This window comes from Streptomyces sp. NPDC005898, from assembly GCF_040629635.1.
In the GTDB taxonomy this organism is placed as follows: Bacteria; Actinomycetota; Actinomycetes; order Streptomycetales; family Streptomycetaceae; genus Streptomyces.
In genome coordinates this window covers 56,936-111,399 of record NZ_JBEXWC010000008.1, presented here as the reverse complement: position 1 = coordinate 111,399, position 54,464 = coordinate 56,936, and the positions used below count along the sequence as shown (strand labels likewise).

Annotated in this window: 64 protein-coding genes and 3 tRNA genes (2 of these 67 running past the window's edge); 59 read left to right on the top strand and 8 right to left on the bottom strand. The window is 68.0% G+C overall.

The genetic code is table 11. The features are described from left to right. A protein-coding gene (locus ABZ385_RS13840; RefSeq protein WP_358911422.1) for an amidohydrolase family protein crosses the window boundary here: on the bottom strand, positions 1-1,001 show its 5' portion. Its footprint begins 286 nt before the window's first position; only the first 1,001 of its 1,287 coding nucleotides appear in the window; the start codon lies at positions 999-1,001; the stop codon falls past the left edge of the window. 284 nt (positions 1,002-1,285) lie between these two features. On the opposite strand from ABZ385_RS13840, the gene ABZ385_RS13835 reads away from it, so the two are divergent. The 6 genes from ABZ385_RS13835 (at position 1,286) to ABZ385_RS13810 (ending at position 3,854) form a co-directional block, all read left to right on the top strand. Continuing rightward, positions 1,286-1,358, top strand: a tRNA-Thr gene (locus tag ABZ385_RS13835). Between the two features lie 47 nt (positions 1,359-1,405). Next, a tRNA-Met gene (locus ABZ385_RS13830) sits at positions 1,406-1,478 on the top strand. 88 nt (positions 1,479-1,566) lie between these two features. Beyond that, positions 1,567-1,731, top strand: a complete 165-nt coding sequence (gene rpmG, locus ABZ385_RS13825; RefSeq protein ID WP_004571794.1) for a 50S ribosomal protein L33 — start codon at positions 1,567-1,569, stop codon at positions 1,729-1,731. A 90-nt stretch (positions 1,732-1,821) separates the two neighbouring features. After that, positions 1,822-2,286: a MaoC family dehydratase N-terminal domain-containing protein gene (locus tag ABZ385_RS13820; RefSeq protein WP_358911420.1), complete on the top strand. Its 465-nt coding sequence runs from the start codon at positions 1,822-1,824 to the stop codon at positions 2,284-2,286. Between the two features lie 4 nt (positions 2,287-2,290). Next, the gene (locus tag ABZ385_RS13815; RefSeq protein ID WP_358577352.1) at positions 2,291-2,719 is read left to right on the top strand and encodes a MaoC family dehydratase; all 429 of its coding nucleotides are present in this window, start codon (positions 2,291-2,293) and stop codon (positions 2,717-2,719) included. Between the two features lie 79 nt (positions 2,720-2,798). Next, positions 2,799-3,854: a UDP-N-acetylmuramate dehydrogenase gene (locus ABZ385_RS13810; protein ID WP_358911418.1), complete on the top strand. Its 1,056-nt coding sequence runs from the start codon at positions 2,799-2,801 to the stop codon at positions 3,852-3,854. A 78-nt stretch (positions 3,855-3,932) separates the two neighbouring features. Here the strand turns inward: ABZ385_RS13810 and ABZ385_RS13805 are convergent, their stop codons facing one another. Next, entirely contained in the window at positions 3,933-4,565 is a 633-nt protein-coding gene (locus ABZ385_RS13805; protein WP_358911561.1) for an NAD(P)H-binding protein, read from the bottom strand. Positions 4,566-4,657: 92 nt separating this feature from the next. Here ABZ385_RS13805 and ABZ385_RS13800 point away from each other — a divergent pair, with 92 nt between their 5' ends. Beyond that, positions 4,658-5,251: a helix-turn-helix domain-containing protein gene (locus ABZ385_RS13800; protein WP_358911416.1), complete on the top strand. Its 594-nt coding sequence runs from the start codon at positions 4,658-4,660 to the stop codon at positions 5,249-5,251. On the opposite strand, the gene ABZ385_RS13795 is transcribed toward ABZ385_RS13800, so the two are convergent. Then, the gene (locus ABZ385_RS13795; protein WP_358577358.1) at positions 5,241-6,260 is read right to left on the bottom strand and encodes an adenosine deaminase; all 1,020 of its coding nucleotides are present in this window, start codon (positions 6,258-6,260) and stop codon (positions 5,241-5,243) included. The genes ABZ385_RS13800 and ABZ385_RS13795 overlap by 11 nt on opposite strands. 136 nt (positions 6,261-6,396) lie before the next feature. Then, positions 6,397-7,623 carry a pyridoxal phosphate-dependent aminotransferase gene (locus ABZ385_RS13790; protein WP_358577361.1) on the bottom strand — a complete coding sequence of 409 codons (1,227 nt, stop codon included), beginning with the start codon at positions 7,621-7,623 and terminating at the stop codon, positions 6,397-6,399. A 180-nt stretch (positions 7,624-7,803) separates the two neighbouring features. On the opposite strand from ABZ385_RS13790, the gene ABZ385_RS13785 reads away from it, so the two are divergent. The 15 genes from ABZ385_RS13785 (at position 7,804) to tuf (ending at position 27,118) form a co-directional block, all read left to right on the top strand. Next, positions 7,804-7,876: transfer RNA gene (locus ABZ385_RS13785), tRNA-Trp, on the top strand. 107 nt (positions 7,877-7,983) lie between these two features. Then, positions 7,984-8,268 (top strand): preprotein translocase subunit SecE, encoded by a 285-nt coding sequence (gene secE / locus ABZ385_RS13780; RefSeq protein WP_358577363.1) that lies wholly within the window; start codon positions 7,984-7,986, stop codon positions 8,266-8,268. A gap of 77 nt (positions 8,269-8,345) precedes the next feature. Then, positions 8,346-9,293 carry a transcription termination/antitermination protein NusG gene (gene nusG, locus ABZ385_RS13775; protein ID WP_358696078.1) on the top strand — a complete coding sequence of 316 codons (948 nt, stop codon included), beginning with the start codon at positions 8,346-8,348 and terminating at the stop codon, positions 9,291-9,293. Between the two features lie 191 nt (positions 9,294-9,484). Further along, positions 9,485-9,919 (top strand): 50S ribosomal protein L11, encoded by a 435-nt coding sequence (gene rplK / locus ABZ385_RS13770; protein WP_358577367.1) that lies wholly within the window; start codon positions 9,485-9,487, stop codon positions 9,917-9,919. Positions 9,920-10,007: 88 nt separating this feature from the next. After that, positions 10,008-10,730 carry a 50S ribosomal protein L1 gene (gene rplA / locus ABZ385_RS13765; protein ID WP_055698213.1) on the top strand — a complete coding sequence of 241 codons (723 nt, stop codon included), beginning with the start codon at positions 10,008-10,010 and terminating at the stop codon, positions 10,728-10,730. A gap of 159 nt (positions 10,731-10,889) precedes the next feature. Further along, positions 10,890-11,792 (top strand): hypothetical protein, encoded by a 903-nt coding sequence (locus tag ABZ385_RS13760; RefSeq protein ID WP_358911414.1) that lies wholly within the window; start codon positions 10,890-10,892, stop codon positions 11,790-11,792. A gap of 81 nt (positions 11,793-11,873) precedes the next feature. Beyond that, a complete protein-coding gene (locus ABZ385_RS13755; RefSeq protein ID WP_358577373.1) occupies positions 11,874-12,872 on the top strand; it encodes a hypothetical protein in 999 nt (332 codons plus the stop codon). Between the two features lie 262 nt (positions 12,873-13,134). Next, a complete protein-coding gene (gene rplJ, locus ABZ385_RS13750; RefSeq protein WP_030782600.1) occupies positions 13,135-13,665 on the top strand; it encodes a 50S ribosomal protein L10 in 531 nt (176 codons plus the stop codon). A gap of 108 nt (positions 13,666-13,773) precedes the next feature. Then, a complete protein-coding gene (rplL, locus tag ABZ385_RS13745) occupies positions 13,774-14,157 on the top strand; it encodes a 50S ribosomal protein L7/L12 (protein ID WP_005313624.1) in 384 nt (127 codons plus the stop codon). A 593-nt stretch (positions 14,158-14,750) separates the two neighbouring features. Then, positions 14,751-18,236 (top strand): DNA-directed RNA polymerase subunit beta, encoded by a 3,486-nt coding sequence (rpoB, locus tag ABZ385_RS13740; protein ID WP_358577375.1) that lies wholly within the window; start codon positions 14,751-14,753, stop codon positions 18,234-18,236. Positions 18,237-18,330: 94 nt separating this feature from the next. After that, positions 18,331-22,245, top strand: a complete 3,915-nt coding sequence (locus tag ABZ385_RS13735) for a DNA-directed RNA polymerase subunit beta' (RefSeq protein WP_358577377.1) — start codon at positions 18,331-18,333, stop codon at positions 22,243-22,245. 525 nt (positions 22,246-22,770) lie between these two features. Continuing rightward, the gene (rpsL, locus tag ABZ385_RS13730) at positions 22,771-23,142 is read left to right on the top strand and encodes a 30S ribosomal protein S12 (protein WP_003948652.1); all 372 of its coding nucleotides are present in this window, start codon (positions 22,771-22,773) and stop codon (positions 23,140-23,142) included. A 2-nt stretch (positions 23,143-23,144) separates the two neighbouring features. Continuing rightward, the gene (gene rpsG, locus ABZ385_RS13725; RefSeq protein ID WP_003974303.1) at positions 23,145-23,615 is read left to right on the top strand and encodes a 30S ribosomal protein S7; all 471 of its coding nucleotides are present in this window, start codon (positions 23,145-23,147) and stop codon (positions 23,613-23,615) included. Between the two features lie 39 nt (positions 23,616-23,654). Next, positions 23,655-25,781 carry an elongation factor G gene (gene fusA, locus ABZ385_RS13720; protein WP_358577379.1) on the top strand — a complete coding sequence of 709 codons (2,127 nt, stop codon included), beginning with the start codon at positions 23,655-23,657 and terminating at the stop codon, positions 25,779-25,781. A 143-nt stretch (positions 25,782-25,924) separates the two neighbouring features. Further along, positions 25,925-27,118, top strand: a complete 1,194-nt coding sequence (gene tuf, locus ABZ385_RS13715) for an elongation factor Tu (protein ID WP_358577467.1) — start codon at positions 25,925-25,927, stop codon at positions 27,116-27,118. A 125-nt stretch (positions 27,119-27,243) separates the two neighbouring features. Here tuf and ABZ385_RS13710 read toward each other — a convergent pair whose 3' ends face one another. Beyond that, positions 27,244-27,831 (bottom strand): Uma2 family endonuclease, encoded by a 588-nt coding sequence (locus tag ABZ385_RS13710; protein ID WP_358577381.1) that lies wholly within the window; start codon positions 27,829-27,831, stop codon positions 27,244-27,246. A gap of 1,287 nt (positions 27,832-29,118) precedes the next feature. Between ABZ385_RS13710 and rpsJ the strand changes: the two genes are divergently transcribed. The 31 genes from rpsJ to truA all read left to right on the top strand — a co-directional run bounded on the left by rpsJ (position 29,119) and on the right by truA (position 46,325). Beyond that, positions 29,119-29,427: a 30S ribosomal protein S10 gene (gene rpsJ / locus ABZ385_RS13705; RefSeq protein WP_003948644.1), complete on the top strand. Its 309-nt coding sequence runs from the start codon at positions 29,119-29,121 to the stop codon at positions 29,425-29,427. 14 nt (positions 29,428-29,441) lie between these two features. Further along, positions 29,442-30,086, top strand: coding sequence for a 50S ribosomal protein L3 (gene rplC / locus ABZ385_RS13700; protein ID WP_030782583.1), 645 nt, complete (start codon positions 29,442-29,444; stop codon positions 30,084-30,086). Between the two features lie 8 nt (positions 30,087-30,094). Continuing rightward, positions 30,095-30,757 carry a 50S ribosomal protein L4 gene (gene rplD, locus ABZ385_RS13695; protein ID WP_358577383.1) on the top strand — a complete coding sequence of 221 codons (663 nt, stop codon included), beginning with the start codon at positions 30,095-30,097 and terminating at the stop codon, positions 30,755-30,757. Next, complete coding sequence (rplW, locus tag ABZ385_RS13690) at positions 30,757-31,176, top strand: 50S ribosomal protein L23 (protein ID WP_125514474.1); 420 nt, start codon at positions 30,757-30,759, stop codon at positions 31,174-31,176. The genes rplD and rplW overlap by 1 nt, the downstream gene beginning before the upstream one ends. Before the next feature lie 39 nt (positions 31,177-31,215). Then, entirely contained in the window at positions 31,216-32,052 is an 837-nt protein-coding gene (gene rplB, locus ABZ385_RS13685; protein WP_055698225.1) for a 50S ribosomal protein L2, read from the top strand. Positions 32,053-32,064: 12 nt separating this feature from the next. After that, on the top strand, positions 32,065-32,346 hold the full coding sequence (gene rpsS / locus ABZ385_RS13680) for a 30S ribosomal protein S19 (RefSeq protein WP_030782571.1): 282 nt from the start codon (positions 32,065-32,067) through the stop codon (positions 32,344-32,346). A gap of 42 nt (positions 32,347-32,388) precedes the next feature. Beyond that, positions 32,389-32,736, top strand: a complete 348-nt coding sequence (rplV, locus tag ABZ385_RS13675; protein ID WP_004571827.1) for a 50S ribosomal protein L22 — start codon at positions 32,389-32,391, stop codon at positions 32,734-32,736. Beyond that, complete coding sequence (rpsC, locus tag ABZ385_RS13670; RefSeq protein ID WP_358577385.1) at positions 32,736-33,575, top strand: 30S ribosomal protein S3; 840 nt, start codon at positions 32,736-32,738, stop codon at positions 33,573-33,575. Before rplV ends, rpsC begins: the two co-directional genes overlap by 1 nt. 5 nt (positions 33,576-33,580) lie before the next feature. Next, positions 33,581-34,000, top strand: coding sequence for a 50S ribosomal protein L16 (gene rplP, locus ABZ385_RS13665; RefSeq protein ID WP_030782563.1), 420 nt, complete (start codon positions 33,581-33,583; stop codon positions 33,998-34,000). After that, positions 34,000-34,224 (top strand): 50S ribosomal protein L29, encoded by a 225-nt coding sequence (gene rpmC / locus ABZ385_RS13660; protein WP_005481220.1) that lies wholly within the window; start codon positions 34,000-34,002, stop codon positions 34,222-34,224. The genes rplP and rpmC overlap by 1 nt, the downstream gene beginning before the upstream one ends. Beyond that, positions 34,224-34,508: a 30S ribosomal protein S17 gene (gene rpsQ / locus ABZ385_RS13655; RefSeq protein ID WP_125514477.1), complete on the top strand. Its 285-nt coding sequence runs from the start codon at positions 34,224-34,226 to the stop codon at positions 34,506-34,508. The genes rpmC and rpsQ overlap by 1 nt, the downstream gene beginning before the upstream one ends. 103 nt (positions 34,509-34,611) lie before the next feature. Beyond that, on the top strand, positions 34,612-34,980 hold the full coding sequence (gene rplN, locus ABZ385_RS13650; protein ID WP_003974257.1) for a 50S ribosomal protein L14: 369 nt from the start codon (positions 34,612-34,614) through the stop codon (positions 34,978-34,980). A 2-nt stretch (positions 34,981-34,982) separates the two neighbouring features. Further along, positions 34,983-35,306: a 50S ribosomal protein L24 gene (gene rplX / locus ABZ385_RS13645; RefSeq protein ID WP_358577388.1), complete on the top strand. Its 324-nt coding sequence runs from the start codon at positions 34,983-34,985 to the stop codon at positions 35,304-35,306. Further along, positions 35,306-35,863 carry a 50S ribosomal protein L5 gene (rplE, locus tag ABZ385_RS13640; protein ID WP_125514478.1) on the top strand — a complete coding sequence of 186 codons (558 nt, stop codon included), beginning with the start codon at positions 35,306-35,308 and terminating at the stop codon, positions 35,861-35,863. Before rplX ends, rplE begins: the two co-directional genes overlap by 1 nt. A 5-nt stretch (positions 35,864-35,868) precedes the next feature. Next, the gene (locus ABZ385_RS13635) at positions 35,869-36,054 is read left to right on the top strand and encodes a type Z 30S ribosomal protein S14 (protein ID WP_003956452.1); all 186 of its coding nucleotides are present in this window, start codon (positions 35,869-35,871) and stop codon (positions 36,052-36,054) included. 220 nt (positions 36,055-36,274) lie between these two features. Next, entirely contained in the window at positions 36,275-36,673 is a 399-nt protein-coding gene (gene rpsH / locus ABZ385_RS13630; protein WP_018528360.1) for a 30S ribosomal protein S8, read from the top strand. Positions 36,674-36,694: 21 nt separating this feature from the next. Beyond that, a complete protein-coding gene (gene rplF / locus ABZ385_RS13625; RefSeq protein WP_055527119.1) occupies positions 36,695-37,234 on the top strand; it encodes a 50S ribosomal protein L6 in 540 nt (179 codons plus the stop codon). Between the two features lie 3 nt (positions 37,235-37,237). Further along, positions 37,238-37,621, top strand: coding sequence for a 50S ribosomal protein L18 (gene rplR / locus ABZ385_RS13620; RefSeq protein ID WP_127912613.1), 384 nt, complete (start codon positions 37,238-37,240; stop codon positions 37,619-37,621). Between the two features lie 41 nt (positions 37,622-37,662). Continuing rightward, the gene (gene rpsE, locus ABZ385_RS13615) at positions 37,663-38,271 is read left to right on the top strand and encodes a 30S ribosomal protein S5 (RefSeq protein WP_007384078.1); all 609 of its coding nucleotides are present in this window, start codon (positions 37,663-37,665) and stop codon (positions 38,269-38,271) included. Further along, entirely contained in the window at positions 38,271-38,453 is a 183-nt protein-coding gene (gene rpmD / locus ABZ385_RS13610) for a 50S ribosomal protein L30 (protein ID WP_005481207.1), read from the top strand. Before rpsE ends, rpmD begins: the two co-directional genes overlap by 1 nt. Position 38,454: 1 nt before the next feature. Next, positions 38,455-38,910 (top strand): 50S ribosomal protein L15, encoded by a 456-nt coding sequence (gene rplO / locus ABZ385_RS13605; RefSeq protein WP_062775150.1) that lies wholly within the window; start codon positions 38,455-38,457, stop codon positions 38,908-38,910. Between the two features lie 227 nt (positions 38,911-39,137). Beyond that, entirely contained in the window at positions 39,138-40,451 is a 1,314-nt protein-coding gene (secY, locus tag ABZ385_RS13600; protein WP_358577391.1) for a preprotein translocase subunit SecY, read from the top strand. Continuing rightward, the gene (locus ABZ385_RS13595) at positions 40,451-41,104 is read left to right on the top strand and encodes an adenylate kinase (protein WP_358577393.1); all 654 of its coding nucleotides are present in this window, start codon (positions 40,451-40,453) and stop codon (positions 41,102-41,104) included. The genes secY and ABZ385_RS13595 overlap by 1 nt, the downstream gene beginning before the upstream one ends. 120 nt (positions 41,105-41,224) lie before the next feature. Then, positions 41,225-42,064 carry a type I methionyl aminopeptidase gene (map, locus tag ABZ385_RS13590; RefSeq protein WP_358577395.1) on the top strand — a complete coding sequence of 280 codons (840 nt, stop codon included), beginning with the start codon at positions 41,225-41,227 and terminating at the stop codon, positions 42,062-42,064. A 154-nt stretch (positions 42,065-42,218) separates the two neighbouring features. Further along, entirely contained in the window at positions 42,219-42,440 is a 222-nt protein-coding gene (gene infA / locus ABZ385_RS13585; protein WP_003948620.1) for a translation initiation factor IF-1, read from the top strand. A 58-nt stretch (positions 42,441-42,498) separates the two neighbouring features. Beyond that, entirely contained in the window at positions 42,499-42,612 is a 114-nt protein-coding gene (gene rpmJ, locus ABZ385_RS13580) for a 50S ribosomal protein L36 (protein WP_003974245.1), read from the top strand. A gap of 207 nt (positions 42,613-42,819) precedes the next feature. Beyond that, a complete protein-coding gene (gene rpsM / locus ABZ385_RS13575; protein WP_127912744.1) occupies positions 42,820-43,200 on the top strand; it encodes a 30S ribosomal protein S13 in 381 nt (126 codons plus the stop codon). 65 nt (positions 43,201-43,265) lie between these two features. Then, positions 43,266-43,670, top strand: coding sequence for a 30S ribosomal protein S11 (gene rpsK / locus ABZ385_RS13570; RefSeq protein ID WP_003956432.1), 405 nt, complete (start codon positions 43,266-43,268; stop codon positions 43,668-43,670). Between the two features lie 116 nt (positions 43,671-43,786). After that, positions 43,787-44,809, top strand: coding sequence for a DNA-directed RNA polymerase subunit alpha (locus ABZ385_RS13565; protein ID WP_016645160.1), 1,023 nt, complete (start codon positions 43,787-43,789; stop codon positions 44,807-44,809). Between the two features lie 80 nt (positions 44,810-44,889). Continuing rightward, entirely contained in the window at positions 44,890-45,390 is a 501-nt protein-coding gene (rplQ, locus tag ABZ385_RS13560) for a 50S ribosomal protein L17 (protein WP_358696075.1), read from the top strand. Positions 45,391-45,470: 80 nt separating this feature from the next. Then, the gene (gene truA, locus ABZ385_RS13555) at positions 45,471-46,325 is read left to right on the top strand and encodes a tRNA pseudouridine(38-40) synthase TruA (RefSeq protein WP_358577400.1); all 855 of its coding nucleotides are present in this window, start codon (positions 45,471-45,473) and stop codon (positions 46,323-46,325) included. A 16-nt stretch (positions 46,326-46,341) separates the two neighbouring features. Here truA and ABZ385_RS13550 read toward each other — a convergent pair whose 3' ends face one another. Next, the gene (locus ABZ385_RS13550) at positions 46,342-47,208 is read right to left on the bottom strand and encodes a hypothetical protein (RefSeq protein ID WP_358577401.1); all 867 of its coding nucleotides are present in this window, start codon (positions 47,206-47,208) and stop codon (positions 46,342-46,344) included. 74 nt (positions 47,209-47,282) lie between these two features. On the opposite strand from ABZ385_RS13550, the gene ABZ385_RS13545 reads away from it, so the two are divergent. The 4 genes from ABZ385_RS13545 (at position 47,283) to glmM (ending at position 51,198) form a co-directional block, all read left to right on the top strand. Beyond that, the gene (locus tag ABZ385_RS13545) at positions 47,283-48,494 is read left to right on the top strand and encodes a glycosyltransferase family 87 protein (RefSeq protein ID WP_358911413.1); all 1,212 of its coding nucleotides are present in this window, start codon (positions 47,283-47,285) and stop codon (positions 48,492-48,494) included. A 244-nt stretch (positions 48,495-48,738) separates the two neighbouring features. After that, positions 48,739-49,182, top strand: coding sequence for a 50S ribosomal protein L13 (gene rplM / locus ABZ385_RS13540; RefSeq protein WP_076684960.1), 444 nt, complete (start codon positions 48,739-48,741; stop codon positions 49,180-49,182). A 42-nt stretch (positions 49,183-49,224) separates the two neighbouring features. Continuing rightward, a complete protein-coding gene (gene rpsI / locus ABZ385_RS13535) occupies positions 49,225-49,746 on the top strand; it encodes a 30S ribosomal protein S9 (RefSeq protein WP_358577405.1) in 522 nt (173 codons plus the stop codon). A 93-nt stretch (positions 49,747-49,839) separates the two neighbouring features. Further along, positions 49,840-51,198, top strand: a complete 1,359-nt coding sequence (gene glmM / locus ABZ385_RS13530) for a phosphoglucosamine mutase (RefSeq protein ID WP_358911411.1) — start codon at positions 49,840-49,842, stop codon at positions 51,196-51,198. On the opposite strand, the gene ABZ385_RS13525 is transcribed toward glmM, so the two are convergent. Further along, positions 51,195-52,142, bottom strand: a complete 948-nt coding sequence (locus tag ABZ385_RS13525) for a DUF389 domain-containing protein (RefSeq protein WP_358577409.1) — start codon at positions 52,140-52,142, stop codon at positions 51,195-51,197. The genes glmM and ABZ385_RS13525 overlap by 4 nt on opposite strands. Positions 52,143-52,180: 38 nt before the next feature. Next, entirely contained in the window at positions 52,181-53,179 is a 999-nt protein-coding gene (gene coaA, locus ABZ385_RS13520; protein ID WP_358577412.1) for a type I pantothenate kinase, read from the bottom strand. Between the two features lie 103 nt (positions 53,180-53,282). On the opposite strand from coaA, the gene ABZ385_RS13515 reads away from it, so the two are divergent. Further along, a complete protein-coding gene (locus ABZ385_RS13515; RefSeq protein WP_358577414.1) occupies positions 53,283-53,651 on the top strand; it encodes a holo-ACP synthase in 369 nt (122 codons plus the stop codon). 108 nt (positions 53,652-53,759) lie between these two features. Continuing rightward, positions 53,760-54,464 carry the 5' end (the start) of an NAD(P)H-hydrate dehydratase gene (locus ABZ385_RS13510; RefSeq protein WP_358577417.1) on the top strand. It continues 735 nt past the right edge of the window, so only the first 705 of its 1,440 coding nucleotides appear in the window; the start codon lies at positions 53,760-53,762; its stop codon lies beyond the right edge, outside the window.

Below are 54,464 nucleotides of genomic sequence, written 5' to 3'. Positions count from 1 at the left end.
TAGGCGTCCTCGGGCCGCAGCCCGCCCCGCGAGGCCAGCAGATACGCGGCCTCCAGCGGATCCCCGCGCCCCACAGGGTTCGAGACGTCCCGCATGGTCCCGCTGCCCGCCGCCACCCGCACCCCGGCCGACCGCAGCAGCCGCACCGGCGCCACCCCGCGCCGCTCCGCGCTCCCGCACCCGCCCTGCGGAAGGCAGACCACCGTCACCCCGGACGCCGCCAGCTGCTCGGCGGCGCGCGAGGCCACCTCCGCCGGCAGGCGTCCGAGGCCGCCGCACGGGCCCACCGTCACCCCGGCCCGCAGCCCGGCGGCCATCGCCGCGAGCCGCCCGAGCCGCGCCGGATCGTCACCGTCCGTATGCAGGTCGACGGGACAGCCGTGTTCGGCGGCGAGTTCCAGGACCGCCTCCGTGTACCCCGTCGGGTCGGGGTCGAGATCAGGGCATCCGCCCACTACGGAGGCGCCCATTTTCACCGCGTCCCGCAGCATCGCGAGCCCGTCGGCGCCCGCGACGCCGGTCAGCAGCCGCGGCACCGCGACCGCCGCCAGGTCGACCAGGCCGCGCAGCGAACGCCGCGCCTGGAGCACCGCCTCCATCGGGCCGAGCCCCTGGACGTCGCCGATCCGCACATGCGCCCGCAGCGCGGTGGCGCCGTGCCCGAGCTGGAGCAGGGCCGCCTCGGTGGCCCTGCGCTGCACGTCGGGCACCTCGTACGAGACGGGGCCCGCCACGTCCGCCGTCAGGGCCGTGTCGCCGTGCGTGTGCGGCTCCGCGGCCGCCGGCAGCAGCAGATAGCCGCCGAGGTCCACCCGCGACCCGTGCGCGGCCAGGCTGCCGGCCGTGCCGACCGCCTCGATGCGCCCGCCGCCGAGCCGGACGTCCACCGTCCTGCCGTCGGTGAGCCGGGCTCCGCAGAGCAGCAGCGACCCGGACCCGTCCGCCGGATCGGGACCGGAGGAGCCGGAGGAGTGGGGCTGCTGCGGCTGGCTGTCGGGCATCGCGTTCCTGGGGTTCGGGGGCGGCTGCTGTCGTCGAGGAGGGGCGTCAAGATCACGCAGCGTGTGCCGAGCCTAGGACGGCGACAGGCGCCCTTCGAGGAGGAGCGCAATAGTCGTACCGGTGTGGTGCCACGGGTAAGTCGTACCGGCGTGGTGCCACGGGTTGCCGACGGTTCGGACGGGGCCTCCGCGGACGCCTGAGGCGGTCGTCCAGTCCCCCCGGACGGCCCCGGCGAAACGGATTTGGGCGATCGGCGACCAACCGTGTAATGTCTTCATCGCTCGCCCCAATAGCTCAGTCGGTAGAGCGTCTCCATGGTAAGGAGAAGGTCTGCGGTTCGATTCCGCATTGGGGCTCTGATGTCGAGTGATCCTCGCCTTCGGGCGGGGGGATCCGGCATCGCAGCGGTGTAGCTCAGTCGGTAGAGCAAGCGGCTCATAATCGCTGTGTCACCGGTTCAAGTCCGGTCACCGCTACTCCTGGTAGCCGATTGTGGGGTCGGTCCTTCGATCGGCTACTCTTTTATGCGTTCATCCGTCCATCGTCCGTCCAAGGAGCACTCACGTGGCTGCCACCGACGTCCGCCCGAAGATCACGCTGGCCTGCGTGGAGTGCAAGGAGCGGAACTACATCACCAAGAAGAACCGGCGTAACGACCCGGACCGTCTTGAGATGAAGAAGCACTGTCCGCGCTGCAACGCGCACACTGCGCACCGCGAAACGCGCTGATACTCAGGCTCGTACACGAGGCCGTCCCCGATTGCTGGGGGCGGCCTCGTGTCGTTTTTACGAAAACCAACCACAGGAGGTACCGAGTCCATGGCGCTCGACCAGTCCTTCGTGGGGCGGTCCTATCCGCCCACTGATCCTTATGAGGTCGGCCGGGAGAAGATCCGCGAGTTCGCCGAGGCGGTGGGGGACACCAATCCCGCGTACACCGACGCGGAAGCCGCCAAGGCCCTCGGTCACCCCGATGTGATCGCCCCGCCGACTTTTGTGTTCGCGATCACTTTCAAGGCCGCGGGCCAGGTGATCCAGGACCCGCAGCTGGGGCTCGACTACAGCCGCGTCGTGCACGGGGACCAGAAGTTCGCCTACACGCGTCCGGTGCGCGCGGGTGACCGCCTCACGGTCACCTCGACCATCGACGACATCAAGTCGCTCGCGGGCAACGACGTCCTGGACGTCCGCGGCGAGGTCCACGACGAGGTCGGCGAGCACGTCGTGACCGCCTGGACCAAGCTCGTCGCGCGCGCGGCGGAGACCGCGACAGAGGGGGCCTGAGACGATGACGGCGAAGATTTCCTACGACGACGTCGAGGTCGGCACCGAACTGCCGGCGCAGACGTTCCCGGTGACCCGCGCCATGCTCGTCCAGTACGCGGGCGCCTCGGGGGACTTCAACCCCATCCACTGGAACGAGAAGTTCGCGGTGGAGGTCGGCCTCCCCGACGTCATCGCGCACGGCATGTTCACCATGGCCGAGGCGATCCGAGTGGTGACCGACTGGGTGGCCGACCCGGCGGCCGTCGTCGAGTACGGCGTGCGCTTCACCAGGCCCGTCGTCGTCCCCAACGACGACAAGGGCGCCACCATCGAGGTCAGCGCCAAGGTCGCCGCCAAGCTGGACGACAACCGCGTCCGCGTCGACCTCCTCGCCAAGAGCGAGGGCCAGAAGGTCCTCGGCATGTCGCGAGCGGTCGTACGACTGGCCTGACGGCCACCGGACCGGGCTCCGCGCCCCACGAGAACGGCCCCGCCAGGACCGGCGGGGCCGTTCTCGTACTCTTGAGCACGTGCAGGAACTCCACGACGCCCCCCTCGCCCCGCTGACCACCTTCCGTCTCGGTGGCCCCGCGACCCGCCTGATCACCGCGACGACCGACGCCGAGGTGATCGCCGCCGTCCGGGAGGCCGACGACTCCGGGACCCCGCTGCTGCTCATCGGCGGCGGTTCGAACCTGGTCATCGGCGACAAGGGGTTCGACGGCACCGCCCTGCGCATCGCCACCCAGGGCTTCGCGCTCGACGGCACGAAGCTGGAGCTGGCGGCCGGCGAGGTCTGGACGGACGCGGTCGCCCGCACCGTCGAGGCGGGCCTCGCGGGCATCGAGTGCCTCGCCGGGATCCCCGGCTCCGCGGGCGCGACGCCGATCCAGAACGTGGGGGCGTACGGCCAGGAGGTCTCGTCGACGATCACCGAAGTGATCGCGTACGACCGGAAGACGCGCGAGACGGTGGTGATCGCGAACGCCGACTGCGCGTTCTCCTACCGCCACAGCCGCTTCAAGGCCGAACCGGAGCGCTTCGTGGTCCTGCGGGTCCGCTTCGAGCTCGAGGACGCCCAGGGGATGAGCGCCCCCATCAAGTACCCGGAGACGGCGCGCACCCTCGGCGTCGAGGCGGGCGACCGGGTACCGGCCGCCGTCGCCCGGGAGACCGTCCTGAAGCTGCGCGCCGGTAAGGGGATGGTGCTCGACCCCGAGGACCACGACAGCTGGTCGGCCGGCTCCTTCTTCACCAACCCGATCCTCGGCGAGGCGGAGTTCGCGGCCTTCCACGCGCGCGTGGCGGACCGTCTCGGCCCCGACGTCGCCCCGCCCGCCTTCCCGGCCGGAGACGGCCGCGTGAAGACGTCCGCCGCCTGGCTCATCGACAAGGCGGGCTTCACGAAGGGCTACGGAGAGGGCCCGGCCCGCATCTCCACCAAGCACACCCTCGCCCTCACCAACCGCGGCTCAGCCAGCACCGAGGACCTCCTGGCCCTCGCCCGCGAGGTCGTCGCCGGCGTGCGGGACGCCTTCGGTGTCACGCTGGTCAACGAGCCGGTGATGGTGGGCGTCAGCCTGTAGCCGACGATCGGGCCCGAGGTGGCCCATCAGGCCAGGCCCCAGGCCCGCCGAGCCGGGCGCCGATCCGCCACGGGGTGGCTAGTACGCCACCCCAACCCCCTGCCTCACCGTCGAGGGATCGTCGACCATCGCCAGCATCGCGTGCGCCACATCGGCGCGCCCGATGGACCGCCCGCTGCGCGGAGTGCCGCCCACGACCCTGCGGTAGGCGCCCGTCACCGGCTTGTCCCGCAGCTTCGGCGGGCGTACGGACGTCCAGTCCGTGGCGCTGCGCGCCAAGTCGGCCTCCATGGCCCGCAGATCGTCGTAGACCTCCTTCAGGACCGCGCTGACCACCGCGCCCAGGGCCCGGTCGAGCAACGGCTGGCGCTCGGCCGGGGGACCGACCGGGGCCGCGCTCACCACCAGGAGCCTGCGCGTCCCCTCGGCCTCCATCGCGCCCACCACGGACCGCGTGAGGCGGGCCGCGACCCCCGCGTCCGCCCGCCTGCGGGCCCCGAGCCCGGAAAGGACCGCGTCCCGGCCGGCCACCGCGGCCCGCAGCGCCTCGGCGTCCCCCAGATCGGCCCGGAACACCTCCAGGCCCTCTCCCGACGCGCTCAGCCGCGCGGAGTCGCGCACCACGGCCGTGACCTCGTGGCCCGCCGCGAGAGCCTGCCGGACTATCTCCCCGCCGATGCCCCCGGTGGCCCCGAAGACCGTCAGCCTCAAAGTGTTCATCACGCGCCTCCAGGTGAGTAAGTATTCACTCACCCCTAGAGTGAGTATCCGCTCACCTCACGTCAAGCCTCTTGGGACGGCACATGCAGCAGAAGCCCACCCGGGCCCGCATCCTCGACGCGGCGCACGAACTCATGCTCACCATCGGCCTCGCCCGTGCCACCACCAAGGAGATCGCCAAGTCGGCCGGCTGCTCCGAAGCGGCGCTCTACAAGCATTTCGCCGGCAAGGAGGAGCTGTTCGTGAGCGTCCTCCAGGAGAGGCTGCCCAAGCTCGGCCCGCTGCTGCACCGCCTCGCCGAGGACCCGGGGGAGCGGGGCGTCGAGGAGAACCTCACCGAGATCGCCCGGCTCGCCACCGGCTTCTACGCCGAGAGCTTCCCGATCGCCGCGTCTCTGTACGCCGAGCCCAAGCTCAAGCGGCGCCACGAGGACGCGCTCCGGGAGCTGGGCACCGGCCCCCACATGCCCATCGAGGCCCTGGACGCCTACCTCCGCGCCGAGCGCGCCGCCGGGCGCATCGCCGCGGACGCCGACACCTTCGCGGCCGCCTCGCTGCTCCTGGGCGCCTGCGCGCAGCGGGCCTTCGCCTACGACGCCGTGGCCGCCGAGCCGCAGCCCGTCGAGGAGTTCGCGGCCGCCCTCGCCCGCACACTCCTCGCCGGCATCAGCCGCTGAGCCAGGCGTCCACCCCGGACAGCAGCTTCTCCCGTACGTCCACGGGGGCGGCCGAGCCCCGGATCGACTGCCGCGCAAGCTCGGCCAGTTCGGCGTCGTCGAAGGCGTGGTGCTCGCGCGCGATCTCGTACTGGGCCGCGAGGCGCGAGCCGAAGAGCAGCGGGTCGTCGGCGCCGAGCGCCATCGGCACCCCCGCGTCGAAGAGCGTGCGCAGCGGCACGTCCTCGGGCTTCTCGTAGACCCCGAGGGCGACGTTGGAGGCCGGGCACACCTCGCACGTCACCCCGCGGTCCGCGAGCCGCTTCAGGAGTCGCGGGTCCTCGGCGGCCCGCACCCCGTGCCCGATCCGAACCGCGTGCAGGTCGTCCAGGCAGTCCCGCACCGACGCGGGCCCGGTCAGCTCGCCGCCGTGCGGCGCCGCGAGGAGCCCGCCGTCCCGCGCGATCGCGAAGGCGCGGTCGAAGTCCCTGGCCATGCCGCGCCGCTCGTCGTTGGAGAGCCCGAAGCCGACGATGCCCCGGTCCGCGTAGCGCACCGCGAGGCGGGCCAGCGTACGGGCGTCCAGCGGGTGCTTCATGCGGTTCGCGGCGACCAGCACCCGCATCCCGAGGCCGGTCTCCCGCGAGGCGGCCTCGACCGCGTCCAAGATGATCTCCAGGGCCGGGATCAGACCGCCGAGCCGCGGCGCGTACGAGGTCGGGTCGACCTGGATCTCCAGCCACCCCGAGCCGTCCCGCACGTCCTCCTCCGCGGCCTCCCGCACCAGGCGCCGGATGTCCTCGGGCTCCCGCAGGCAGGAGCGCGCGGCGTCGTAGAGCCGCTGGAAGCGGAACCACCCGCGCTCGTCGGTGGCGCGCAGCTTCGGCGGCTCGGCGCCGGTCAGCGCGTCCGGGAGCCGTACCCCGTACTTGTCGGCGAGTTCGAGCAGCGTCGCGGGCCGCATGGACCCGGTGAAGTGCAGGTGCAGATGGGCCTTGGGCAGCTCTCGTATGTCTCGTACGCGCTCCATTGGAGGATCTTGCCGTACGCACCAGGTGTGCCGGTAGCGCGATTCCCCCTTCGTGGCCTCCTCCGAACGAAGAAACGGGCCGCCTCCTCGGAAGAGAGACGGCCCGCACGCGCGCGTGGAGCGCTGCCGGACGAGGTCAGTCGCGGGCCTCGGCCAGCAGCTTCTGCAGCCGCGAGACGCCCTCGACGAGGTCCGCGTCACCGAGCGCGTAGGAGAGCCGCAGATAACCGGGCGTCCCGAAGGCCTCGCCCGGGACCACCGCGACCTCGGCCTCCTCCAGGATCAGCGCGGCCAGCTCCACGGAGTCCTGCGGGCGCTTGCCGCGGATCTCCTTGCCGAGCAGGCCCTTCACCGAGGGGTAGGCGTAGAAGGCGCCCTCGGGCTCGGGGCAGACGACGCCCTGGATGTCGTTGAGCATCCGCACGACGGTCTTGCGGCGCCGGTCGAAGGCCTCCCGCATCTCCTCCACGGCGACCAGGTCGCCGGAGACGGCCGCGAGCGCGGCGGCCTGCGCGACGTTGGAGACGTTCGACGTGGCGTGCGACTGGAGGTTCGTCGCGGCCTTCACGACGTCCCTCGGGCCGATGATCCAGCCGACCCGCCAGCCGGTCATCGCGTACGTCTTGGCGACGCCGTTGACCACGATGCACTTGTCGCGCAGCTCGGGAAGGATCGCGGGGAGCGAGGTGAACCGCGCGTCTCCGTAGACGAGGTGTTCGTAGATCTCGTCCGTCATGACCCACAGGCCGTGCTCGACGGCCCAGCGGCCGATCGCCTCGGCGTCGGCCTCGCTGTAGACGGCCCCCGTGGGGTTGGACGGCGAGACGAAGAGCACGACCTTCGTGCGCTCCGTGCGGGCGGCCTCCAGCTGCTCGACGGAGACGCGGTAGCCGGTGGTCTCGTCGGCGACGACCGGCACCGGGACACCGCCGGCGAGACGGATCGACTCCGGGTACGTCGTCCAGTAGGGGGCCGGGACGATGACCTCGTCGCCCGGGTCGAGGATCGCGGCGAACGCCTGGTAGATGGCCTGCTTGCCGCCGTTGGTCACCAGGATCTGCGAGGCGTCCACCTCGTACCCGGAGTCGCGCAGCGTCTTCGTGGCGATGGCCGCCTTGAGCTCGGGGAGGCCGCCGGCCGGGGTGTAGCGGTGGAACTTCGGGTTCTTGCAGGCCTCGACGGCCGCCTCGACGATGTAGTCCGGAGTGGGGAAGTCGGGCTCACCCGCGCCGAAGCCGATCACCGGCCGCCCGGCGGCCTTGAGGGCCTTGGCCTTGGCGTCGACGGCGAGGGTCGCGGACTCGGAGATCGCGCCGATGCGCGCGGACACCCGGCGCTCGGTCGGAGAAGTTGCAGCGCTCATGGCCCCATCGTTCCAGACCTGGCAGGCGCCCGGTGCGGCGGTTTCCAAGAGCGTCACGGCCCCATCTGTTCGACGGCGGGCCGTGGACCACGTACACTCACTGCTCGTTGGCCCTCACCGGCCGCTCCCTCTCGACGCACTCCGTGCACTTGGGCGGATGCGGTAGGTTGGGGAAATCAAAGGGTCGTAGCTCAATTGGTAGAGCACTGGTCTCCAAAACCAGCGGTTGGGGGTTCAAGTCCCTCCGGCCCTGCTACACACTCCTTCGCCAGGATGTGTGCGCATGTACGTACTGCAACGCACCGCCGTGCGGCTCAACCGGGCGCGGCACGGCCACGACCCGGAATCAGGTGAGGACGAGTGACGGACGCCGTGGGCTCCATCGACAAGCCTGATGCCCAGGACGAGGCGCCGGAGTCCAAGAAGGCCCGCAAGGGTGGCAAGCGCGGCAAGAAGGGCCCCTTCGGCCGTCTCGCGCTCTTCTACCGCCAGATCATCGCGGAGCTCCGCAAGGTCGTCTGGCCGACTCGCAGTCAGCTCGCGACCTACACCTCCGTGGTGATCGTCTTTGTCGTCATCATGATCGGTCTTGTGACCGTGATTGACTATGGCTTCAGCCACGCTGTCAAGTACATCTTCGGCTGAGCCGAGAGCGAAGGGCGCCGTTCCTGGCGCCCCTTTCGCGCGTTCCACCCCTCTGTATCCAGGAAGAAGCAGCCACCGTGTCTGACCCGAACCTGAACGACGCCGTCGAGCCTCGCGGAGAGGACGCGGAGTCCGTGGAGGACCAGCTCGACATCGTCGAGGCGGCGGACGCCGAGGAGCCGGATCAGGCCGAGGCCGCCGACGCCGCCGCGGGCGTGCCCGCCGAGGAGGCTGCCGTCCACCTGGAGGGTGACGCCGAGGCCGTCGCCGAGTCCGAAGAGGACGAGGCCGCCGAGGCTGAGATCGACGCCGCCGAGGCCGACGCCGACGAGGAGCCCGCCGAGGACGAGGCGTCCGACGACGCCGAAGCCGCCGCCGAGGAGCCCGTCGAGGAGAAGTCCGAGCCGGTCGACCCGATCGTCGCCCTGCGCGAGGAGCTCCGCACCCTGCCCGGCGAGTGGTACGTCATCCACACCTACGCCGGTTACGAGAACCGCGTGAAGACCAACCTGGAGCAGCGCGCCGTCTCGCTGAACGTCGAGGACTTCATCTTCCAGGCCGAGGTGCCGCAGGAAGAGGTCGCCCAGATCAAGAACGGCGAGCGCAAGACCATCCGTCAGAACAAGCTCCCCGGCTACGTGCTGGTGCGCATGGACCTGACGAACGAGTCGTGGGGCGTCGTCCGCAACACCCCGGGCGTCACCGGCTTCGTGGGCAACGCCTACGACCCCTACCCGCTGACCCTGGACGAGATCGTCAAGATGCTCGCCCCCGAGGCCGAGGAGAAGGCCGCCCGCGAGGCCGCCGAGGCCGAGGGCAAGCCGGCTCCGGCCCGCAAGGTCGAGGTCCAGGTCCTGGACTTCGAGGTGGGCGACTCGGTCACCGTCACCGACGGCCCGTTCGCGACGCTCCAGGCGACGATCAACGAGATCAACGCCGACTCGAAGAAGGTCAAGGGCCTCGTCGAGATCTTCGGCCGCGAGACCCCGGTCGAGCTCAGCTTCGACCAGATCCAGAAGAACTAGCCGGCGGCCCTCGCGGCCGCCCCGGTCTCCTCTGGACCACATGCCTCCGAACAGGTCAGACGGGCTGCCAAAGCCGGTCTGACCTGCTCGGTTTTTAGCCGCACGACTATACCCGTTATCGTTGTGCGGTATGCCTCCATCCGGATGACCGGATGGTTGGCTGAAACTCTCACTAGGACCCGGAGAGAGCTATGCCTCCCAAGAAGAAGAAGGTCACGGGGCTGATCAAGCTCCAGATCCAGGCTGGTGCCGCCAACCCGGCCCCGCCGGTCGGCCCCGCGCTGGGCCAGCACGGCGTCAACATCATGGAGTTCTGCAAGGCCTACAACGCCGCGACCGAGTCGCAGCGTGGCTGGGTGATCCCGGTGGAGATCACGGTCTACGAAGACCGTTCCTTCACCTTCATCACCAAGACGCCGCCGGCCGCCAAGATGATCCTCAAGGCCGCTGGTGTCGACAAGGGCTCCGGCGAGCCCCACAAGACCAAGGTCGCCAAGGTCACCGAGGCGCAGATCCGCGAGATCGCGCAGACCAAGATGGAAGACCTCAACGCCAACGACCTGGACGCCGCGTCGAAGATCATCGCCGGCACCGCCCGCTCCATGGGCATCACGGTCGAGGGCTGAGCTTCCTCCCCCGTCTGACCTTTCTCCGTGGTAGGGCCAAGCGCTGGCCCGCACCACAACTCCATACCTGAACACACCAGGAGCAGAAGTGAAGCGCAGCAAGACTCTCCGCGCTGCGGACGCCAAGATCGACCGGGAGAAGCTGTACGCCCCGCTCGAGGCCGTCCGTCTCGCCAAGGAGACCTCCGCGACCAAGTTCGACGGCACCGTCGAGGTCGCCATGCGTCTGGGCGTCGACCCGCGCAAGGCCGACCAGATGGTCCGTGGCACCGTGAACCTCCCGCACGGCACCGGCAAGACCGCCCGGGTCCTGGTCTTCGCGACCGGTGACCGTGCTGCGGCCGCGGAAGCCGCTGGGGCCGACATCGTCGGCGCCGACGAGCTGATCGACGAGGTCGCGAAGGGCCGCCTGGACTTCGACGCCGTCGTCGCCACCCCGGACCTCATGGGCAAGGTCGGCCGCCTCGGCCGCGTGCTCGGTCCGCGTGGTCTGATGCCGAACCCGAAGACCGGCACCGTGACCCCCGACGTCGTGAAGGCTGTCAACGACATCAAGGGCGGCAAGATCGAGTTCCGCGTCGACAAGCACTCGAACCTGCACTTCATCATCGGCAAGGTGTCCTTCGACGACACCAAGCTGGTGGAGAACTACGCCGCGGCCCTGGAGGAGATCCTCCGTCTGAAGCCGTCGGCCGCCAAGGGTCGCTACATCAAGAAGGCCGCCATCACGACCACGATGGGCCCCGGCATCCCGCTGGACTCGAACCGCACCCGCAACCTCCTCGTCGAGGAGGACCCGGCCGCCGTCTGAATCTGACGGCAGCCGCGTCGCGCACGCGTTCTGTGGACGGGCCCCGCAACCTTTCGAGGTGCGGGGCCCGTCCTGTTTGTGTACAAGCGTTTCGGATACGTCTGTCAACGGGCCCGCGTCGGTGCGCGCGCCTTCCATGAGACCAAGGGGTGGGACGAGATGGACAGTAGGACCATGCGGCGCACGGGCCGGTCGATCGCGGTGGCGGCCGCGCTGACGGGCCTCGCGGCCTGCGGATCGGGCGATGACACGAGCTCCGCCGACAAGGCTGGGGGGTCGAAGGACAAGGGCGGCATCAAGGTCAGTCCGATCGCCGCGCTGCGCAGCGTCGACTCCAGCACGGACGAGGCGGACACCGCGCGGGTCGAGGTGAGCACCGTGATGGGCTCGCAGATATCGACCGACATGAAGGGCGTCATGGGCTGGTCCGACGGCCTCACCGGCGATGTCCGGGCGACCATCACCGGCGGTACGCAGGCCGCGCAGATGAAGCAGCTCGGGCAGACCAGGATCGACTACCGCTACCTGAAGAACGGCTTCTACGCGAACATGGGCGACAAGTTCGCGGCCCAGGCGGGCGGGGGCAAGCACTGGATCGAGTACGACTACGAGACGCTGGAGGAGATGTCCGGCGCCGCGGGGACGGCCCTGAAGGACCAGGCGCAGAAGACCACGCCGAACCAGTCGGTGAAGATGCTGCTGGCCTCCGGCGACGTGCGGCGCGTCGGCAAGGAGAAGGTCCGGGGGACCGAGACGACCCATTACCGGGGGACCGTCGACATCGCCGACTTCACCGGCAAGAACGCCGACCTGGACGAGCGCCGGCTGACGGAGCTGAAGGAGCAGTTCCGGCAGGCCGGGATGAGCACCGAGACGATCGACCTCTGGGTCGACGGCGACAACCTGCTCGTGAAGAAGGTCGAGAAGGCGGACATGAAGACCGGGGCCTTCTCCCAGACCGCCTACTACAGCGACTACGGCACGCCCCTGTCCGTCGAGAAGCCGCCGGCCTCGGACACCGTGAGCTTCAAGGACCTGATGAACAAGCAGCCCGCCGGATGACCCGCGGGCCGGGGTCCGGCCTCTCCGGTACTCTCAGCTACCGGAAAAGGGTATCGATCATATGTTCCTAGGGGTGGGGTCATGACTGTTGGCGTGATGGGTGGAGGCCGGGGACGGCGCGTGGTGGGCGGCGCCTTCGCCACCGTGCTGCTCTGTACCGGGGCGGTGGCCTGCTCGGGTGGGGACGGGAAGTCGGACAAGGCGGGCGCGGGCGAGACGCAGACCCGCTCGCAGGTGACCGACGTCATCACGGCCGCGTACAAGAAGACCTCCGCCGCCAAGTCGGCCAAGGTCGAGATGACGATGTCGACCCCGCCCGGCAAGGCCGCCAAGGCGATGGGCGGCGCCGGCGAGATGAAGATGTCCGGTGTCATGGGCTGGGACCCGACCGTCATGGACGTGACGGTGAAGGGCTCCGCGCTCACGGAGGGTGATCCCGATGCCCCCAAGCAGGTCCGGATGCTCTGGCGCGACAACGTGATGTACATGGACATGGGCGCCGCCGCGGCCAAGGACATGGACGGCAAGCGCTGGATGAAGATGGACCTCAACTCCATCGCCGAGCAGGCCGGCGACGAGAAGCTCGCCCAGCAGATGACCGGCGGCCTGGACAGCATGAGCCAGGACCCCGCGCAGCAGCTCGCCATGCTCCTGGACTCGCCGAACCTCAAGCACCTGGGCTCCGCGAAGGTCGACGGCGTGCGGACCCAGCGCTACAAGGGCCGGCTCACCGTCAAGGAGATGATGGAGAGCAACAAGGAACTCAAGAAGGTCCTCGGCGAGAAGGAGCGCGATCAGCTCTTCAAGAACGTCGAGAAGTCGGGCATCAAGGGCTACGACACCGAGGTCTGGGTGAACGAGGACGACTACCCGGTCCGCATGGACATCGACATCAAGACCCCCGAGGGCACGGTCAAGACCTCGCAGACCTACTCCGACTACGGGGCGGCCGCGAAGGTCACGCCGCCGCCGGCCGGGCAGACGTTCGACCTGATGGAGATGTTCAAGGAGCTCGGCAAGAGCGGCGTCGGCGGTGGCGGCGGCGCCGAGGCCGGGACCGCGGCCGAGAGCGGCTTCTGACCGGATTTGCTTGACGAGGACCCGTTCGCGTACGCTTCCGAAGAAGCCAAAGACCGCTGGTCGTTGCTGTGTTCTCTCCCGAGTGTGCAGTGGCCGAAGGATCCGCTGAAACTGCGGACGACCCGCGTAGGTGACCGTGGAAGTGCTCCCGGACGGGATTCTCGTTCGGTGGAGCTCACGCCCCGTGCGCCTGCGCCGGGGCGTCTCGTTTTTCCCAGCCCCTTCTGAGCGGTCCTCATCACCCGGAAGGAGGCCGACGCTCATGCCGACGCCCGACAAGGCTGCCGCGGTAGCCGAGCTCACGGACAAGTTCCGCAGCTCGAACGCCGCCGTGCTGACCGAGTACCGGGGTCTCACCGTGGCCCAGCTCAAGCAGCTGCGCCGTTCCCTCGGTGCGAACTCCGAGTACGCCGTGGTGAAGAACACGCTGACCAAGATCGCGGCCAACGAGGCCGGGATCAACACGCTCGACGACCTGTTCACGGGTCCGACGGCGGTCGCCTTCGTCACCGGTGACCCGGTGGAGTCGGCGAAGGGTCTTCGTGACTTCGCCAAGGAGAACCCGAACCTCGTCATCAAGGGCGGTGTCCTTGACGGCAAGGCGCTGTCCGCCGACGAGATCAAGAAGCTTGCGGACCTCGAGTCCCGCGAGGTTCTGCTCGCCAAGCTGGCGGGCGCCATGAAGGGCAAGCAGTCCCAGGCTGCCGCGCTCTTCCAGGCGCTTCCCTCGAAGTTCGTCCGCACCGCGGAGGCGCTTCGTGCCAAGAAGGCCGAGCAGGGCGGTGCCGAGTAATTCGGCTCGCACACTGACCGCCGCCTGAGGCGACGGTCACAGCGGGCCAAACGTACGCCCGCCTCCAAATACACCCGGCACCTGCCGAATGAGTGGAAGGACGCCATCATGGCGAAGCTGTCCCAGGACGACCTGCTCGCGCAGTTCGAAGAGATGACCCTCATCGAGCTCTCCGAGTTCGTGAAGGCCTTCGAGGAGAAGTTCGACGTCACCGCCGCCGCCCCGGTCGCCGTTGCCGCCGGTGGCGCCGCTGCCGCCCCGGCCGAGGCCGAGGCCGAGCAGGACGAGTTCGACGTCATCCTCACGGGCGCCGGCGAGAAGAAGATCCAGGTCATCAAGGTCGTGCGTGAGCTGACCTCGCTGGGCCTGAAGGAGGCCAAGGACCTCGTCGACGGCACCCCGAAGCCGGTCCTCGAGAAGGTCGCCAAGGACGCCGCGGAGAAGGCTGCCGAGTCCCTCAAGGCCGCCGGCGCCTCCGTCGAGGTCAAGTGACCTCACGAGTCGTCTGACTCTCTTCACCGCACGTACGGCGGAAACGCTGTAACGCGCGGGACGCCAAGGGCGATCACCCATGTGGGTGGTCGCCTTTCGGCGTTCCCGGGACGTGCGCGAGGCCTGCCTTGCGATGTCGGTCCCGGCGAGTATGGTGATCTTCGTTGTGCCTCGGGACAGCCCGTGACGGTGAGTGTCCCAGGGCGACGTCTCGGCAGGGGGGCCTTGACGAACCGCACGCAGCGCGCAATTCTCAGGACGCGTCGTCACAACGATCCGCATCCGAGGCATGGATCGGCGGCGAAGAGGGCAGTATCGATGTGCATCGAGGGCGTGGCTTGCAGCAGGGGTTGAGAACAACGAGGGTCTCCCAGAACCCGCACTGGACATCAGTGGGCCAACTGGCTACACTGACCCTTTGCGCTGCCTGTTAGCTGCCTCCTGCCCGTCACCAGGGGCATGACCATGCTTGAGCACAGTGGACCGAAGCTTCCCTGACCTGGCCGAACAGCCAAGTCAGGAGGGCCTGTCCCTGTGTCCCGCCTGGGACCGGTACGCGCGTAGTGAGTCCGAGCCCTCGGAAGGACCCCCTCTTGGCCGCCTCGCGCACTGCCTCGACCGCGAATACGAACAACGGCGCCAGCACCGCCCCGCTGCGCATTTCCTTTGCAAAGATCAAGGAGCCCCTCGAGGTTCCGAACCTTCTTGCGCTGCAGACCGAGAGCTTTGACTGGCTGCTCGGCAACGACGCGTGGAAGGCTCGTGTCGAGGCGGCTCTTGAAAGCGGACAGGACGTCCCCACCAAGTCCGGTCTGGAGGAGATCTTCGAGGAGATCTCCCCGATCGAGGACTTCTCCGGGTCGATGTCCCTGACGTTCCGCGACCACCGTTTCGAGCCTCCGAAGAACTCGATCGACGAGTGCAAGGAGCGCGACTTCACGTTCGCCGCCCCGCTCTTCGTCACCGCCGAGTTCACCAACAACGAGACCGGCGAGATCAAGTCCCAGACGGTCTTCATGGGCGACTTCCCGCTCATGACCAACAAGGGCACCTTCGTCATCAACGGCACCGAGCGTGTCGTCGTGTCGCAGCTGGTCCGCTCGCCGGGTGTCTACTTCGATTCCTCGATCGACAAGACGTCCGACAAGGACATCTTCTCCGCCAAGATCATCCCGTCCCGGGGTGCCTGGCTGGAGATGGAGATCGACAAGCGCGACATGGTCGGTGTCCGCATCGACCGCAAGCGCAAGCAGTCGGTCACCGTTCTGCTCAAGGCTCTCGGTTGGACGACCGAGCAGATCCTGGAGGAGTTCGGCGAGTACGAGTCCATGCGCGCCACCCTGGAGAAGGACCACACCCAGGGCCAGGACGACGCGCTGCTCGACATCTACCGCAAGCTCCGTCCGGGCGAGCCGCCGACCCGTGAGGCCGCTCAGACGCTGCTCGAGAACCTCTACTTCAACCCCAAGCGCTACGACCTCGCGAAGGTCGGCCGCTACAAGGTCAACAAGAAGCTGGGTGCGGACGCTCCGCTCGACGCGGGCATCCTCACGGTCGAGGACATCATCGCCTCGATCAAGTACCTGGTGAAGCTGCACGCCGGTGAGACCGAGACCGTTGGCGACAGCGGCACGTCGATCGTCGTCGAGACCGACGACATCGACCACTTCGGCAACCGCCGTCTGCGCAACGTCGGCGAGCTCATCCAGAACCAGGTCCGCACGGGTCTGGCTCGTATGGAGCGCGTCGTCCGCGAGCGCATGACGACCCAGGACGTCGAGGCGATCACGCCGCAGACCCTGATCAACATCCGGCCGGTCGTCGCCTCCATCAAGGAGTTCTTCGGCACCAGCCAGCTGTCGCAGTTCATGGACCAGAACAACCCGCTGTCGGGTCTCACCCACAAGCGCCGTCTGTCGGCGCTCGGCCCGGGTGGTCTCTCCCGTGAGCGGGCCGGCTTCGAGGTCCGTGACGTGCACCCGTCCCACTACGGCCGCATGTGCCCGATCGAGACGCCCGAAGGCCCGAACATCGGTCTGATCGGTTCGCTCGCCTCCTACGGCCGCGTCAACGCGTTCGGCTTCGTCGAGACGCCGTACCGCAAGGTCGTCGAGGGTCAGGTCACCGACGACGTCGACTACCTGACGGCCGACGAGGAGGACCGCTTCGTCATCGCGCAGGCCAACGCGCCGCTGACGGACGACCTCCACTTCGCCGAGGCCCGCGTCCTGATCCGCCGCCGTGGCGGAGAGATCGACTACGTGCCCGGCACGGACGTCGACTACATGGACGTCTCGCCGCGCCAGATGGTGTCCGTCGCGACCGCGATGATCCCCTTCCTGGAGCACGACGACGCCAACCGCGCGCTCATGGGCGCGAACATGATGCGTCAGGCCGTGCCGCTGATCACCGCCGAGGCCCCCCTCGTCGGCACCGGCATGGAGTACCGCTGCGCGGTCGACGCCGGTGACGTGATCAAGGCCGAGAAGGCGGGTGTGGTCCAGGAGGTCTCCGCGGACTACGTCACCGTCACCAACGACGACGGCACGTACACCACGTACCGCATCGCCAAGTTCTCCCGGTCGAACCAGGGCACCTCCGTCAACCAGAAGGTTGTCGTCGACGAGGGCGCCCGCGTGGTCGAGGGCCAGGTCCTGGCCGACGGTCCCGCGACCGAAGAGGGCGAGATGGCCCTCGGCAAGAACCTGCTCGTGGCGTTCATGCCGTGGGAGGGTCACAACTACGAGGACGCGATCATCCTGTCGCAGCGCCTCGTGCAGGACGACGTCCTCTCCTCGATCCACATCGAGGAGCACGAGGTCGACGCCCGTGACACCAAGCTCGGCCCGGAGGAGATCACCCGGGACATCCCGAACGTCTCCGAGGAGGTCCTCGCCGACCTCGACGAGCGCGGCATCATCCGCATCGGTGCCGAGGTCGTCGCCGGCGACATCCTCGTCGGCAAGGTCACGCCCAAGGGCGAGACCGAGCTGACCCCCGAGGAGCGCCTGCTCCGCGCGATCTTCGGTGAGAAGGCGCGCGAGGTGCGCGACACCTCGCTGAAGGTGCCGCACGGCGAGATCGGCAAGGTCATCGGCGTCCGCGTCTTCGACCGCGAAGAGGGCGACGAGCTGCCGCCGGGCGTGAACCAGCTGGTCCGCGTCTACGTGGCGCAGAAGCGCAAGATCACCGACGGTGACAAGCTCGCCGGCCGCCACGGCAACAAGGGCGTCATCTCCAAGATCCTGCCGATCGAGGACATGCCGTTCCTGGAGGACGGCACCCCGGTCGACATCATCCTCAACCCGCTGGGTGTCCCGTCCCGAATGAACCCGGGACAGGTCCTGGAGATCCACCTCGGCTGGCTCGCCAGCCGCGGCTGGGACGTCTCCGGCCTCGCGGACGAGTGGGCGCAGCGCCTGCAGGCCATCGGCGCCGACAAGGTCGACCCGGGCACGAACGTCGCCACCCCCGTCTTCGACGGTGCGCGTGAGGACGAGCTGGCCGGTCTGCTCCAGCACACCATCCCGAACCGCGACGGCGAGCGCATGGTGCTCCCGACCGGCAAGGCGCGCCTGTTCGACGGCCGCTCCGGCGAGCCGTTCCCGGACCCGATCTCGGTCGGGTACATGTACATCCTCAAGCTGCACCACCTGGTCGACGACAAGCTGCACGCCCGTTCGACCGGCCCGTACTCGATGATCACCCAGCAGCCGCTGGGTGGTAAGGCGCAGTTCGGTGGTCAGCGCTTCGGCGAGATGGAGGTGTGGGCGCTTGAGGCTTATGGCGCCGCGTACGCCCTTCAGGAGCTCCTGACGATCAAGTCCGACGACGTCACCGGCCGCGTGAAGGTCTACGAGGCCATCGTCAAGGGCGAGAACATCCCCGAGCCCGGCATTCCCGAGTCCTTCAAGGTGCTCATCAAGGAAATGCAGTCGCTCTGCCTCAACGTGGAGGTGCTGTCCTCGGACGGCATGTCCATCGAGATGCGCGACACCGACGAGGACGTCTTCCGCGCGGCGGAGGAGCTCGGTATCGACCTGTCCCGGCGCGAGCCGAGCAGCGTCGAAGAGGTCTGACGGGAGTCCGGCCGGGCTCGTCATGAGCCCGGCCGGCCCCAGGACCCCCGTATCAGACCCCATGACTTACAACCCTGAGAGGGATTGACGCATAGTGCTCGACGTCAACTTCTTCGATGAGCTCCGGATCGGTCTGGCGACCGCTGACGACATCCGTCAGTGGAGCCACGGCGAGGTCAAGAAGCCCGAGACCATCAACTACCGCACGCTCAAGCCCGAGAAGGACGGACTCTTCTGCGAGAAGATCTTCGGTCCGACCCGGGACTGGGAGTGCTACTGCGGCAAGTACAAGCGTGTCCGCTTCAAGGGCATCATCTGTGAGCGCTGCGGCGTGGAGGTCACGCGCGCCAAGGTGCGCCGTGAGCGGATGGGCCACATCGAACTGGCCGCCCCGGTCACCCACATCTGGTACTTCAAGGGCGTCCCGTCGCGCCTCGGTTACCTCCTCGACCTCGCCCCGAAGGACCTCGAGAAGGTCATCTACTTCGCGGCGTACATGATCACGTTCGTGGACGAGGAGCGTCGTACCCGCGACCTGCCGTCCCTGGAGGCGCACGTCTCCGTAGAGCGTCAGCAGATCGAGAACCGACGCGACTCCGACCTGGAGGCCCGCGCCAAGAAGCTCGAGACCGACCTGGCCGAGCTCGAGGCCGAGGGTGCCAAGGCCGACGTGCGCCGCAAGGTGCGCGAGGGCGCCGAGCGCGAGATGAAGCAGCTGCGCGACCGTGCGCAGCGCGAGATCGACCGTCTCGACGAGGTGTGGAGCCGCTTCAAGAACCTCAAGGTCCAGGACCTGGAGGGCGACGAGCTGCTCTACCGCGAGCTGCGTGACCGCTTCGGCACGTACTTCGACGGCTCCATGGGTGCCGCCGCTCTGCAGAAGCGCCTGGAGTCCTTCGACCTGGAGGAGGAGGCCGAGCGCCTCCGCGAGATCATCCGCACCGGCAAGGGCCAGAAGAAGACCCGTGCGCTCAAGCGCCTCAAGGTCGTCTCCGCGTTCCTGCAGACGTCCAACAGCCCCAAGGGCATGGTGCTCGACTGCGTGCCGGTCATCCCGCCGGACCTGCGTCCGATGGTGCAGCTGGACGGTGGCCGCTTCGCGACCTCCGACCTGAACGACCTGTACCGCCGCGTGATCAACCGCAACAACCGCCTGAAGCGCCTTCTCGACCTCGGTGCGCCCGAGATCATCGTGAACAACGAGAAGCGCATGCTCCAGGAGGCGGTCGACGCCCTCTTCGACAACGGCCGCCGCGGCCGCCCGGTCACGGGCCCCGGCAACCGTCCGCTGAAGTCCCTGAGCGACATGCTCAAGGGCAAGCAGGGTCGATTCCGTCAGAACCTCCTCGGCAAGCGTGTGGACTACTCCGCGCGTTCCGTGATCGTCGTCGGTCCGCAGCTGAAGCTGCACCAGTGCGGTCTGCCCAAGGCCATGGCGCTGGAGCTCTTCAAGCCGTTCGTGATGAAGCGCCTGGTCGACCTGAACCACGCGCAGAACATCAAGAGCGCCAAGCGCATGGTCGAGCGCGGCCGCACGGTGGTCTACGACGTCCTCGAAGAGGTCATCGCGGAGCACCCGGTGCTGCTGAACCGTGCGCCCACGCTGCACCGCCTCGGCATCCAGGCCTTCGAGCCGCAGCTGGTCGAGGGCAAGGCCATCCAGATCCACCCGCTCGTGTGCACCGCGTTCAACGCGGACTTCGACGGTGACCAGATGGCCGTCCACCTGCCGCTCTCCGCGGAGGCGCAGGCCGAGGCCCGCATCCTGATGCTGTCCTCGAACAACATCCTGAAGCCCGCCGACGGCCGTCCGGTGACGATGCCGACCCAGGACATGGTCCTCGGTCTGTTCTTCCTCACCACCGACGGCGAGCTGCGGGACACCAAGGGCGAGGGCCGCGCGTTCGGTTCCACCGCCGAGGCGATGATGGCGTTCGACGCCGGCGAGCTCGCGCTCCAGTCGACCGTCGACATCCGCTTCCCGGTGGGCACCATCCCGCCGCGCGGCTGGACCCCGCCGGTCAGCGCCGAGGGCGAGGACTTCGGCGACGAGCGCGCCTACCAGCCGGGCGACAGCTTCCGGCTGCGTACGTCGCTGGGCCGCGCGCTCTTCAACGAGCTGCTGCCCGAGGACTACCCCTTCGTCGACTACTCGGTCGGCAAGAAGCAGCTCTCCGAGATCGTCAACGACCTCGCCGAGCGCTACCCCAAGGTCATCGTGGCGGCGACGCTCGACAACCTGAAGGCGGCGGGCTTCTACTGGGCGACCCGTTCCGGCGTCACCGTGGCCATCTCCGACGTCGTCGTGCCCGAGGCCAAGAAGGCCATCGTCAAGGGCTACGAGGAGCAGGACGAGAAGGTCCAGAAGCAGTACGAGCGCGGTCTGATCACCAAGGACGAGCGCACGCAGGAGCTCATCGCGATCTGGACCAAGGCGACCAACGAGGTCGCCGAGGCGATGAACGCGAACTTCCCCAAGACGAACCCCATCTTCATGATGGTTGACTCGGGTGCCCGAGGAAACATGATGCAGATGCGTCAGATCGCCGGTATGCGTGGTCTGGTGTCGAACGCGAAGAACGAGACCATCCCGCGTCCGATCAAGGCCTCGTTCCGTGAGGGCCTGACCGTTCTCGAGTACTTCATCTCCACCCACGGTGCCCGTAAGGGTCTGGCGGACACGGCTCTGCGTACCGCCGACTCCGGTTACCTCACCCGTCGTCTGGTCGACGTCTCCCAGGACGTCATCATTCGCGAGGAGGACTGCGGCACCGAGCGCGGCCTGAAGCTGAAGATCGCGGTCAAGGGCGAGGACGGTGTGCTCCGCAAGACGGAGAACGTCGAGACCTCGGTCTACGCCCGCATGCTGGCCGAGGACGTCGTCATCGACGGCAAGGTCATCGCGCCGGCCAACGTGGACCTCGGTGACGTGCTCATCGACGCCCTGGTCGCCAACGGCGTCGAGGAGGTCAAGACCCGCTCGGTCCTGACCTGTGAGTCCGCGGTCGGCACCTGTGCCTTCTGCTACGGCCGCTCGCTCGCCACCGGCAAGCTGGTCGACATCGGTGAGGCGGTCGGCATCATCGCCGCCCAGTCCATCGGTGAGCCCGGTACCCAGCTGACGATGCGTACCTTCCACACCGGTGGTGTGGCCGGTGACGACATCACCCAGGGTCTGCCCCGTGTCGTCGAGCTCTTCGAGGCTCGTACGCCGAAGGGTGTCGCCCCGATCTCCGAGGCCGCGGGCCGTGTCCGCATCGAGGAGACCGAGAAGACCAAGAAGATCGTCGTCACCCCGGACGACGGCAGCGACGAGACGGCGTTCCCGATCTCGAAGCGTGCCAAGGTCCTGGTGCGTGAGGGTGACCACGTCGAGGTGGGCCAGAAGCTCACCTTCGGTGCCACCAACCCGCACGACGTGCTGCGGATCCTCGGTCAGCGCGCGGTCCAGGTCCACCTGGTCGGCGAAGTCCAGAAGGTCTACAACAGCCAGGGTGTGTCGATCCACGACAAGCACATCGAGATCATCATCCGGCAGATGCTGCGCCGCGTGACGATCATCGAGTCCGGCGACGCGGAGCTGCTGCCGGGCGAGCTGGTCGAGCGTTCGAAGTTCGAGACCGAGAACCGTCGTGTGGTCACCGAGGGCGGTCACCCCGCCTCCGGCCGTCCGCAGCTGATGGGTATCACCAAGGCCTCGCTGGCGACGGAATCCTGGCTGTCGGCCGCCTCCTTCCAGGAGACGACCCGAGTCCTGACGGACGCGGCGATCAACGCCAAGTCCGACAGCCTCATCGGCCTCAAGGAGAACGTCATCATCGGTAAGCTCATCCCGGCCGGTACGGGTCTGTCCCGCTACCGCAACATCCGGGTGGAGCCGACCGAGGAGGCCAAGGCGGCGATGTACTCGGCCGTCGGCTACGACGACATCGACTACTCCCCGTTCGGCACGGGCTCCGGCCAGGCCGTCCCGCTGGAGGACTACGACTACGGTCCGTACAACCAGTAGGAACCAGGTCCACTGAAGGGCGCCCACCCCGCATCGCGCGGGGCGGGCGCCTTTTGGCGTTGCCGGCCGCCCGTGCCCCTGTCGGATGGTCGTCTTCACGGCCCTCCACGGGGCCTACGCGGCTACCCCGCACCCCGGTCGAGGGCAGGCCGCGCACCGCGCTCTTCGTGGGCGCTCGGCTGTCCCTGGGCCTCGTCCTGCGGAAGCCCCCGGCCGGAGGATGCCGAATTGATCAAGGGCTTTCTGTGGCGGTCCTGATCCGTCGGATGCCCGGCGTGTCGGGCTCCATCGCATTTGTTTTGACCAGACTCGATGAGGTAGGTACGCTCAGACCTTGTGCCTGGGGTGTGCCTGGGCTCGTGCGCGTGTCTTCAACCGCATCGCGAGTCCGTCAACAAGGCCACCGCAATCTGCGCCCCTCTCCGCTTGGCGGCGGGAGTCCGCAGCATTCGACACACCCGACCGCGTGGGTCGGGGACGTTCCAGGTTAGCTTTACTATTCGGCACACAGAAACCGGAGAAGTAGTGCCTACGATCCAGCAGCTGGTCCGCAAGGGCCGGCAGGACAAGGTCGAGAAGAACAAGACGCCCGCACTCGAGGGTTCGCCCCAGCGCCGTGGCGTCTGCACGCGTGTGTTCACGACCACCCCGAAGAAGCCGAACTCGGCCCTCCGTAAGGTCGCGCGTGTGCGTCTGACCTCCGGGATCGAGGTCACGGCCTACATTCCGGGTGAGGGACACAACCTGCAGGAGCACTCCATCGTGCTCGTGCGTGGTGGCCGTGTGAAGGACCTGCCTGGTGTTCGTTACAAGATCATCCGCGGTTCCCTCGACACCCAGGGTGTCAAGAACCGCAAGCAGGCCCGCAGCCGCTACGGCGCCAAGAAGGAGAAGTAAGAATGCCTCGTAAGGGCCCCGCCCCGAAGCGCCCGGTCATCATCGACCCGGTCTACGGTTCTCCTCTGGTGACCTCCCTCATCAACAAGGTGCTGCTGAACGGCAAGCGCTCCACCGCCGAGCGCATCGTGTACGGCGCCATGGAGGGCCTGCGCGAGAAGACCGGCAACGACCCGGTCATCACGCTGAAGCGCGCGCTCGAGAACATCAAGCCGACCCTCGAGGTCAAGTCCCGCCGTGTCGGTGGCGCGACCTACCAGGTCCCGATCGAGGTCAAGCCGGGCCGTGCGAACACGCTCGCCCTGCGCTGGCTGGTCGGTTACTCCCGCGCCCGTCGCGAGAAGACCATGACCGAGCGTCTGCTCAACGAGCTCCTCGACGCCTCCAACGGCCTCGGTGCCGCTGTGAAGAAGCGCGAGGACACCCACAAGATGGCCGAGTCCAACAAGGCCTTCGCGCACTACCGCTGGTAGTCGCTACCCACATCGAGACCGAGAGAAGACTGAGCCGACATGGCTACCACTTCACTTGACCTGGCCAAGGTGCGCAACATCGGCATCATGGCTCACATCGACGCGGGCAAGACGACGACCACCGAGCGGATCCTGTTCTACACCGGTGTCTCGTACAAGATCGGTGAGGTCCACGACGGCGCCGCCACGATGGACTGGATGGAGCAGGAGCAGGAGCGTGGCATCACGATCACCTCTGCTGCCACCACCTGTCACTGGCCGCTGAACGACGTCGACCACACCATCAACATCATCGACACCCCGGGCCACGTCGACTTCACCGTCGAGGTGGAGCGTTCGCTCCGCGTGCTCGACGGTGCCGTGACGGTGTTCGACGGTGTCGCCGGCGTTGAGCCCCAGTCCGAGACCGTGTGGCGTCAGGCGGACCGCTACGGCGTCCCGCGCATCTGCTTCGTCAACAAGCTCGACCGCACGGGTGCCGAGTTCCACCGCTGCGTCGACATGATCGTCGACCGCCTCGGTGCGACCCCCCTCGTCATGCAGCTGCCCATCGGCGCAGAGGCTGACTTCAAGGGCGTCGTCGACCTCGTCACCATGAAGGCCTTCGTCTGGTCCGCCGAGACCAAGATGGGCGAGGCCTACGACATCGTCGACATCCCCGACACGCACACCGAGGCTGCCGAGGAGTACCGCGGCAAGCTGCTCGAGGCCGTCGCGGAGAACGACGAAGAGATGATGGAGCTGTACCTCGAGGGCCAGGAGCCCTCGGTGGACCAGCTGTACGCGGCGATCCGTCGCATCACCATCGCCTCCGGCAAGGGCGGCGACACCACCGTCACCCCCGTCTTCTGCGGTACCGCGTTCAAGAACAAGGGCGTCCAGCCCCTGCTCGACGCGGTCGTGCGCTACCTGCCCTCCCCCCTGGACGTCGAGGCCATCGAGGGCCACGACGTCAAGGACCCGGAGCTGGTCGTCAAGCGCAAGCCGTCGGACGACGAGCCGCTGTCGGCCCTCGCGTTCAAGATCGCGAGCGACCCGCACCTGGGCAAGCTCACCTTCGTCCGGATCTACTCCGGTCGCCTGGACGCCGGCACCGCGGTGCTGAACTCCGTCAAGGGCAAGAAGGAGCGCATCGGCAAGATCTACCGCATGCACGCGAACAAGCGTGAGGAGATCGACTCGGTGGGCGCCGGCGACATCGTCGCCGTCATGGGCCTGAAGCAGACCACCACCGGTGAGACGCTGAGCGACGACAAGAACCCGGTGATCCTGGAGTCCATGGACTTCCCGGCGCCGGTCATCGAGGTCGCCATCGAGCCCAAGTCCAAGGGCGACCAGGAGAAGCTGGGTGTCGCCATCCAGCGTCTCTCGGAGGAGGACCCCTCCTTCCGCGTGCACTCGGACGAGGAGACCGGCCAGACCATCATCGGTGGTATGGGCGAGCTTCACCTCGAGGTGCTCGTCGACCGCATGAAGCGCGAGTTCCGCGTCGAGGCGAACGTCGGCAAGCCGCAGGTGGCCTACCGCGAGACGATCCGCAAGGCCGTCGAGCGCGTGGACTTCACCCACAAGAAGCAGACCGGTGGTACCGGTCAGTTCGCGAAGGTGCAGATCGCGATCGAGCCCATCGAGGGCGGCGACGCGTCGTACGAGTTCGTGAACAAGGTCACCGGTGGCCGCATCCCCAAGGAGTACATCCCTTCGGTGGACGCGGGTGCTCAGGAGGCCATGCAGTTCGGCATCCTGGCGGGCTACGAGATGACGGGCGTCCGCGTCACGCTCATCGACGGCGCCTACCACGAGGTCGACTCCTCCGAGCTCGCCTTCAAGATCGCCGGTTCGCAGGCCTTCAAGGAGGCCGCGCGCAAGGCCAGCCCCGTGCTGCTCGAGCCGATGATGGCCGTCGAGGTCACCACGCCCGAGGACTACATGGGCGATGTCATCGGTGACATCAACTCCCGCCGTGGCCAGATCCAGGCCATGGAGGAGCGCAGCGGCGCTCGCGTCGTGAAGGGCCTCGTGCCCCTCTCGGAGATGTTCGGCTACGTCGGAGACCTCCGCAGCAAGACGTCGGGTCGCGCAAGCTACTCAATGCAGTTCGACTCCTACGCCGAGGTTCCGCGGAACGTCGCCGAGGAGATCATCGCGAAGGCCAAGGGCGAGTAACTCACCCCAGTTAACGCTTTAGGCTTGACACCATCCGCCGGGGCTCGACCCCGCAGGGCAAGAACCCCGGCGGCTGGCTTCCCAGCAAAGATCACCTGGCGCCGATGAAGCAAGGCGTACAGAACCACTCCCAGGAGGACCCAGTGGCGAAGGCGAAGTTCGAGCGGACTAAGCCGCACGTCAACATCGGCACCATCGGTCACATTGACCACGGTAAGACGACCCTCACGGCCGCCATTACCAAGGTGCTGCACGACGCGTACCCCGACCTGAACGAGGCCTCGGCCTTCGACCAGATCGACAAGGCTCCCGAGGAGCGCCAGCGCGGTATCACGATCTCGATCGCGCACGTCGAGTACCAGACGGAGACCCGTCACTACGCCCACGTCGACTGCCCCGGTCACGCGGACTACATCAAGAACATGATCACGGGTGCGGCGCAGATGGACGGCGCCATCCTCGTGGTCGCCGCCACCGACGGCCCGATGCCGCAGACCAAGGAGCACGTGCTCCTGGCCCGCCAGGTCGGCGTTCCGTACATCGTCGTCGCCCTGAACAAGGCCGACATGGTGGACGACGAGGAGATCATGGAGCTCGTCGAGCTCGAGGTCCGTGAGCTCCTCTCCGAGTACGAGTTCCCGGGCGACGACCTCCCGGTCGTGCGTGTCTCGGCGCTCAAGGCGCTCGAGGGCGACAAGGAGTGGGGTGAGTCCGTCCTCAACCTGATGAAGGCTGTCGACGAGTCGATCCCGGAGCCCGAGCGCGACGTCGACAAGCCGTTCCTGATGCCGATCGAGGACGTCTTCACGATCACCGGTCGTGGCACCGTCGTCACCGGTCGTATCGAGCGTGGTGTCCTCAAGGTCAACGAGACCGTCGACATCATCGGCATCAAGACCGAGAAGACCACCACCACGGTCACCGGCATCGAGATGTTCCGCAAGCTGCTCGACGAGGGCCAGGCCGGTGAGAACGTCGGTCTGCTCCTCCGTGGCATCAAGCGCGAGGACGTCGAGCGCGGCCAGGTCATCATCAAGCCCGGTTCGGTCACGCCGCACACCGAGTTCGAGGCCCAGGCCTACATCCTGTCGAAGGACGAGGGTGGCCGTCACACCCCGTTCTTCAACAACTACCGCCCGCAGTTCTACTTCCGCACCACGGACGTGACCGGCGTCGTGACCCTCCCCGAGGGCACCGAGATGGTCATGCCGGGCGACAACACTGAGATGACCGTTGAGCTCATCCAGCCCGTCGCGATGGAAGAGGGCCTGAAGTTCGCCATCCGTGAGGGTGGCCGGACCGTCGGCGCCGGCCAGGTCACCAAGATCAACAAGTAAGCTTCCCGCTTGCTTGAGGATCGGGGAGACCCGGTCGCTCTGAACTGAGCGCATCGCAGTACACGCGGTAACGGAAGGGCCCGTACGACTTCGGTCGTACGGGCCCTTTCGCGTGCGCGGCGCGCTCACTGATAGCGGGGCAGGCCCGTGGTCGAGATCGTCCACTCGGCGATCGTGACGTCCTCGCCGTAGACGAAGTCCTTGCGCGTGGCATAGCGGGGGCCCTCAGGGGTGGCGTGGATGTCGGTGAGGACCGCGCCGGTACCGGTCCGGGGATCGAAGATCGCGTAGACCGGGATGCCGAGCTGAGGGTAGTCCCGCATCTTGCTCACCCAGTCGTTGTCCGGGTTGGAGCGCGAGACGATCTCGATCGCGGCGATGAGGGTGCGGGGGTCGAAGGAATCCTGGACCTCCATGTCCGCCTCGGCGATCACCATGATGTCCGGGTGCCGCATGATCCCACCGGGCTCATCCTCGACGTCGGGCGTTCCCGTATGAGCCACGAGCTCTTCCGGCATCACCTTCTCCAGGCGCTTCCGGACACGCAGCGCGGTCAATTCGTGGGGTCCGATGGGCGACATCATGTCGTGGACGATCCCTTCCTGGGTGATCTCGAACTTGCCGGGAAGGGTGTCTCCCATCTGCACGACGGCGTCGCGCATCGCGTGGTAATGGGAGCTGCCCTGTCGTGCACTGTGCGGGGTGAGGGTCATGGCGTGCGCTCCTCGTCTGTGCCCAGGGGCAAGGGTCGTCACGTTCATGCTAGGCGGCCCCCTGTGGATCGGATCGGCAGTCGCGGCAGCGCCCCGGGGTGGGGGCGCGGAAGGCGCGGTCGCAGGAGTCGCAGTTGTGCAGGGGGTGGCGTACCGAGGGCGCGGTGGGGGTGCCCAAGGGGGGCGGGGGTGGCAGCAGGGCGGTGGTGCTGGGTGAGGTGGTTGCGAGCACCGTGAAGCGGGTGGTGTGGCGGGTGTTCTCGTGCCGGATGCCGGAGGGGTGGGCCGCCGAGGGGCTCCGACGCGGGTCCGGGCGGCGCGTGTCCGGGCGGCTGCGGGGGCGCGAGGTCGCTCGTGCGTGGGATTGACTGCGCCCGGAGGCGGACCGGGCGTGCGGGGGCACGCTAGGGTTTCGGGTGTCCATCGGGAAGCTCTCTCTTCCTCGGTGGTCAGGCCCTCGCCATTGGGATTGCCGTCCCGGCGGGGGCCGTCGCATGTCTGCGGTTGTTGTGCCTGCTGGGGCCGAGAGTAGGGGAGCCGGGGGGCCGGAAATCCAGCTGAGCCCGGGATGTTCACCCGCGTGAGTGAGTGGGGGTACGGGGGTGACGTGGGGTCGCGGCGACTCGGCGCGGGGCGGTGGGGTGGGGCTTGGTGGGGGTTCTTTCTCCCTCACGTTCCTTGGGGAGATCACCCGCCGCACCGGAACCCGCCGCACCGGAACCCGCCGCACCGGAACCCGCCGCACCGGAACGCGCCGCACCGGAGCACGGGGAGCCGGGTCCCGGTGGGCGCGCGGGGCGCAGGGGCAGGACGCGGGGCGCGAGGGGTCCCGTCGGCGGCGGCTCCGCGTGACCCCGGGTTTGACCTCCGTCACCCGCCGGGTACGCTTTTCCGCTCGATTGGCCCCCGGCATGCCTCGTATGGCAGACTGTCGGGGTTGCTCGGTTGAGTGCCGATGCTGTGCGCCTCCCGCCGGGAGGACCGGAAGCGAGTCCCACAGTACTCGTCGCCCCAACTGCCGAGGGGCCCCGCAAAGGGCCCGCAGGCAGCGCTGTGGCGGAAGTACGGGAATCTTTCGGGAAGTGCAGCGCGGTGGCTGAACCAGGCACCCGGTGGGTTTCTTCCCCCGGACCCGCGGTCATCTGGGCCGCAGCCCCTAGCAGGGAAATCCTTCGGGAGATTCTTGTGGACGGGACTGCGACACGCCCGACCGCGTGGGTCGGAGGAAGTAGAAAAAAGGGCCTTCCGGGAGCCAGAGCCTTCGAGACAAAGGACTACACAGTAGCCATGGCGGGACAGAAGATCCGCATCCGGCTCAAGGCCTACGACCACGAGGTCATCGACTCCTCGGCGAAGAAGATCGTCGAGACGGTGACGCGCACTGGTGCGTCGGTCGCGGGCCCGGTGCCGCTGCCCACTGAGAAGAACGTGTACTGCGTCATCAAGTCGCCGCACAAGTACAAGGACTCGCGCGAGCACTTCGAGATGCGCACGCACAAGCGCCTGATCGACATCCTCGACCCCACCCCCAAGACCGTTGACTCGCTGATGCGCCTGGACCTTCCGGCCGGCGTTGACATCGAGATCAAGCTCTGAAGGGCGAGCGACAGATGACCAAGCAGATCAAGGGCATCCTGGGCGAGAAGCTCGGCATGACCCAGGTCTGGGACGAGAACAACCGTGTCGTCCCGGTGACCGTGGTCAAGGCCGGACCCTGCGTCGTTACCCAGGTCCGTACGAATGACAGCGACGGCTACGAGTCGGTCCAGATCGCCTTCGGCGAGATCGACCCGCGCAAGGTGAACAAGCCCCTCAAGGGCCACTTCGCCAAGGCCGACGTGACCCCCCGTCGCCACCTCGTCGAGATCCGTACCGCTGGTGCCAGCGAGTACACCCTCGGCCAGGAGCTGACCGCCGAGACGTTCGAGGCCGGTATCAAGGTCGACGTCACCGGCAAGAGCAAGGGCAAGGGCTTCGCCGGTGTGATGAAGCGTCACAACTTCCACGGCGGCAAGGCCTCCCACGGTGCCCACCGCGTGCACCGCAAGCCCGGTTCCATCGGTGGCTGTGCCACCCCCGGCCGTGTCTTCAAGGGCATGCGCATGGCGGGTCGCATGGGCAACGAGCGGGTCACCACCCAGAACCTGACCGTCCACGCCGTTGACGCGGAGAAGGGTCTGCTGCTCATCAAGGGCGCGGTCCCCGGTCCGAACGGCGGCCTCGTCCTGGTCCGTACCGCGGCCAAGGGGGCCTGAGGTAACCCATGAGCACCATTGACATCCTTTCGCCGGCAGGCGACAAGACCGGGACGGTCGAGCTCCCCGCGGAGATCTTCGACGTCGAGAAGATCAGCATCCCGCTGATCCACCAGGTCGTCGTCGCGCAGCTGGCCGCGGCCCGTCAGGGCACGCACAAGACCAAGACCCGCGGTGAAGTCCGTGGTGGTGGCAAGAAGCCTTACCGCCAGAAGGGCACCGGCCGCGCGCGCCAGGGTTCGACCCGTGCGCCGCAGTTCGCCGGCGGTGGCGTCGTCCACGGCCCCGTGCCGCGTGACTACTCCCAGCGCACTCCCAAGAAGATGAAGGCTGCCGCCCTGCGTCACGCCCTCACCGACCGGGCGCGCAACTCCCGCATCCACGTCGTCTCCGGCGTGGTCGAGGGCGAGATCTCGACGAAGGCCGCGAAGAGCCTGCTCGGCAAGGTCAGTGAGCGCAAGAACGTGCTCCTGGTCATCGAGCGCTCGGACGAGCTTTCGCTGCTCTCCGCCCGCAACCTGCCCCAGGTGCACATCCTGGAGCCGGGCCAGCTGAACACGTACGACGTGCTCGTCTCGGACGACGTGGTCTTCACCAAGGCCGCCTTCGAGTCCTTCGTGTCCGGCGCCCCGTCCGGCCGGAACGACGAGACCGAAGGGAGCGAAGCCTGATGGCCATCCGTCACCAGAGCATCGCGTCCAAGGCCGCGAAGGCGGCCAAGGCCGCGCGTGTCGCCAAGGCGAAGCGCATCGCGACCGAGGGCAAGATCGCTGTTGAGCCCACTCCGCTGAGCAAGTCCTTCTCGGACCCGCGCGACGTCCTCGTCAAGCCGGTCGTCTCCGAGAAGTCGTACGCGCTGCTCGACGAGGGCAAGTACACGTTCATCGTGGCCCCCGGCTCCAACAAGACCCAGATCAAGCAGGCCGTCGAGGCGGTCTTCTCGGTCAAGGTCACCGGAGTCAACACGATCAACCGTCAGGGCAAGCGCAAGCGCACCAAGTCTGGTTTCGGCAAGCGTGCCGACACCAAGCGCGCGATTGTGACCCTTGCTGAGGGCGACCGTATCGACATCTTCGGCCAGGCCTCCTAACGGAGCGCCCTGGTCCGAATATCGGACGAGGACTGAGAAATGGGAATCCGCAAGTACAAGCCGACTACGCCGGGCCGTCGTGGCTCCAGCGTCGCCGACTTCGTCGAGGTAACGCGGTCCACGCCGGAGAAGTCGCTGGTTCGCCCGCTGCACAGCAAGGGCGGCCGTAACAACGCCGGTCGGATCACCGTTCGTCACCAGGGTGGCGGACACAAGCGCGCCTACCGCGTGATCGACTTCCGTCGTCACGACAAGGACGGCGTGCCGGCCAAGGTCGCGCACATCGAGTACGACCCCAACCGCACCGCGCGCATCGCGCTGCTGCACTACGCGGACGGCGAGAAGCGCTACATCCTCGCCCCGCGCGGCACGCAGCAGGGTGACCGGATTGAGAGCGGCCCTGGCGCCGACATCAAGCCCGGCAACAACATGGCGCTGCGCAACATCCCGGTCGGTACGACCATCCACGCCATCGAGCTGCGGCCCGGCGGCGGCGCGAAGTTCGCCCGCTCCGCGGGTGCCTCGGTGCAGCTGCTCGCGAAGGAAGGCGCCATGGCGCACCTTCGCATGCCGTCCGGTGAGATCCGCCTGGTCGACGTCCGCTGCCGCGCCACCATCGGCGAGGTCGGCAACGCCGAGCAGTCGAACATCAACTGGGGCAAGGCCGGCCGTATGCGCTGGAAGGGCGTCCGCCCGACCGTGCGTGGTGTCGTGATGAACCCGGTCGACCACCCGCACGGTGGTGGTGAAGGCAAGACCTCCGGTGGTCGTCACCCGGTCTCGCCGTGGGGCAAGAAGGAGGGTCGTACTCGTGATCGCAACAAGGCGAGCAACAAGTACATCGTCCGCCGCCGCAAGTCGAACAAGAAGCGCTAGGAGCGGGTTTAGATGCCGCGCAGTCTCAAGAAGGGGCCCTTCGTCGACGACCACCTCGTAAAGAAGGTGGACGCCCAGAACGAAGCCGGCACCAAGAACGTCATCAAGACCTGGTCCCGTCGCTCGATGATCATCCCCAGCATGCTGGGTCACACGATCGCGGTGCACAACGGCAAGACCCACATCCCGGTGTTCGTCACCGAGTCGATGGTCGGCCACAAGCTCGGCGAGTTCTCGCCGACGCGCACCTTCCGGGGTCACGTCAAGGACGACCGGAAGTCGAAGCGCCGCTAAGGCGGGGTGGAATCGACTATGACTAACACCGAAGGGACAACCATGGAAGCCAGGGCCCAGGCGCGGTACATCCGCGTCACGCCCATGAAGGCCCGCCGCGTGGTGGACCTCATCCGTGGCATGGATGCCACGGAGGCTCAGGCGGTCCTGCGTTTCGCCCCGCAGGCCGCGAGCGTGCCGGTCGGCAAGGTGCTGGACAGCGCCATTGCCAACGCCGCGCACAACTACGACCACACCGACGCCTCTTCGCTGGTCATCAGCGAGGCGTACGTGGATGAGGGCCCGACCCTGAAGCGGTTCCGTCCGCGTGCTCAGGGCCGTGCCTACCGGATCCGTAAGCGGACCAGCCACATCACCGTGGTCGTCAGCAGCAAGGAAGGAACCCGGTAATGGGCCAGAAGGTAAACCCGCACGGGTTCCGGCTCGGTGTCACGACCGACTTCAAGTCGCGTTGGTACGCCGACAAGCTGTACAAGGACTACGTCAAGGAAGACGTCGCCATCCGTCGGATGATGACGTCCGGCATGGAGCGCGCCGGCATCTCGAAGGTGGAGATCGAGCGCACCCGTGACCGCGTGCGTGTGGACATCCACACCGCTCGTCCCGGCATCGTCATCGGCCGCCGTGGCGCCGAGGCCGACCGCATCCGCGGTGACCTCGAGAAGCTCACGGGCAAGCAGGTCCAGCTGAACATCCTCGAGGTCAAGAACCCCGAGGTCGACGCTCAGCTCGTGGCCCAGGCCGTGGCGGAGCAGCTGTCCTCCCGCGTCTCCTTCCGCCGTGCCATGCGCAAGAGCATGCAGTCGGCGATGAAGGCCGGCGCCAAGGGCATCAAGATCCAGTGTGGTGGCCGTCTCGGCGGCGCCGAGATGTCCCGGTCCGAGTTCTACCGCGAGGGTCGTGTGCCGCTGCACACGCTGCGCGCGAACGTGGACTACGGCTTCTTCGAGGCCAAGACGACCTTCGGCCGTATCGGCGTGAAGGTCTGGATCTACAAGGGCGACGTCAAGAACATCGCCGAGGTCCGCGCCGAGAACGCCGCTGCCCGTGCGGGTAACCGCCCGGCCCGTGGCGGCGGCAACGACCGCCCGGCCCGTGGTGGCCGTGGTGGCGAGCGTGGCGGCCGCGGCCGCAAGCCGCAGCAGTCCGCGCCGGCTGCCGAGGCCCCCAAGGCCGACGCTCCCGCCGCCGCTGCTCCGGCTGCTGAGAGCACCGGAACGGAGGCCTGACCGAAATGCTGATCCCCCGTAGGGTCAAGCACCGCAAGCAGCACCACCCGAAGCGCCGTGGTCAGGCCAAGGGCGGTACGACGGTTGCGTTCGGCGAGTACGGCATTCAGGCCCTCACGCCGGCGTACGTGACCAACCGCCAGATCGAGGCGGCTCGTATCGCGATGACCCGCCACATCAAGCGTGGCGGCAAGGTCTGGATCAACATCTACCCGGACCGCCCGCTGACCAAGAAGCCTGCCGAGACCCGCATGGGTTCCGGTAAGGGTTCGCCCGAGTGGTGGGTCGCGAACGTTCACCCGGGCCGGGTGATGTTCGAGCTGTCCTACCCGAACGAGAAGATTGCTCGTGAGGCGCTCACCCGCGCTGCTCACAAGCTTCCGATGAAGTGCCGCATCGTCCGGCGCGAGGCAGGTGAGTCGTGATGTCGGCCGGTACCAAGGCTTCCGAGCTGCGCGAGCTGGGCGACGAGGAGCTTCTCAACAAGCTCCGCGAAGCCAAGGAAGAGCTGTTCAACCTCCGCTTTCAGGCGGCGACGGGCCAGCTCGAGAACCACGGTCGGCTCAAGGCCGTCCGTAAGGACATCGCGCGGATCTACACCCTGATGCGTGAGCGCGAGCTGGGCATCGAGACGGTGGAGAGCGCCTGATGAGCGAGAGCAACGTGACTGAGAACACCGAGACCCGCGGCTTCCGCAAGACCCGCGAGGGTCTGGTCGTCAGCGACAAGATGGACAAGACCGTCGTCGTCGCCGTCGAGGACCGCGTCAAGCACGCCCTGTACGGCAAGGTCATCCGCCGTACGAACAAGCTCAAGGCGCACGACGAGCAGAACGCTGCCGGCGTCGGCGACCGCGTCCTCCTGATGGAGACGCGTCCGCTGTCGGCGACCAAGCGCTGGCGCATCGTCGAGATCCTCGAGAAGGCCAAGTAATTCTCTGAGGCATCCCTCAGAGTTCGTTCCGCCAGGCTCGGCAGGGGCCCGCTCGTAAGAGTCGAGCCCCTGCCGGGAACCGGCAGACAAACAGGAGATAGACGTGATCCAGCAGGAGTCGCGACTGCGCGTCGCCGACAACACGGGTGCGAAGGAAATTCTCACCATCCGTGTTCTCGGTGGCTCGGGTCGCCGCTACGCGGGCATCGGTGACGTCATCGTCGCCACCGTCAAGGACGCGATCCCCGGTGGCAACGTGAAGAAGGGTGACGTCGTCAAGGCGGTCATCGTTCGCACCGTCAAGGAGCGCCGCCGTCCGGACGGCTCGTACATCCGCTTCGACGAGAACGCCGCCGTCATTCTGAAGAACGACGGCGACCCTCGCGGCACCCGTATCTTCGGCCCCGTCGGCCGTGAGCTGCGCGAGAAGAAGTTCATGAAGATCATCTCGCTCGCGCCGGAGGTGCTGTAAGCATGAAGATCAAGAAGGGCGACCTGGTTCAGGTCATCACCGGTAAGGACAAGGGCAAGCAGGGCAAGGTCATTGCCGCTTACCCGCGCGAGGAGCGCGTCCTGGTCGAGGGTGTCAACCGGGTCAAGAAGCACACGAAGGCCGCCCCGACGGCCAGCGGCTCGCAGGCCGGCGGCATCGTGACCACCGAGGCCCCCGTCCACGTCTCCAACGTCCAGCTGGTCGTGGAGAAGGACGGCAACAAGGTCGTCACGCGCGTCGGTTACCGCTTCGACGACGAGGGCAACAAGATCCGCGTTGCCAAGCGGACGGGTGAGGACATCTGATGACGACCACCACCACTCCGCGTCTCAAGACGAAGTACCGCGAGGAGATCGCGGGCAAGCTGCGTGAGGAGTTCTCCTACGAGAACGTCATGCAGATCCCCGGTCTCGTCAAGATCGTGGTCAACATGGGTGTCGGCGACGCCGCCCGTGACTCGAAGCTGATCGACGGCGCCATCCGCGACCTCACCACGATCACCGGCCAGAAGCCGGCCGTGACGAAGGCCCGGAAGTCCATCGCGCAGTTCAAGCTGCGCGAGGGTCAGCCGATCGGCTGCCACGTCACGCTCCGTGGCGACCGCATGTGGGAGTTCCTGGACCGCACCCTGTCGCTCGCGCTGCCGCGCATCCGCGACTTCCGCGGTCTGTCCCCCAAGCAGTTCGACGGCCGTGGAAACTACACCTTCGGTCTCACGGAGCAGGTCATGTTCCACGAGATCGACCAGGACAAGATCGACCGCGTCCGGGGTATGGACATCACCGTGGTCACCACGGCGACCAACGACGACGAGGGCCGCGCCCTCCTTCGTCACCTCGGCTTCCCGTTCAAGGAGGCGTAAGCGAGATGGCGAAGAAGGCTCTGATTGCCAAGGCTGCTCGTAAGCCCAAGTTCGGTGTGCGTGCGTACACCCGCTGCCAGCGCTGCGGCCGCCCGCACTCCGTCTACCGCAAGTTCGGCCTGTGCCGCGTGTGCCTTCGTGAGATGGCTCACCGTGGCGAGCTGCCGGGCGTGACCAAGAGCTCCTGGTAGTCCCCCCTTTTCAAGGGTTTTAGGGACTCCTGGATCTCTCGGTAAGTAAAGGGTCGGCAGAGGCCCACCCCTCCATGGCTTAGGCTAGGAGGGTTGGGCGTCTGCCGCCCTGACCGACTTACTACGCCGTAGGTCCCCGCGCCGCACCCGTCCCGCCTCTGAGTGGGGAGAGGGATGGCGCAGATAGGAAACCCCGGCGAGAGAGGCCGAAGGCCAATTCATGACCATGACTGATCCGATCGCGGACATGCTGACTCGTCTGCGTAACGCGAACTCGGCGTACCACGACACCGTGGCGATGCCGCACAGCAAGATCAAGTCTCACATCGCGGAGATCCTCCAGCAGGAGGGCTTCATCACGGGCTGGAAGGTCGAGGACGCCGAGGTTGGCAAGAACCTCGTTCTCGAGCTGAAGTTCGGCCCGAACCGTGAGCGCTCCATCGCGGGCATCAAGCGGATCTCCAAGCCCGGTCTCCGGGTTTACGCGAAGTCCACCAACCTGCCGAAGGTCCTCGGCGGCCTGGGCGTGGCGATCATCTCCACGTCGCACGGTCTCCTGACCGGACAGCAGGCAGGCAAGAAGGGCGTAGGTGGGGAAGTCCTCGCCTACGTCTGGTAGTCGGGAACGGAGGAATAGCTAATGTCGCGTATTGGCAAGCTCCCCATCACGGTTCCCGCCGGCGTGGACGTCACCATCGACGGCCAGACGGTCGCGGTCAAGGGCCCCAAGGGGACCCTGAGCCACACCATCGTCGCGCCTATCGAGATCGCTAAGGGTGAGGACGGCGTTCTGAACGTCACCCGCCCGAACGACGAGCGTCAGAACAAGGCCCTGCACGGCCTGTCCCGCACGCTGGTGGCGAACATGATCACCGGCGTGACCCAGGGTTACGTGAAGAAGCTCGAAATCAGCGGTGTCGGTTACCGCGTCCTGGCGAAGGGCTCCAACCTGGAGTTCTCGCTCGGCTACAGCCACCCGATCCTGATCGAGGCGCCCGAGGGCATCTCCTTCAAGGTCGAATCGGCGACCAAGTTCTCGGTCGAGGGCATCGACAAGCAGAAGGTCGGCGAGGTTGCGGCCAACATCCGCAAGCTGCGCAAGCCCGACCCGTACAAGGCCAAGGGCGTCAAGTACGAAGGCGAAGTCATCCGCCGCAAGGTCGGAAAGGCGGGTAAGTAAGCCATGGCATACGGTGTCAAGATTGCTAAGGGCGACGCTTACAAGCGTGCTGCCATCAAGCGTCGTCACATCCGCATCCGTAAGCACATCTCGGGTACGGCTGAGCGTCCGCGCCTGGTCGTGACGCGCTCCAACCGCCACATCGTGGCCCAGGTCATCGACGACATCAAGGGTCACACCCTGGCGTCGGCGTCGACCCTGGACAGCACGATCCGCGGCGCCGAGGGCGACAAGTCCGCGGCCGCCAAGTCGGTCGGCGCCCTGGTCGCCGAGCGCGCCAAGGCCGCCGGTGTCGAGACTGTCGTGTTCGACCGTGGTGGTAACCAGTACGCCGGGCGCATCGCCGCCCTGGCGGACGCCGCCCGCGAAGCCGGACTCAAGTTCTGAGTCGGTTCCGTAGCTAGCGGAAACAGAGAGAGGTAATTCCAATGGCTGGACCCCAGCGCCGCGGTGGCGGTGCCGGTGGCGGCGAGCGGCGGGACCGGAAGGGTCGCGACGGTGGCGCTGCTGCCGCCGAGAAGACCGCGTACGTTGAGCGCGTTGTCGCGATCAACCGCGTCGCCAAGGTTGTGAAGGGTGGTCGTCGCTTCAGCTTCACCGCGCTGGTCGTGGTGGGCGATGGTGACGGCACCGTGGGTGTCGGTTACGGCAAGGCCAAGGAGGTGCCGGCCGCCATCGCCAAGGGTGTTGAGGAGGCCAAGAAGCACTTCTTCAAGGTCCCCCGTATCCAGGGCACCATCCCGCACCCGATCACGGGCGAGAAGGCGGCGGGCGTCGTCCTGCTGAAGCCTGCTTCCCCCGGTACCGGTGTTATCGCCGGTGGCCCGGTGCGCGCCGTGCTCGAGTGCGCCGGCGTTCACGACATCCTGTCGAAGTCGCTCGGTTCGTCGAACGCGATCAACATCGTGCACGCGACCGTGGCGGCCCTCAAGGGTCTGCAGCGTCCCGAGGAGATCGCGGCTCGCCGTGGTCTGCCCCTCGAGGACGTCGCTCCCGCGGCTCTGCTGCGGGCGCGTGCCGGGGCTGGTGCTGCGTAATGGCACAGCTCAAGATCACGCAGACGAAGTCGTACATCGGCAGCAAGCAGAACCACCGCGACACCCTGCGTTCCCTTGGTCTCAAGGGCATCAACACGCAGGTCGTCAAGGAGGACCGCCCCGAGTTCCGCGGAATGGTGCACACCGTCCGCCACCTCGTGACGGTTGAGGAGGTCGACTGACATGGCGGAGCAGAACCCGCTGAAGGTCCACAACCTCCGGCCCGCCCCGGGCGCCAAGACCGCCAAGACCCGTGTGGGTCGTGGTGAGGCGTCCAAGGGTAAGACCGCTGGTCGTGGTACCAAGGGCACCAAGGCCCGTTACCAGGTTCCGGAGCGCTTCGAGGGTGGCCAGATGCCCCTCCACATGCGTCTCCCGAAGCTCAAGGGCTTCAAGAACCCGTTCAAGACCGAGTTCCAGGTCGTGAACCTCGACAAGCTGAGCGCGCTGTACCCCGAGGGTGGCGAGGTCACCGTCGAGGGTCTCGTCGCCAAGGGTGCCGTTCGCAAGAACAGCCTCGTCAAGGTGCTCGGCCAGGGTGAGCTCACCGTGGCGCTGCAGGTGACGGTCGACGCCGTCTCCGGCTCCGCCAAGGAGAAGATCACCGCCGCGGGCGGTACCGTCACCGAGCTCGTCTGATTTTCCCTCAGACGTGTCGATGACATGAGCGATTCCCAGCCGGGGATGCCCCACAAAAGGGGCATCCCCGGTTGGTCGTTCCAAGGGGGGCACGGTCGCCGGTAAGGTGGCGTGCACTGTCTAAGCTCCGTGCGGTCTGCCCGCACGGTTTTGTTGACTGATACGTATTCGTCGAACCTCAAGACCACCACCTCTGACGCACGCGCGCGGGGGTCGCAGGAGGCACCGTGCTCACCGCGTTCGCCCGGGCGTTCAAGACGCCCGACCTGCGCAAGAAGCTGCTCTTCACGCTCGGCATCATCGTGATCTACCGGCTGGGCACGCATATGCCCATCCCCGGGGTCAACTACAAGAACGTCCAGGCCTGTGTCGACAACGCCGGTCAGAACCAGGGCCTGTTCGGTCTCGTCAACATGATGAGCGGCGGCGCGCTGCTGCAGATCACGATCTTCGCGCTCGGCATCATGCCGTACATCACGGCGAGCATCATTCTGCAGCTGCTGACCGTGGTGATCCCGCGACTGGAGGCCCTCAAGAAGGAGGGCCAGGCCGGCACGGCGAAGATCACGCAGTACACGCGCTATCTGACCATCGCGCTCGCGATCCTGCAGGGCACGGGCCTGGTGGCCACCGCCCGCACCGGCGCCCTCTTCCAGGGCTGCCCCGTCGCCAGCGAGATCGTTCCGGACCAGTCGATCTTCGTCACCATCACGATGGTCATCACGATGACCGCCGGCACCGCCTGCGTGATGTGGCTCGGTGAGCTGATCAGCGACCGGGGCATCGGCAACGGCATGTCGATCCTGATGTTCATCTCGATCGCCGCGACCTTCCCGAGCGCCCTGTGGGCCATCAAGGAGCAGGGCGACCTGGCGGACGGCTGGATCGAGTTCGGCACGGTCATCGCGGTCGGTCTCGTCATGGTCGGCCTGGTGGTCTTCGTCGAGCAGGCGCAGCGGCGCATTCCCGTCCAGTACGCGAAGCGCATGATCGGCCGCAGGTCCTACGGCGGTACGTCGACGTACATTCCGCTGAAGGTCAATCAGGCGGGCATCATCCCTGTGATCTTCGCCTCCTCGTTGCTCTACATTCCGGCGCTGGTCGCCCAGTTCGCGGGCGGCACCTCGGGATGGAAGACGTGGATCGAGGCAAACCTGACCAAGGGTGACCACCCGATCTACATCGCCACGTACTTCATCCTGATCGTCTTCTTCGCCTTCTTCTACGTCGCGATCTCCTTCAACCCCGAGGAAGTCGCCGACAACATGAAGAAGTATGGTGGCTTCATCCCGGGCATCCGGGCTGGCCGCCCGACCGCTGAGTACCTGAGCTACGTACTCAACCGGATCACGTGGCCGGGTTCGCTGTACTTGGGTCTGATCGCTCTTGTGCCGACGATGGCGTTGGTGGGCTTCCAGGCGAACCAGAACTTCCCGTTCGGCGGGACGAGCATCCTCATCATCGTGGGTGTGGGTCTGGAAACCGTGAAGCAGATCGAGAGCCAGCTCCAGCAGCGCAATTACGAAGGGTTCCTCCGCTGATGCGAATCGTCCTCGTCGGGCCGCCCGGTGCGGGCAAGGGAACGCAGGCCGCGTTCCTCGCCAAGAACCTGTCGATCCCGCACATCTCCACGGGCGACCTCTTCCGTGCCAACATCAGCCAGGGCACGGAGCTGGGCAAGCAGGCGAAGGCGTACATGGACGCCGGCAACCTCGTGCCCGACGAGGTGACGATCGGCATGGCGAAGGACCGCATGGCCCAGTCGGACGCCGAGGGCGGCTTCCTGCTCGACGGCTTCCCGCGGAACGTGTCGCAGGCCGAGGCGCTCGACGAGGCGCTGAAGGCCGACGGGCAGAAGCTCGACGCCGTCCTGGACCTGGAGGTCCCCGAGGACGAGGTCGTCAAGCGCATCGCGGGCCGTCGCATCTGCCGCAACGACTCCAGCCATGTCTTCCACGTGACGTACAGCAAGCCGGAGCGAGAAGGCGTCTGCGACGTCTGCGGCGGCGAGCTGTACCAGCGCGGCGACGACAAGGAAGAGACCGTGCGCAAGCGTCTCGACGTGTACCACCGCGAGACCGAGCCGATCATCGACCACTACAAGGGCCAGGGCCTGGTCGTCACGATCTCGGCGCTCGGCAAGGTGGACGAGGTCACCAGGCGCGCGATGGACGCCCTCAAGGGCGACAAGTAGTTCAGTACGCTGTTTCGGCCGCGGTGCCCTGTCGGGGGACCGCGGCCGTACTGTTGTCTACGTACCCGGTTCGTGTGTGCGTAGCCGGTTTGTCGACGGATGACGGAGAGCGGAAGCCCCATGGTGCAGATCAAGACCCCCGAGCAGATCGCGAAGATGCGTGAGGCGGGCCTTGTCGTCGCCGCCGTGCACGCGGCGACCCGCGAGGCCGCGGTGCCCGGGGCCACCACGAAGGACCTGGACGAGGTCGCCCGCAAGGTGATCGCCGAGCACGGCGCGAAGTCCAACTTCCTCGGTTACGGCGGCTTCCCCGCGACGATCTGCACCTCCGTGAACGAGGTCGTCGTGCACGGCATCCCGGACGACAAGACCGTCCTCAAGGACGGCGACATCATCTCCATCGACGCCGGCGCGATCATCGACGGCTGGCACGGCGACGCGGCCTACACCGCCTTCGTCGGCACCGGTCACGCCCCGGAGCTGGTCGAGCTCTCCCGGGTGACCGAGGAGTCGATGTGGGCCGGGATCGCGGCGATGAAGCAGGGCAACCGCCTGGTGGACATCTCCCGGGCCATCGAGACGTACATCCGCCGCCAGCCCAAGCCGGGCGGCGGCAAGTACGGCATCGTCGAGGACTACGGCGGCCACGGCATCGGCACCGAGATGCACATGGACCCCCACCTCCTGAACTACGTCGAGCGCCGCCGCGGCAAGGGCCCCAAGCTGGTGCCCGGCCTCTGCCTCGCGATCGAGCCGATGGTCTCCCTCGGCACCCCGCGCACGGAGGTTCTGGAGGACGACTGGACCGTCATCACCACGGACGGCACCTGGTCCTCGCACTGGGAGCACTCCGTCGCGCTGACGGAGGAGGGCCCGCTGGTGCTGACGGCCCCCGACTGCGGCAAGGCGAAGCTGGCGGAGTACGGGGTCACCGTGGCGCCGGACCCGCTGGCGTCCTGACCCCCGCTGCTTAACGATCTACGCGATGGGGCAGACTCTCTCGATTCGTCTTTCCGAGAGCCCTGACGTAGACTGACGCGTCGGCTCTCGTGCATCCGTGTGTCTGCATACGGAGCGCGTAGTCGATCAAGGTAGTCGATTCGAAGGGCGAAGCGTGGCCAAGAAGCAAGGTGCCATCGAGATCGAAGGCACTGTCGTCGAGTCTCTTCCGAACGCCATGTTCAAGGTGGAGCTCCAGAACGGCCACCAGGTCCTGGCACACATCAGCGGCAAGATGCGTATGCACTACATCCGCATCCTCCCTGACGACCGGGTCGTGGTGGAGCTGTCTCCGTACGACCTGACGCGTGGCCGGATCGTCTACCGGTACAAGTAGATCTTGCCCGCATCCCGCTCGCGCGGGGTGGTGGCACTGACCCGGAGAACCTCACCCAATGAAGGTCAAGCCGAGCGTCAAGAAGATCTGCGACAAGTGCAGGGTGATCCGCCGTCACGGCCGGGTCATGGTCATCTGCGACAACCCGCGCCACAAGCAGCGCCAGGGCTGACGCACGACTGCAGTTCGCAGATTTTCGCGCGACGCAAGTAAGCACATATGCAGGACCCGTCCCTCTTCAGTTCCTTTGGTGGTGGAGGGCGACACCCCCGGTCGGAGGCCGGGGACCCAGCAGGTACCAACCCTTTTCCAGTGAAAAGGGGACGGCCGTTGGGAGTGGTTCTGCTGAAGACCTCCGAAGAATCAACAGGAGCCATGAATGGCACGCGTTGAAGGCGTTGACCTCCCGCGCGACAAGCGCATCGAGGTCGCCCTCACCTACGTGTTCGGCATCGGCCGCACGCTGGCCCAGCAGACGCTGGACGCCACCGAGGTGGACCGCAACACCCGCGTCCGCGACCTGACCGAGGAAGACCTCGTCAAGATCCGCGAGTACGTGGACGCCAACATCAAGACCGAGGGTGACCTCCGTCGCGAGATCCAGGCCGACATCCGTCGCAAGGTCGAGATCGGCTGCTACCAGGGTCTGCGCCACCGTCGTGGCCTGCCCGTCCGCGGTCAGCGCACCAGCACGAACGCCCGCACCCGCAAGGGCCCGCGTCGCGCCATCGCCGGTAAGAAGAAGCCGGGCAAGAAGTAGTCCTCGCTCAGCGGTCTATCGACAGCTGTCGCTGCAGGACCGACCACCTCCCGTAGGAGTTATAGATGCCCCCCAAGGGTCGTCAGGGCGCTGCCAAGAAGGTGCGCCGCAAGGAAAAGAAGAACGTTGCCCACGGGCACGCTCACATCAAGAGCACGTTCAACAACACGATCGTGTCCATCACGGACCCGAGCGGCAACGTGATCTCGTGGGCCTCCGCCGGCCACGTCGGCTTCAAGGGCTCGCGCAAGTCCACGCCGTTCGCCGCGCAGATGGCCGCCGAGTCGGCTGCCCGTCGCGCGCAGGAGCACGGCATGCGCAAGGTCGACGTCTTCGTCAAGGGCCCGGGTTCCGGTCGCGAGACCGCCATCCGTTCGCTCCAGGCGACCGGTCTCGAGGTCGGCTCGATCCAGGACGTGACGCCCACGCCGCACAACGGCTGCCGTCCGCCCAAGCGCCGCCGCGTCTGACGCACGGCAGTTCTTGAGGTTCCGGGCGGTACGGCTCTTCGGAGGCGTGCCGCCCGTACCCTTGTAGTGAATTCAGGGCATCAAATAGTGGGTGCCCCTGACTGAAGGAACGCGACATGCTGATTGCTCAGCGCCCCTCGTTGACCGAAGAGGTCGTCGACGAATTCCGCTCCCGGTTCGTGATCGAGCCGCTGGAGCCGGGCTTCGGCTACACCCTCGGCAACTCCCTGCGCCGTACGCTCCTCTCCTCGATCCCGGGTGCGGCCGTCACGTCCATCCGCATCGACGGTGTCCTGCACGAGTTCACCACCGTGCCGGGCGTCAAGGAGGACGTCACCGACCTCATCCTGAACATCAAGCAGCTGGTCGTCTCCTCGGAGCACGACGAGCCGGTCGTGATGTACCTGCGCAAGCAGGGCCCGGGTCTGGTCACCGCCGCCGACATCGCGCCCCCGGCCGGTGTCGAGGTGCACAACCCCGACCTCGTCCTCGCCACGCTCAACGGCAAGGGCAAGCTGGAGATGGAGCTGACCGTCGAGCGCGGTCGCGGCTACGTCTCCGCCGTCCAGAACAAGCAGGTCGGTCAGGAGATCGGGCGCATCCCGGTCGACTCGATCTACTCGCCGGTGCTCAAGGTCACGTACAAGGTCGAGGCGACCCGTGTCGAGCAGCGCACCGACTTCGACAAGCTGATCGTCGACGTCGAGACCAAGCAGGCCATGCGCCCGCGTGACGCCATGGCGTCCGCCGGCAAGACCCTGGTCGAGCTGTTCGGTCTGGCGCGCGAGCTCAACATCGACGCCGAGGGCATCGACATGGGCCCGTCCCCGACGGACGCCGCCCTGGCCGCCGATCTGGCGCTGCCGATCGAGGAGCTGGAGCTCACCGTTCGGTCGTACAACTGCCTCAAGCGCGAGGGCATCCACTCGGTGGGCGAGCTCGTGGCCCGCTCCGAGGCGGACCTGCTCGACATTCGCAACTTCGGTGCGAAGTCGATCGACGAGGTCAAGATGAAGCTCAACGGCATGGGTCTGGCCCTCAAGGACAGCCCGCCCGGATTCGACCCGACCGCCGCCGCCGACGCCTTCGGCGCCGACGACGACGCGGACGCCGGTTTCGTGGAGACCGAGCAGTACTGATGACTGCCCGCGGGCGTCCGCCCGCGGGGCCCTGACCCCGGTACCTGATACGGCCGGGGCAGATCACTAGGAGAAACACCATGCCGAAGCCTGCCAAGGGTGCCCGTCTGGGCGGCAGCGCCGCGCACGAGAAGCTTCTGCTGGCGAACCTCGCCAAGCAGCTCTTCGAGTACGGCCGCATCACCACCACCGAGGCGAAGGCCCGTCGCCTGCGTCCGTACGCGGAGCGTCTGGTCACCAAGGCGAAGAAGGGTGACCTTCACAACCGCCGCCAGGTGCTGTCCGTCATCACCGACAAGAGCATCGTGCACACGCTCTTCACGGAGATCGGCCCGCGCTACGAGAACCGCCCGGGTGGCTACACCCGTATCACCAAGATCGGTAACCGTCGTGGCGACAACGCGCCCATGGCGATCATCGAGCTGGTGGAGGCCCTGACCGTGGCCCAGGAGGCCACCGGTGAGGCCGAGGCCGCCACGAAGCGCTCCGCCAAGGACGCCGAGGCCGCCGACGCCAAGGCCGACACGGCGAAGGCCGACGAGGCCGCCGAGGCTCCGGCCGAGGAGTCGAAGGACGCGTAAGCGTTCTGCCCTTCAGGGCGTCGCGGGCCCGCCCCCTGCCGGGGCGGGCCCGCTTTTTTGTTGCCTGAGAGGATCCACGAGTGAGTGACGAAGCAGAGCCCGGGTTCGTACGGGTGCGGTTGGACCTGTCCTATGACGGCCGGGACTTCTCCGGCTGGGCCAAGCAGCGCCAGGGCCAGCGGACCGTGCAGGGGGAGATAGAGGCCGCGCTGCGGACCGTGACGCGCTCCGAGCAGACGTACGAGCTGACCGTGGCCGGGCGGACCGACAGCGGGGTGCACGCGCGGGGCCAGGTGGCCCACGTCGACCTGCCCGAGGCCGTGTGGGACGAGCACCGCGACAAGCTGCTGCGGCGGCTCGCGGGACGGCTGCCGCACGACGTGCGGGTGTGGAAGGTGGCCGAGGCGCCCGCGGGGTTCAACGCGCGCTTCTCCGCCGTCTGGCGGCGGTACGCCTACCGCGTGACCGACCACCCCGGCGGCGTCGACCCGCTGCTGCGCGGCCATGTGCTGTGGCACGACTGGGAGCTGGACCCGGATGCGATGAACGCCGCCGCCGAACGGCTGATCGGCGAGCACGACTTCGCCGCGTACTGCAAGCGCCGCGAGGGCGCCACGACCATCCGCACGCTGCAGGAGCTGCGCTGGGAGCGGCGGCCCGACGGCATCCTGGAGGCCACCGTGCGGGCCGACGCGTTCTGCCACAACATGGTGCGCTCGCTGGTCGGCGCCATGCTGTTCGTGGGGGACGGGCACCGGCCCGTGGAGTGGCCCGGCGAGGTGCTCCAAGCGGGCGTGCGGGACTCCGCCGTGCACGTGGTGCGGCCGCACGGGCTCACCCTCGAAGAGGTCGGCTATCCGGCCGACGAGCTGCTGGCCGCCCGCAACAAGGAGGCCCGCAACAAGCGGACGCTGCCCGGCGCCGGCTGCTGCTGAGCCGGCGGCCGCCGCCTTACTCGGGGGCCGCCGCCGCGGCGGACGCCTGGGCCCGGCCCCGCTGGTCGATCTGGCGGAAGGCGAAACGGGCCATGGTGTCGCCGACGGCGTACGCCTTGCGGTCGGCGGTCGTGACGCTCTTGCCGCTGGGGTAGCCCGTGGTGGTGAAGTAGGCGTAGCGGCCGTAGGAGTGGTACGTCCCACGGCACACGCCCGTCTGGCAGAAGTTCGGCACGCCCTTGCCGGGCAGCGCCGTGACCAGGCCGTTCTTCACCTGCTTTATCACCTTCGTGGCCTCGGCGGAGGTGTCGAAGACGGCGACGCCGATGGTGACGGCGAGGCCGCCCTTGACGTAGCTGACGCGGATCAGGCGGGTGCAGTCGTTGGCGGTGAGGAGGGCGCCGAGGGCGGGCTGCGTGACGGACGCGCACTTGTCCGTGCTGTCGGTCCGGCCCTTCTTGTAGACGGTCTCGCCCGAGGTGTACGTCCTGCCGGGGAAGAGGCCCTCGGGGCTGAGCGGCGCCTTGTCCTTCTTCGCGCTGGCGATGAAGTCCTTGGGGTCCGGCGGGGGCGGCGGCGTGGTCTCCTTGAACGTCGGACCGGGGTCGTCGCTCGCGCCGGGGATCTCCGCCGTCGCCGGCAGCTCACTGGCGGGCTTGTTCGAGGCGGTGGCGTCGTCGCTGTTCGCCGAGACGACGGTGATCGCCACGGCGGCCGCGACCGCGATCGTGGCGAGCGCCCCACCGCCGATCATCAGCCATCTGCGGCGCCGGGCGCGTGCCTCGGAGGCTTCGGCGAGCGCCGCCCAGTCGGGCGTGGGTCCCCCGCCGAAGCCGCCCGTGCCGCCCTGGCCCCACTGAGGCCCCCCTTGCCCAAAGCTCATGGGGCGCATCTTAGACGGGCGACCCGGGATGTTGAGCGGGGGTCGCGCGGGGTTCCCGCCCTAGCCTGAGGCGTATGAATACGGGCGAAACGGCTGTTGTCGGATGGTTGTCGCGGCCCGCCGGGCGGCATGCCCGGGCCGTGCTCGCGCTCGTGCTGCTCGCCGGGGTCGTGCGGGTGGGGCTGCGGGCGCCGGACGGCGGGATGGACAACGCCATCGTGGTGCGGGCCGCCGAGACGTGGATCCACGGCCGCTCGCCCTACGCCGACCGGCACTTCCTCTATCTGCCGGGCGCCGTGCTCGCCGCCGTGCCCCAGGCCCTGCTGCCCACCGCCGTGGTCCGCTTCCTGGTGCCCGCCGGCGTCACCGCCGGGCTGGTCGCCGGCTGGGCGTGCGCCCTGCGGGTGCACGGGGTGTCCTGGCGCAGCCGGTTCGCGGTGTACGGCCTGCTGGGGCTCGCCCTCGGCTTCGCCCCCTTCGGGCACCTCGTCCAGCTCGGGAACTGGACGGTGGCGTCGGCGGCCGCGCTGCCGCTCGCCCTGCTGTGCGTGTGCCGGGGGCGGTGGACGGCGGCCGGGCTCGTCATCGGCGCCGCCGTCGCGGTGAAGCCGCTGCTGGTGCCCGTCGTGCTCCTCTTCGTCTTCGCGGGGCGCCGGCGGGCGCTCGGGGTCGCGCTCGGCGTGCCCGCGGGGGTGTCGCTCGCGGCGGCGCTCGTGCTGCCGGACCCCGCCGGGTTCTTCACCCGGACCCTGCCCTTCCTGCTGCGCGGTGACGACGCCTTCGTACGCCTCTACGAGGCATCGCCCTCGGCGGTGCTCACGCGGGTCGGGGTGCCGCAGACGGCGGCGACGCTGCTCGCGGGCTGTGCGGCGGCGGCCGGGGTGTGGTGTGCGTGGCGGCGCTGGGGGAGGGGCGACGCGGGGCCCTCGCGGGTGGTGGAGTGCGCCACGATGCTGATGCTTTCGGCCTTTCTCGTCTCCCGGCCCTCCTACGACCACTACCTGCTCGTCGTGGTGCCGCTGCTGCTCGCGGGCGCGCTGCGGGCGGGGGCGGCGGCGCGCAGTCCGTGGTTCTGGGTGGCGCTGGTGCCGCAGGTCCCGGGGTTCGCCTGGCCCTGGCTCGAACCCATGACGCGGCGCGCCTTCAAGGACGCGGCGACGCTCTGTCTGCTCGCGGTCACGGTCGGGCGGGCGTGTGCGGTGGGGGTGGGGGCGCTGAGCGGTCGGTGCGGGGTGGAGCGGGCGGACCGCTACTCTGATGAGTGCAGACCTGTCCGTGGTGTGTGAGTCGTCGGTTCCGGTCTTCAGAGCCGCGTTTTGACCGGTACGGGGCGGCGCGGGTACTCTCGGGGATTGATACGTATTGGTGTCCTCGATCTCACGCGAAAGGGCCCTTACGTAGGTTCCCTGGAGCAGTTACCAGTGGCTCGCATACGGGCAGCGTCCCCGGCATTGTGTGCCCCAGCTGCATGATCGCTTCCTGGGTGCCGTGTGTCTGGACCCCATCCACTGAAGAAGCGAAGGCTACTAAGTGCGTACGTACAGCCCCAAGCCCGGCGATGTGACCCGCCAGTGGCACGTCATCGACGCCCGGGACATCGTCCTCGGCCGTCTGGCGACCACCGCTGCCACCCTGCTGCGTGGCAAGCACAAGCCGATCTACGCCCCCCACGTTGACACCGGTGACTTCGTCATCATCATCAACGCGGAGAAGGTGCACCTCTCCGGCAACAAGAAGACCCAGAAGATGGCGTACCGCCACTCCGGCTACCCGGGTGGTCTGCGTTCCGTCCGCTACGACGAGCTGCTTGCGAAGAGCCCCGAGAAGGCCGTCGAGAAGGCCGTCAAGGGCATGCTCCCCAAGAACACCCTGGGCCGTCAGATGCTCTCGAAGCTGAAGGTCTACGCGGGCGACCAGCACCCGCACGGCGCTCAGCAGCCGGTCCCGTTCGAGATCACCCAGGTCGCGCAGTAGTTCCGGCCACCCCCAAAGACGAAAAAGAATCTGAGGAGCATCGTGGCCGAGACCACCGTTGAGCAGCCGGTCGAAGAGACCGAGATCGCTGACGTCGAGCAGTACACCACCGAGTCCGAGGCGCCGCTTGAGGGCGAGTACACCTCGGAGTCGAACCCGGCGCGCTTCGGCGACCCGCAGCCGGCCGCCGGCCTGGGCCGTCGCAAGAACGCCATCGCCCGCGTCCGGATCGTCCCGGGCACCGGCAAGTGGAAGGTCAACGGGCGCACGCTCGAGGACTACTTCCCGAACAAGGTCCACCAGCAGGAAGTCAACGAGCCCTTCAAGGTGCTCGAACTCGACAACCGCTACGACGTCATCGCCCGCATCTCGGGTGGCGGCGTCTCCGGTCAGGCCGGTGCGCTCCGTCTCGGTGTCGCCCGCGCGCTGAACGAGGCCGACGTCGACAACAACCGCGCCGCCCTCAAGAAGGCCGGTTACCTCAAGCGTGACGACCGTGCGGTCGAGCGCAAGAAGGCCGGTCTGAAGAAGGCCCGCAAGGCCCCGCAGTACAGCAAGCGCTAATCGCTGCCTGCTCGTACTTCTCGTTCGCCCCGGCGGCACTCACCGTGCTGCCGGGGCGTTCGTCTATCAGGAACGAACGTTCGGAGGACAGCAGTGGGACGACTCTTCGGCACGGACGGCGTGCGTGGTGTCGCCAACGCGGATCTGACGGCCGAGCTCGCGCTCGGACTCTCCGTGGCGGCGGCACACGTACTGGCCGAGGCGGGCACCTTTGAAGGCCATCGCCCGGTCGCGGTGGTCGGGCGGGATCCGCGCGCGTCCGGGGAGTTCCTGGAGGCCGCGGTGGTCGCGGGCCTCGCGAGCGCGGGCGTGGACGTCCTGCGCGTCGGTGTGCTGCCCACCCCGGCGGTGGCGCATCTCACCGGTGCGCTGGGCGCCGACCTCGGCGTGATGCTCTCCGCCAGCCACAACGCCATGCCGGACAACGGCATCAAGTTCTTCGCCCGCGGCGGCCACAAGCTCGCCGACGAGCTGGAGGACCGCATCGAGGCCGTGTATGAGGAGCACCGCACCGGCGCGCCCTGGCAGCGCCCGACCGGCTCCGGTGTCGGCCGCGTGACCTCCTACGACCAGGGCCTCGACCAGTACATCGCGCATCTGCTCGGTGTCCTGCCCAACCGCCTCGACGGACTGAAGATCGTCCTGGACGAGGCGCACGGCGCCGCCGCCCGGGTCTCCCCGGAGGCGTTCATGCGCGCCGGTGCCGAGATCATCACCATCGGCGCGCAGCCCGACGGCCTGAACATCAACGACGGCTGCGGCTCGACCCACCTGGGCCTGCTGAAGGCCGCCGTCGTCGAGCACAAGGCCGACTTCGGCATCGCGCACGACGGGGACGCGGACCGCTGCCTGGCCGTGGACCACACCGGCGCGGAGGTCGACGGCGACCAGATCCTCGCCGTGCTGGCCCTCGCCATGCGCGAGCACGGCACACTGCGTCACGACACCGTTGTCGCCACCGTCATGTCGAACCTCGGCTTCAAGCTGGCCATGGAGGCCCAGGGCCTGTCCCTGGTGCAGACCGGCGTCGGCGACCGGTACGTCCTGGAGGCGATGAAGGAGCACGGCTTCGCCCTCGGCGGCGAGCAGTCCGGGCACGTGATCGTCCTGGACCACGCCACCACCGGCGACGGCACCCTGACCGGCCTGCTCCTCGCGGCGCGGGTCGCCGAGACCGGCCGTACGCTGGCCGACCTCGCCGGCGTCATGGAGCGCCTGCCGCAGGTGCTCATCAATGTGCCGGACGTCGACAGGTCCCGCGTGAAGACCTCGGCGGAACTGGCCGGCGCCGTCAGCGACGCCGAGCGCGAGCTGGGCTCCACGGGCCGGGTGCTGCTGCGCCCCTCGGGGACCGAGCCGCTGGTGCGGGTCATGGTCGAGGCCGCCGACATCGAGCAGGCGCGGTCCGTGGCCGAGCGGCTCGCCGACGCGGTGAAGTCGGCGCTCGGCTAGAGGCGCCGTGCTTTGGCGGTACGTTCGCGCTGGCCGGCCCAGAGGGCTTTCTGGGTCAGCAGCGTGAGCGTACCGGCGAGGACGATGCCGACGAGGTTGAGCAGGAGCTGCTCGGTGGAGCCCCACGCCTGCTTGTACTCGCTGTAGCTGAAGGCGACCGCGGCGTTCGCCGCCGCGGGGACCGTCGTCACGGAGATCGCCACTCCCACCAGGGCGCCCGACTTGGCCGAGGTGAGCGAGAGCGTGCCCGCCGCGCCGGCGAGGACCGCCACGACGAACGAGAACCAGTCCGGGCGGTAGATGAAGTTCGTGTTCGGACGCTCCGACTTCAGGGCCTCGTCGCTGAACAGGTTCATGGCGTCCATGAAGTAGCTGAACCCGACCGTCACCAGCATCGCCACCAGGAAGCCCACGAGCAGCGCGATCAGTGAGCGCAGCGCCAGCTTCGGGGCCCGCCGCACCAGCGCCGTGCAGAAACCGGCGAGGGGTCCGAACTCCGGGCCGACGGCCATCGCGCCCACGATCAGGATCGCGTTGTCCAGCACGACACCGCAGGCCGCGATCATCGTGGCGAGCGTGATGAACGCGACGTAGGTGACCGAGAGCGTCGACTCCTCGTGGGTCGCGTCGGACAGCTGCTCCCACAGCACCGCGTCCGCCCCCTCGCCCGGCGCGTCGTCCTCGGCCCTGGTGGCGCGCTCGGAGAGCGAGAGGTCGATGGTCTCGACCGCGATCGAGCCGCACTTGTCGAGGTCCAGCGCGCGCAGGCCGCCGATCAGCTCGTCGCCCGCCTCCCGGGCGACGTCGCACATGATGACGTCGCCCTTCGGGTCGCGGGCCGCGCCCGGGACGACGGCGAGGTGCGTGGTGCCGGTCGTCGCCTCGATCAGGCGCAGCACGTCGTCGGTCTTGTCCTCGGGGGAGATCAGGCGCAGGTGCAGCATCCGAGCAGAGTAGTCGGCCGTTCGAGCGGCCGGGTCCTTCAGAGTTTGCGCAGGCTCAGGCGCTGGACCTTGTGGTCGGGGCCCTTGCGCAGCACCAGGGCGGCCCGGCCGCGGGTGGGCGCCACGTTCTCCAGGAGGTTCGGCTTGTTGATCGTGCGCCAGGTGGTGCGGGCGTAGTCCAGGGCCTCCTCCTCCGACACCTGCGTGTACCTGCGGAAGTAGGAGGAGGGGTCCTGGAAGGCCGTGTCGCGCAGCTTCTTGAAGCGGTTCAGGTACCAGCGCTCGATGTCCTCGGTGCGGGCGTCGACGTACACGCTGAAGTCGAAGTAGTCCGCGAGGCCCACGCGGGTGCGGCCGTCCTTGCCGGGCAGGGCGGGCTGCAGGACGTTCAGGCCCTCCACGATGAGGATGTCGGGCCGGTGCACCGCGAGGCGCCTGCCCGGCACGATGTCGTATATCAGGTGGGAGTAGACGGGGGCGGTGACCTCCTCCTTGCCCGCCTTGATGTCCGCCACGAAACGGGTGAGGGCGCGGCGGTCGTACGACTCGGGGAAGCCCTTGCGGGACATCAGGCCGCGGGCCTGGAGCTCCTTGGTCGGCAGCAGGAAGCCGTCGGTCGTGACGAGTTCGACGCGGGGGTGTTCCGGCCAGCGCGAGAGCAGGGCCTGCAGGAGGCGGGCGACGGTCGACTTGCCGACGGCCACGGAGCCGGCGACCCCTATCACGAAGGGGGTGCCGGACTGGGAGCGCTTCTCGCCGAGGAAGGTGTTGAGGGCTCCGCGCAGGCCGTCCGTCGCGCCGACGTAGAGGTTCAGCAGGCGGGAGAGCGGGAGGTAGATGTCGCGGACCTCGTCCAGGTCGATGACGTCCCCGAGGCCGCGCAGCTTCTCCACCTCCTCCGCCGTCAGGGGCAGGGGCGTCTTCTCCCGCAGGGCGCTCCACTCGGCGCGGGTCAGGTCGAGGTAGGGAGTCGCCTCCGGCTTGTGCCGGTGGGCGCTCCGCTGCGCCTTGTCTGGCGCGGAGACCGAAGAGATCACAGTCCATTGTTACGGCTGTTTGAACGGCCGTGGGGTGGCCGAGTGGTGGGGTGTGTCACGCTGAGCCGTTGTTTTCCGGGCGATTTCTGGGGTGAGTGAGCCGGTGATTATCGGGGTCGGCATCGATGTGGCCGAGATCGAGCGGTTCGGGGCCGCGTTGGCCCGGACGCCGGGCATGGCCGAACGGCTGTTCCTGGACAGTGAGTTGCTGCTGCCGAGCGGGGAGCGGCGCGGGGTGGCCTCGCTCGCGGCCCGCTTCGCGGCGAAGGAGGCGCTGGCCAAGGCGCTGGGGGCGCCGGGCGGGCTGCGCTGGACCGACGCCGAGGTGTACGTGGAGGGGAGCGGGCAGCCGCGGGTGCGGGTGCGGGGGACGGTCGCGGCGCGCGCCGCCGAGCTGGGGGTGCGGTCCTGGCACGTGTCGTTGAGCCACGACGCGGGGGTGGCCTCGGCGGTGGTGGTGGCGGAGGGATGACCTCGGGACGCACCGCCGCGTGAGGTTTCGGCGGAGGTGCTTCCCCCGCCCCTCCCTCTCCCTCTCTCTCGCCGTGATGGCCCGGCGGGGCAGGGGCAGACTGGGGGGATGCGTAGTGCTTATGGCGTGGAGAGTGTCCGGGCTGCCGAGCGTGCGGCCATGGGGCGGGGGCCCGAGGGGGCGCTGATGCAGCGGGCGGCGGCCGGGCTGGCCGCCGAGTGCGCCCGGCTGCTCGGCAAGGTGTACGGGGCCCGGGTCACGCTGCTCGTGGGCAGTGGGGACAACGGCGGTGACGCCCTCTACGCGGGGGCCCGGCTGGCCCGGCGCGGCGCGGGGGTCAGCGCGGTGCTGCTCGCCCCGGAGCGGACCCACCCCGGCGGGCTCGCCGCCCTGCGCGCGGCCGGCGGTGCGGTCGTGGGCGCGGACGAGGACAGGGCCGAGGGCGTCGTCGCGCGGGCCCGGCTCGTCGTGGACGGCATCGTCGGGATCGGCGGGCGCGGCGGGCTCCGGGAGCGTGCCGCCCGCCTCGTGGGAGCCGTCGCGCGGGACGCCGTGGTCGTCGCCGTGGACCTGCCGAGCGGCGTCGACGCCGACACGGGCGAGGTGCGCGGAGAGGCGGTGCGCGCCGATGTGACGGTGACGTTCGGGACGCACAAGCCGGGGCTGCTGATCGACCCGGGGCGCGAGTACGCCGGTGCGGTGCGGCTGGTCGACATCGGTCTGGAGCTGCCGGCGCGGGAGCGGGCGGCGGAGGCCCTGCAGTACGTCGACGTGGCGGGGCTGCTGCCGCGGCCGAGCGGGGAGAGCGACAAG

Excerpts from the sequence above, each read along its gene's own strand:
- ABZ385_RS13820 (WP_358911420.1), top strand. The coding sequence starts at position 1,822 with ATGGCGCTCGACCAGTCCTTCGTGGGGCGGTCCTATCCGCCCACTGAT.
- ABZ385_RS13815 (WP_358577352.1), top strand. The coding sequence starts at position 2,291 with ATGACGGCGAAGATTTCCTACGACGACGTCGAGGTCGGCACCGAACTG.
- ABZ385_RS13800 (WP_358911416.1), top strand. The coding sequence starts at position 4,658 with ATGCAGCAGAAGCCCACCCGGGCCCGCATCCTCGACGCGGCGCACGAA.
- ABZ385_RS13795 (WP_358577358.1), bottom strand. The coding sequence starts at position 6,260 with ATGGAGCGCGTACGAGACATACGAGAGCTGCCCAAGGCCCATCTGCAC.
- ABZ385_RS13790 (WP_358577361.1), bottom strand. The coding sequence starts at position 7,623 with ATGAGCGCTGCAACTTCTCCGACCGAGCGCCGGGTGTCCGCGCGCATC.
- rplK (WP_358577367.1), top strand. The coding sequence starts at position 9,485 with ATGCCTCCCAAGAAGAAGAAGGTCACGGGGCTGATCAAGCTCCAGATC.
- ABZ385_RS13760 (WP_358911414.1), top strand. The coding sequence starts at position 10,890 with ATGGACAGTAGGACCATGCGGCGCACGGGCCGGTCGATCGCGGTGGCG.
- ABZ385_RS13755 (WP_358577373.1), top strand. The coding sequence starts at position 11,874 with ATGACTGTTGGCGTGATGGGTGGAGGCCGGGGACGGCGCGTGGTGGGC.
- rplJ (WP_030782600.1), top strand. The coding sequence starts at position 13,135 with ATGCCGACGCCCGACAAGGCTGCCGCGGTAGCCGAGCTCACGGACAAG.
- rplL (WP_005313624.1), top strand. The coding sequence starts at position 13,774 with ATGGCGAAGCTGTCCCAGGACGACCTGCTCGCGCAGTTCGAAGAGATG.
- rpsG (WP_003974303.1), top strand. The coding sequence starts at position 23,145 with ATGCCTCGTAAGGGCCCCGCCCCGAAGCGCCCGGTCATCATCGACCCG.
- fusA (WP_358577379.1), top strand. The coding sequence starts at position 23,655 with ATGGCTACCACTTCACTTGACCTGGCCAAGGTGCGCAACATCGGCATC.
- ABZ385_RS13710 (WP_358577381.1), bottom strand. The coding sequence starts at position 27,831 with ATGACCCTCACCCCGCACAGTGCACGACAGGGCAGCTCCCATTACCAC.
- rpsJ (WP_003948644.1), top strand. The coding sequence starts at position 29,119 with ATGGCGGGACAGAAGATCCGCATCCGGCTCAAGGCCTACGACCACGAG.
- rplC (WP_030782583.1), top strand. The coding sequence starts at position 29,442 with ATGACCAAGCAGATCAAGGGCATCCTGGGCGAGAAGCTCGGCATGACC.
- rplD (WP_358577383.1), top strand. The coding sequence starts at position 30,095 with ATGAGCACCATTGACATCCTTTCGCCGGCAGGCGACAAGACCGGGACG.
- rplW (WP_125514474.1), top strand. The coding sequence starts at position 30,757 with ATGGCCATCCGTCACCAGAGCATCGCGTCCAAGGCCGCGAAGGCGGCC.
- rplB (WP_055698225.1), top strand. The coding sequence starts at position 31,216 with ATGGGAATCCGCAAGTACAAGCCGACTACGCCGGGCCGTCGTGGCTCC.
- rpsS (WP_030782571.1), top strand. The coding sequence starts at position 32,065 with ATGCCGCGCAGTCTCAAGAAGGGGCCCTTCGTCGACGACCACCTCGTA.
- rplV (WP_004571827.1), top strand. The coding sequence starts at position 32,389 with ATGGAAGCCAGGGCCCAGGCGCGGTACATCCGCGTCACGCCCATGAAG.
- rpsC (WP_358577385.1), top strand. The coding sequence starts at position 32,736 with ATGGGCCAGAAGGTAAACCCGCACGGGTTCCGGCTCGGTGTCACGACC.
- rplP (WP_030782563.1), top strand. The coding sequence starts at position 33,581 with ATGCTGATCCCCCGTAGGGTCAAGCACCGCAAGCAGCACCACCCGAAG.
- rpmC (WP_005481220.1), top strand. The coding sequence starts at position 34,000 with ATGTCGGCCGGTACCAAGGCTTCCGAGCTGCGCGAGCTGGGCGACGAG.
- rpsQ (WP_125514477.1), top strand. The coding sequence starts at position 34,224 with ATGAGCGAGAGCAACGTGACTGAGAACACCGAGACCCGCGGCTTCCGC.
- rplX (WP_358577388.1), top strand. The coding sequence starts at position 34,983 with ATGAAGATCAAGAAGGGCGACCTGGTTCAGGTCATCACCGGTAAGGAC.
- rplE (WP_125514478.1), top strand. The coding sequence starts at position 35,306 with ATGACGACCACCACCACTCCGCGTCTCAAGACGAAGTACCGCGAGGAG.
- ABZ385_RS13635 (WP_003956452.1), top strand. The coding sequence starts at position 35,869 with ATGGCGAAGAAGGCTCTGATTGCCAAGGCTGCTCGTAAGCCCAAGTTC.
- rpsH (WP_018528360.1), top strand. The coding sequence starts at position 36,275 with ATGACCATGACTGATCCGATCGCGGACATGCTGACTCGTCTGCGTAAC.
- rplF (WP_055527119.1), top strand. The coding sequence starts at position 36,695 with ATGTCGCGTATTGGCAAGCTCCCCATCACGGTTCCCGCCGGCGTGGAC.
- rplR (WP_127912613.1), top strand. The coding sequence starts at position 37,238 with ATGGCATACGGTGTCAAGATTGCTAAGGGCGACGCTTACAAGCGTGCT.
- rpsE (WP_007384078.1), top strand. The coding sequence starts at position 37,663 with ATGGCTGGACCCCAGCGCCGCGGTGGCGGTGCCGGTGGCGGCGAGCGG.
- rpmD (WP_005481207.1), top strand. The coding sequence starts at position 38,271 with ATGGCACAGCTCAAGATCACGCAGACGAAGTCGTACATCGGCAGCAAG.
- rplO (WP_062775150.1), top strand. The coding sequence starts at position 38,455 with ATGGCGGAGCAGAACCCGCTGAAGGTCCACAACCTCCGGCCCGCCCCG.
- ABZ385_RS13595 (WP_358577393.1), top strand. The coding sequence starts at position 40,451 with ATGCGAATCGTCCTCGTCGGGCCGCCCGGTGCGGGCAAGGGAACGCAG.
- map (WP_358577395.1), top strand. The coding sequence starts at position 41,225 with ATGGTGCAGATCAAGACCCCCGAGCAGATCGCGAAGATGCGTGAGGCG.
- rpmJ (WP_003974245.1), top strand. The coding sequence starts at position 42,499 with ATGAAGGTCAAGCCGAGCGTCAAGAAGATCTGCGACAAGTGCAGGGTG.
- rpsM (WP_127912744.1), top strand. The coding sequence starts at position 42,820 with ATGGCACGCGTTGAAGGCGTTGACCTCCCGCGCGACAAGCGCATCGAG.
- rpsK (WP_003956432.1), top strand. The coding sequence starts at position 43,266 with ATGCCCCCCAAGGGTCGTCAGGGCGCTGCCAAGAAGGTGCGCCGCAAG.
- ABZ385_RS13565 (WP_016645160.1), top strand. The coding sequence starts at position 43,787 with ATGCTGATTGCTCAGCGCCCCTCGTTGACCGAAGAGGTCGTCGACGAA.
- rplQ (WP_358696075.1), top strand. The coding sequence starts at position 44,890 with ATGCCGAAGCCTGCCAAGGGTGCCCGTCTGGGCGGCAGCGCCGCGCAC.
- ABZ385_RS13550 (WP_358577401.1), bottom strand. The coding sequence starts at position 47,208 with ATGAGCTTTGGGCAAGGGGGGCCTCAGTGGGGCCAGGGCGGCACGGGC.
- ABZ385_RS13545 (WP_358911413.1), top strand. The coding sequence starts at position 47,283 with ATGAATACGGGCGAAACGGCTGTTGTCGGATGGTTGTCGCGGCCCGCC.
- ABZ385_RS13525 (WP_358577409.1), bottom strand. The coding sequence starts at position 52,142 with ATGCTGCACCTGCGCCTGATCTCCCCCGAGGACAAGACCGACGACGTG.